Origin of the sequence: Pseudomonas putida (assembly GCF_028682635.1) — a bacterium.
In the GTDB taxonomy this organism is placed as follows: Bacteria; Pseudomonadota; Gammaproteobacteria; order Pseudomonadales; family Pseudomonadaceae; genus Aquipseudomonas; species Aquipseudomonas putida_AE.
Genome location: NZ_JANHLK010000014.1, coordinates 1 through 57,671, shown reverse-complemented (window position 1 = coordinate 57,671; position 57,671 = coordinate 1). Strand labels below are relative to the sequence as shown.

Below are 57,671 nucleotides of genomic sequence, written 5' to 3'. Positions count from 1 at the left end.
TTGCGACACTTCGGCACGGGGCGTTTCACTGTCCATCGAACGCAGGCTGCGCGGGAAATACATCTGCACCCGGGTGCCCTGCCCCTCGACGCTGGACATCTCGATGTGCCCGCCACTCTGCTTGACGAAACCGAACACCATGCTCAACCCAAGCCCCGTGCCCTGGCCGTCGGGCTTGGTGGTAAAAAACGGTTCGAACGCCTGGGCCAGCACCTGCGGCGGCATACCCGCACCGCTGTCAGCCACGGACACCCGCACATAGTCGCCGGCGGCAATGCCCTTGCCGGCGCAAAATCCCTGGTCAAGGCCGATGTTGTCGGCGCTGAGGTCGATGGTCCCCTCACCCTTCATGGCGTCACGGGCATTGATCGCCAGGTTGAGGATGGCGTTTTCCAGTTGATTGCGATCGACGAAGACCTGCCAGGAATCCGGTGGCGCGCTCATATGGACGTGGATGGTTTCCCCCAGCGCACGCTGCAACAGTTCGCCAAGTTCGTCGAAGATCGGCTGCGGCGTACAAATGGCCGGGGACAGCGGCTGGCGACGGGCAAACGCGAGCAATTGCGCAGACAATTTTGCCCCACGCTCGACGGCGGCAATCGACGCCGCCACCCGACGCTGGACATTGGCGTTCTGCGGCTCATGCCGGGCCAGCAGGTGAAGGTTGCCGGCGATCACCTGCAACAGGTTATTGAAGTCATGGGCCACACCCCCCGTCAGGCCGCCAATGGCCTCGAGTTTCTGTGACTGGCGCAATTGCTCTTCCGCCGCGAGACGTGCCTCGACTTCGTCGGCGACCCGCTGCTCCAGATTGCGGGTGAACCTGAGCAAGGATTCTTCGGCGCTCTTGCGTTCATGGATGTCGATCAGCACCCCGGGGAAACGAAACGGTTCGCCCTCTGCATTGAACTCGCAGCAGCCACTGGCGAGTACCCAACAGTAGCTGCCATCGGTGCGCAGCACCCGGTATTCGGCATTAAAGGGCTCGCCGGTTTCCACTGATTGCTGGACCTGTTCCTGCATCCAGCTCAGGTCGTCGGGATGAATCCGTGCTTCGGCAATGTCCGATGGCAAGTCGGCCAGGTCTTGCTCGGCCGGGTAGGAAAAAGTCCGGGCGAAACGCTCGTCACCGCTCAGCACATTGGCCTTGACGTCCCAGACGAACGAACCGAGCAAGGCGCCCGCATTCAATGCCAGGCGTACCCGCTCGTTATCGGCGCGATAAGCATCTTCGGCCACCTGCCGAAGGCGTTCGGAAATCACATGCTCCGTGGTCTCGACGACCATCGCCATGACCCCGGCCGGTTTGCCGTCATCGTCAGCCACCGGGCTGTAATAGAGGTCCATCCAGACGTCTTCGGGCACGCCGTCGCGCAGCAGCACCAGCTCTTTGCCACGGTAGGACAAGGTGCCGCCGGCCAGGCAGGTATCGACCACATGCCGATTGAATTCGGCCACTTCCGGCCAGCCCAGTTCCACCGGCGCCCCCAACAGATAGGGATGGCGCCCGCCGGCAAATTTCGAATAGGCGTCGTTGTAGATCATGTAGCCGGGCCGCCCCCACAACATCACCATCGGCAACGGCGAGGCGAGCATCAACTGCACCGAACTGCTCAGGCTTCTCGGCCAGGCATCGAGGCTGCCCAGCTCGGTTCGGCTCCAGTCGAACGCACGAATACGCTCGGCCATTTCGCCGTCCCAGCCGGCACACCCGTGGCTATCTTCTAGAAACTGCATCGACTGGCTCTGCGTCCCGGTTATTGCACCCGTTTGATTCGAGCATCGCGGATGGCAATGGTTTCATAGAGGTATAGCTGATTCGAGAAATTGACGCAGCCCCCCCTGTAGGAGCTGCCGAAGGCTGCGATCTTTTGACTTTGATTTTCTCAAAGCAAGATCAAAAGATCGCAGCCTTCGGCAGCTCCTACAAGGGGTGCGGGGAGCATTAGACCTCGATCAGGTGCTTGAGCGGGTGATAGCCAGTTTTCAAAGTCGCCGCCACATCCAGAATCGCCTTCTCGATCCCGTTCAAATGGATGCAGGTCAGCTCGATCGCCGCGCTCTGGTTGCCCGCCTCGATGTACTCGATCAACCGCAGGTGTTCGTCGTCGCGGCAGGCTTCGTGGCTGTCGTCGTCCAGCGCGGCGGCGTACAGCGAGGCTCGGGAGATCAGCTTCTGGAACCAGTCGAGTAAGACCGGGTTGTTCAGGCTGCGGGCCAGCTTGATGTGGAACTCGCCGAGCAGGTGGATCAAGCGTTCGTGGTCACCGTTGCGATGCGCCTCGTCCTCCAGCAGCAGGTGATCGCGCAGATCCCGGGTCACCGCCGTATCGCGTCGGCGACACAGTTCGCTGACGATGCCGATCTCGACCAGGCGCCGGGTTTCGAACAATGAACGGATCTCTTCGTCGCTCGGCAGCGACACCGACGCACCTTTATTGGGCTCGGTTGTGACCAGTCCATCGGCTTCCAATTGCTTGAGCGCGGCACGCACCGACGTGCGGCTGACATTGAAAAGTTCGGCCAACGAAGCCTCGCCCAGCTTCATGCCAGGCCGCAGCGAGCGTTTGCTGATCGCCTCGTAAACCCCTTGGTAGACGCGGTCGACCGTGGTTTCCAGTTTCTTTTCCGCCATTCGATGACTCCTTGATCGCTACGCAACCCACTCCAGGCGAATCCACAGCCTTGCAAAAGGGGGTTGCACAAGCAGGTTAATCCGGGTATTTCTAAATTGCATCCAGATTTTGCATACAATAATTAGAGGAATGCACCATTATGGGTCATCCAGTTGCAATTGAAGTGCGAAACGTCTCAAAACGCTATTCCGACGATCCCGGACTGGCGCCAGCCCTGGACAATGTGTCTGTCGACATCGCCGACAACGAATTCTTCACCCTGCTAGGCCCCTCCGGCTGCGGCAAGACCACCCTGCTGCGCACCATCGCCGGTTTCGAGCACGTCAGCGAAGGCGAGATTCGCCTGGCCGGGGAACCGGTCAACGATCTGCCGCCGTTCAAGCGTAGGGTCAACACGGTGTTCCAGAGCTACGCGCTGTTTCCGCACATGAGTGTTGCGCAGAATATCGCCTTCGGCCTCGAGATGCAGGGTCTTGATCGCAAGCTGATCCCGCAACGGGTCGATGAGATGCTGGCGCTGGTGCAAATGCAACACCTGGCCCAGCGCAAACCGGCGGAATTATCCGGTGGCCAGCAGCAGCGCGTGGCGCTGGCCCGGGCCCTGGCGCCGAAGCCCAAGGTGCTGTTGCTCGACGAGCCGTTGTCGGCTCTGGACCTCAAGCTGCGCAAGGAAATGCAGGTCGAACTCAAGCGCGTGCAGAAGGAAGCCGGGATCACCTTCATCTTCGTCACCCACGACCAGGAAGAAGCCCTGACCCTGTCCGATCGCATCGCTGTGATGTCCGCCGGCAAGATCCTGCAGATCGGCACACCCAACGACATCTACGAAAACCCCCAGCATCGGTTCGTCGCCCAGTTCATCGGCGACATCAACTTCCTTCCCGGCCATATCAAACGTGGCCAGCAGAACGAAAAGCTCTTCGTGCCCAACGGCATGCCGGTGGAAATCCCCTGCCCGGCCCAGGGCTTCGACGGCTCCAGCGTGCAACTGGCGTTCCGCCCGGAGCGTTCGCAACTGGTCGACCCGACGCAACCACACCACCTGCGCGGGGTGATCGAGGCGGTGTTGTATGTCGGCACCGCGACCCTCTACCAGTGCCGCCTGAACAACGACATCAAGGTCATGCTGCGCGAAAACAACGAAGGCCTGAACCGCAATCGCGGGGTCGGCGACCGTGTCGCGGTCAACCTTCCGCCCCACGCCTGCCTGTTGATGGAGGCCTGAGATGAGCGTCAGCAGCACTTCCCCAGCCCTCAACCGCGCGCTGTTGCTCAGCCCGGTGGTCCTGACCCTGCTGTCTCTGATCGCCATTCCGCTGGGCATCATGGGCTATATCAGCCTGTTGCCGCGCAACGTCTATGGCGGCGTCGACTGGCAGGCCGACTGGCAATTGCAAAGCTACGTGCAGCTGTTTTTCCAGGAAGGTTTCGACGGCGAACTGGAGCTGAACTGGGTCTACGCCCAGGCGCTGATCCGCTCGGTGTTCCAGGCCGGCGGCACCACGGTGCTGTGTTTCCTGTTCGGCTTTCCGGTGGCGCTGTGGATGTCGAGCCTGACTCCGCGGCGGCGCAACCTGATGGTGTTGCTGATCACCATCCCGTTCTGGACCAACCTGCTGATCCGCAACTACGCCTGGCTGATCATCCTGCGCGAACAGGGCTGGGTCGCCCAGAGCCTTAACGCGCTGTTGCCCCAGGCCGGCGGCATCACCCTGCTCTACAACGACTTCGCGGTCAGCGTCGGGCTGGTCTACAGCTTCCTGCCGTTCATGATTTTGCCGATCTACTCGACCCTGGAAAAACTCGACTGGCGCCTGGTGGAAGCCGCCTATGACCTGGGTGCCAATCGCTGGCATGCGCTGCGGCGGATCATTTTGCCGCTGTCGATGCCGGGGGTGATTGCCGGCTCATTGCTGGTGTTCGTGCCGAGCCTCGGCGCCTTCATCACCCCGGCGATTCTCGGCGGCGGCAAGACGCTGATGATCGGCAACCTGATCCAGCAACAGTTCGGCACCGCGCGTAACTGGCCACTGGGCAGTTCGCTGTCGTTCCTGCTGCTGGGGATTCTGCTGCTGTCTCTGGTGCTGTACGCCCTCTATAGCCGCAGCGCCGCCAAAACGCTTCGCCGAGGAGCCACCGCATGATCGCCCTGCACTTGAAAAAACTGCCGATGACCCGGGAAGTCAGCCTGCTGATCCTGGCCTACCTGTACCTGCCGATCTTCGTGCTGATCGCCTACAGCTTCAACGCCAACCGCTCGGCGACGGTGTGGACCGAGTTCTCGTTCGCCTGGTACGGGCGGATCCTGGCCAATCCGTCGATCCAGACCGCGGCGCTGAACTCGATCATCGTCGCCAGCATCGCCACGGTATGTGCCACGGCAATTGCGCTGCTTGCGGCACTGGCGACCTACCGGCCGTTCTATGGGCAGAAAATGGTCGAAGGCGGGATTAACCTGCCGCTGATCCTGCCGGAGATCGTCACCGCCGTCGCCACCCTGCTGCTGTTCATGGCGCTGGGAATCAAGCTCGGTTTGCTGACGGTGATCGTCGCGCACGTCGGCTTCTGCATTCCCTTCGCCTACCTGCCGATCCGCGCGCGGCTCAATGACCTGGACAAGAGCCTGCTGGAAGCGGCGAACGACCTGTACGCCAATCCGTGGCAGGTGTTCCGCCGGGTGACGCTGCCGCTGTTGTGGCCGGCGGTGCTGTCCGGGTCGGTGCTGGCGTTCGTGGTCAGCCTCGACGATTTCATCATGACCTTCTTCGTCGCCGGTCCCGGTTCGACCACGTTGCCGGTGTACATCTTCTCCGCGATCAAGGCCGGCGTGACGCCGGAGATCAACGCGATCTCGACCCTGATGCTGGTGATTTCCATCGTGCTGGTGGTGCTGGCCTTCTGGCTGGGACAGCGCGGCAAAAACCAATAATCCTGGAGCGCTTCAACCATGAAAACAAAAAGCATGTGCTTCGCTGTTGCCGGTCTGGCCCTGAGTTGCTTCACCGCGTTGAGTACACAGGCCGCTGAGCCCAAGGAACTGTTCTTCTACAACTGGACCGACTATTACCCGGTCGACCTGCTGGCCAAGTTCGAAAAGGAGACCGGGATCAAGGTCACCATGGACGGCTACGACAGCAACGAAACCCTGCTGGCCAAGTTGCAGGCCGGCGGCGCGGCGTACGACGTGATCGTGCCGTCGCAATCGATCATGCGCACCCTGATCAACCAGGACCTGCTACTGGAAATCGACGCCTCGGCCCTGCCCAACTTCCAGCACGTCAAGCCGGCGTTCCGCGACCCGAGCTTCGACCCCGGCCGCAAGTTCTCGGCGCCGTACCTGTGGGGCACCACAGGGTTCTCCTATGACAGCGCGCGGGTGCCGGGCGGCAAATTGGACGACTCGTGGAAAGAGTTCTTCGAGCCGCGCAAGGAACTGCAAGGCCAACTCGCCGCCCTCGACACCTCCAGCAGCGTGATCAACGCCGCCAGCCACTATCTGAATGTCGACGAATGCAGCGAAAACCCCCAGGACGCCAAGCGCATCCTGGAGCTGCTGCAAAAGCAGAAGCCCTTCCTGAAGATGTACAGCTCGGACAACACCGTCGATCGCATGGCCTCCGGTGAAGTGATCATGATGCAGAACTGGAACGGCTCCACGGCCCGGGCCACCTTGCAGAAGAGCACCATCAAATACGTGTACCCGAAGGAAGGCCTGGCGATGTTCCAGGACAACTTCGCCGTACCGAAAAGCGCGCCGCACCCCGGCAACGCGAAGATTTTCATCGACTGGATGATGAAACCGGAAAACGCCGCGGCCGTGTCCAACGCTATCGCCTACGCCAATGGCATCCAGAGCGACAAGCTGATCGACGCCAAGTGGCGAGTGATGGACGCCATCAACATGCCCGACGAATTCGCCTCGCGCCTGCGCCCGGAAAAGGAATGCAGCAACAAGGCGCGGGAGCTGCAGGACCGCATTTGGGCGAAGCTCAAGGGCTGATCCTGGACCGAGTCGCGGCCTTCGCGAGCAAGCCCGCTCCCACAAGGGATCTCCAGTGTTCACACGGACAATGTGGGAGCGGGCTTGCTCGCGAAGAGGCCCGCCTGAACAACACAGAATTGGAGGTATGAAATGACCCAACCCCGCTGGCTACGCAACGTACGCCCCTACGGCGCCCCCGCCGAAGACCTGCTGATCGAAAACGGCCGCTTCACCCAACGTCGCCCGGCCTCGACCACCGAGCTGCTGGCCACCGACATCGACGGCCAGAACCAGCTGCTGACCCCCGCCCTGGTGGAAAGCCACGTACACCTGGACAAGACCCTCTGGGGCCAACCCTGGCGCCCGAACAGCGCAGGTCCCACCCTCAAGGACTACATCGCCAACGAACGCCGAATCCTGCGGGAAGTCACCGCCCCCATCGCACATCGGGCCGGCGCCCTGCTGGAAAACTGCATTGCCCGCGGCTCGCTGACGATGCGTTGCCACGTCGACATCGACCCCGAATTCGGCCTGCGCCATGTCGAAGCCATGCAGCAACTGCGGGAAAAATACCGAGACCTTATCGACCTGCAACTGGTGGTGTTCCCGCAAACCGGCCTCATCAGCCGCCCCGGCACCGCCGAGCTGATGCGCGAAGCCATGGCCCTGGGCGTGGAGAACGTCGGGGGGCTTGATCCCTGCGGCATCGACAACGACCCCGTGGCGCAGCTCGACTTCGTGTTCAACCTGGCCAGCGAGTTCGAGCGTGGCGTCGACATCCACCTGCACGACAAGGGCGAGCTGGGCCTGTGGCAGATCGCGCTGATCGCCGACTACACCGAGCGCTTCGGGCTGCACGGCCGGGTGATGATCAGCCATGCCTATTGCCTGGGCATGTTGCCCTGGAGCCAGGTCAAGCCTGTGGCCGAACGCCTGGCGGCGCTGGGTATTTCGCTGATGAGTTCGGCGCCGGCCGACTGCGCAGTGCCGCCGTTCCTGGCGTTGCGCGAGGCTGGTGTCAACGTCTGCCTGGGTTCCGACGGGATTCGCGACGCCTGGTCGCCCATGGGCAACGGCGACATGCTGGAGCGGGCGATGCTGCTGGCGTTTCGTTTCGACTTGAACAAGGACGAAGAACTGGCGGCGGCGTTTGCGGCGGCGACGGACAATGGCGCTCGGGCGCTAGGCTGTGAAAACTATGGCCTGGAAATTGGTCGGCCAGCGGATTTCCTGTTGATGCCGGTTCAGACCCTGGGCGAAGCCGTGGTTTCGCGGCCGGTTCGCCAAGTGTATCGCGGTGGTCAACTGATCGCGTCTGGCGGTCGTCTGCTGGAAAGCCGCCGGTGAAACGCATCGGCTTGCGGGCCAGCTGCGTAGTCGGCTTCGACGGCGCGCAACATGTGCTGTGGCGCGACGGCGAAGTGGTGTTCGAAGGCGCGCACATCCTGTTTGTCGGGCGAGATTACGCCGGGCCGGTGGATCAGTGGATCGACCATGGCAACGCGCTGATCGGCCCGGGTTTCATCGATCTGGATGCGCTGGGCGATCTCGATTCCACGGTGCTGACCCTGGACAACGGCGACGAGCGCGCCATGGGCCGGATGTGGTCGGCGCAGTATCTGGCGCGCGGCCCACGGGAAAGCTACAGCGCCGAAGAAGAAGTCTTCAAATACCGCTACGCCTTCACCCAATTGATCCGCAACGGCATCACCACGGCCATGCCGATCACCTCGATGTACTACCGCGAGTGGGCCGAAACCTACGACGAGTTTGCCGCGGTGGCCGGGGTGGCGGCCGAGCTGGGGCTGCGCACTTACCTTGGCCCCTGCTACATGAGCGGCATGAGCTACTGGCAGGCAGACGGCACGCTGGCCCATCACTGGCAGGAAGCCCGGGGCATGGCCGGGCTCGAGGCGGCCGAGCGGTTTTTCCGGAATTTCGATGGCGCTCATGGCGGCCTGATTCGCGGCGCGCTGCTGCCGGATCGCATCCAGACCTGCACGCCGGCGCTGTTGCAACGCACCGCGGCACTGAGCCGCGAACTCAACGCGCCGATGCGTTTGCACTGCTGCCAGGGGCTCGGCGAGGTGGCGATGGTTGAACAACTGCGCGGTTTTTCGCCGCTGGCTTGGCTGGAGGATCTGCACCTGCTGACCCCGCGCAGCCTGTTGCCCCATGGCATCTACACCCGGGGCGACGATGATCTGCAACGGCTGGTGGATAGCGGCGCCAGCCTGGTGCATTGCCCGGTGGTGTTCGCCCGGGATGGCGAGGCGCTGAATTCCTTTGGTCGCTATCGCGCCAAGGGCATCAACTTCGCCCTGGGTACCGACACCTGGCCGGCGGACCTGTTGGACAACATGCGCCAGGGCTTGAACATCGCGCGCTTGATGGAAGGCGGCAATGCACTGACCAGCACCCTGGACCTGTACAACGCCGCCACACTCGGCGGCGCCAAGGCCCTGGGACGCGACGATCTCGGGCGCCTGGCACCGGGGGCCAAGGCCGACATCACCGTGTTCAACCTGCGCGGCCTGCACCTGGGACCGCTGTTCGACCCACTGAAAAACCTGGTTTTGGCCGGGCGCGGTGACGATTGCATCGCCAGCTACATCGACGGTCGCTGCGTGATGCAGGACCGTCAGGTGCAGGGCGTCGACTACCCCGCCCTGCAGCGCCAGGCCCAACGGCAATTCGAAAAACTGATGCGCAGCCACAGCGACCGAGCCTTCGGCCAACCGGACTGGAAAACCCTGTTCCAGCCGGCTATCCCGTTCGCCGACGACTACAGCGCACAGGCGCCGCTCTGCGCCATCGATCCACTCCTTTAGAGAATCCTGCCTATGCAAAGCTTCGATTTCAGCACGCTGAGTGCGCGAGACAAATACAAGATCCTGATCGGCAGCGTGGTGCCACGGCCGATTGCCCTGGTCACCACCGTCGACGCTGAAGGCCGCGTCAATGCTGCGCCGTTCAGCTTCTTCAACGCGCTGTCTGCCGATCCGCCGATCCTGGCGCTGGGCGTGGAAAACTACGGCGACCAGAGCCCCAAGGACACCACGCGCAACATCCAGCTCAACCAGGAGTTCACCGTGAACATCGTCAGCGATGCCCTGGTGGAAGCCATGAACGTCTGCGCCGTGCCCTTCGCTCCGGGTTTCGACGAGCTGACCGCCGCCGGCCTCACCGCCATCCCCGGCACCACGGTCAAATGCCCACGCATCGGCGAAGCGCCGGTGGCCCTGGAATGCCGGCGGATGATGGCGCTGTCCATCGGCCAGTCGCGGGAGATCATCCTTGGTGAAGTGTTGATGGCCCATGTGCGCGATGAGCTGATCGACCCGAAGACCCTGTACATCGATCAACTGGGGCTTGATGCGATCGGGCGGATGGGTGGGCATGGGTATGCGCGCACGCGGGATTACTTTGACCTGCCAACCCGTTCTTTGCAGGCGTGGACGGATGCACCCGGCGGTGGCGAACGCTTCTGGCCCTCCACCAAATAACCAGACACACCCCAAAACCTGTAGGAGCGAGCTTGCTCGCGATGGTCGTCAACGATAACGCTGATAACCTGACAGCCCGCGGCGCTCTCAGGTCCATCGCGAGCAAGCTCGCTCCTACAGGGGGTTGTGTGTGTCAGTGGAAGTCGCGGCTGCGCACGGTGATGCCGTCGAGCAGTGGGCTCAGGTCGCTCAAGCGTCCGGCAATCAAATGCCGCACCTCCCCCTCCTTCTCCCAACGCCCATCGACCTTGAGCAGCTGCGACCCCACCAACACCTGGCGCTGACGCTCGGCCAGGTCGCGCCAGACCACCACGTTGACGTTGCCGAACTCGTCTTCCAGGGTGACGAAGGTCACACCGCTGGCGGTGCTCGGCCGTTGGCGACCGGTCACCAGCCCGGCGACGCTGACCGGTCGCCCGTGCTCAACCTCCAGCAACTCCCTGGAACTGCGGCAGCGACGGGCTTTCAATTCGCCGCGCAACAAGGCCAACGGATGCGGCCCGAGGGTGGTGCCCAGGCTGTTGTAATCGGCCAGCAGGTCCTCACCCACCGTGGGTTTAGGCAACGCCACCGCGTCCTCCTCCTGACGGGGCAGACCGGCAAACAGGCCGAGCTGTTTTTCCACCCCCGCCACTTCCCAGCGCGCCCGATGCCGGTCGCCGGCCAGCCCGCGCAATGCACCGGCATCGGCCAGTTGTTCCTGGGCGCGGGCATCCAGGCGGGCCCGTTCGCCCAGGTCGGCGATGTCGGCAAACGCGCCCTTGGACCGCGCCGCCTCGATGCGCCGGGCATCGTCCTCGCGAAAACCCTTGATCATGCGCAACCCCATGCGAATCGCCGGCTGCGCGCCGGCAATCGGCTCCAGGCTGCAATCCCAGTCGCTGGCCCGCACGTCCACCGGGCGGATCTGCAAATGGTGGCGACGCGCGTCCTGCAGAATCTGGTCCGGGCTGTAGAAGCCCATGGGCCAACTGTTGATCAGGGCACAGGCGAAAGCCGCCGGTTCGTGGCATTTCAACCAGCAACTGGCGTAGGTCAGCAAGGCAAAACTGGCGGCGTGGGATTCGGGAAAACCGTAGCTGCCAAAGCCCTTGATCTGCTCGAAGATCTGCGCTGCGAAGTCGGCGCTGTAGCCTTTTTTCTTCATCCCTGCGGCCAGGCGTTCCTTGTGTGGCTCCAGTCCGCCATGGCGTTTCCAGGCGGCCATGGAGCGGCGCAACTGATCGGCTTCGCCGGGGCTGTAGTCGGCGGCGACGATGGCGATCTGCATCACCTGTTCCTGGAACAGCGGCACGCCCAAGGTGCGTTTCAACACCTCGCGCAATTCTTCGGAGGGATAGCTTTCCAGCTCTTCCTTGTTTCGTCGGCGCAGGTACGGGTGCACCATGCCGCCCTGGATCGGCCCGGGCCGCACGATGGCCACCTCGATCACCAGGTCATAGAACTCGCGCGGCTTGAGCCGGGGCAGCATCGACATCTGCGCCCGGGACTCGATCTGGAACACGCCGATGGTGTCGGCGCGGCCAATCATGTCGTAGGTCAGCGAGTCCTCAGAGGGGATGGTCGCCAGGCTCAAGTCGAGGTTGCGATGACGCCGCAGCAGATCAAGGCAACGGCGAATCGCGCTGAGCATGCCCAGCGCGAGGATATCCACCTTGAGCAGGCCGACCGCGTCCAGATCGTCCTTGTCCCACTGGATGATGGTGCGCTCGGCCATGGCGGCGTTTTCCACCGGCACCAGGTGGTCCAGCGGCTGCTCGGAAATCACGAAGCCGCCAGGGTGCTGGGACAGGTGCCGGGGGAAACCGATCAACTGCTGGGTCAAGCTCAACACCCGGCGCAGCACCGGGCTCTCGGGATCGAAACCGCCTTCACGCAGGCGCTCCACGGGCGGTGTTTCATCACTCCAGTGTCCACAGCAATCGGCCAGGGCATTGATCTGGTCCGGCGGCAGCCCCAAGGCCTTGGCCACATCGCGCACGGCACCGGCCGCGTGGTAAGTGCTGACCACGGCGGTCAAGGCCGCGCGGGTGCGGCCATAGCGCTGGAATACGTACTGCAGGACTTCTTCGCGGCGCTCGTGCTCGAAGTCCACATCGATATCCGGGGGCTCGTCGCGTTCCTTGGAAAGAAAGCGTTCAAACAGCATGTTCATGCGGTCGGGATCGATCTCCGTGATGCCCAAGGCGAAACACACCGCCGAGTTGGCCGCCGAGCCCCGGCCCTGACAGAGGATTTTTTCGCGCCGGGCGAAGGCGACGATGTCCTGGACGGTGAGGAAATAACTCTCGTAACCGAGCTCGGCGATCAGCCCCAGTTCCTTGTCGATCAGCCCGCGCACTTTCTCGCTGGCACCCTGGGGCCAGCGCTCGCGAATGCCGCGCTCGGTCAATTCCCTCAGCCAGGAGGTTGCGCTGTGTCCATCTGGCACCAGCTCCCGCGGATACTGATAACGCAGCTGGCCAAGATCAAAGGTACAGCGCCGGACAATGTTCAGGGTTTCGTCGAGCAAGGCAGGCGGATAGAGCTCGCGCAGCACATCGAGGCCGCGCAGGTGCCGCTCGCCGTTGGGGTGCAGTCGCAGCCCGGCATCGGCCACCGGCAGGTGATGGCGGATCGCGGTCATGGTGTCCTGCAGGGCCCGGCGTCCGCGCGCGTGCATGTGCACATCGCCGCTGGCCACCGCAGGTATCCGCAGTTCCCTGGCCAACGCCAGCAGATCACGCAGGCGCCGGCTATCGTCCTGGCCGCGATGCAGCTGGACCGCCAGCCACAGGCGCTCGGCGAAGACCTGCTGCAACCACTGGCCTTGTTCAACGTCATCGACCGCGTCCGGCACCCACAGCGCCAACAGCCCTGGCAAGGGTTCGTCGAAGTCTTCGCGCAGCACTTGATACTGGCCTTTCTGTGTACGGCGTCGGGCGCGGGTGATCAGTCGGCACAGGGTCTGGTAACCCTCGAGGTTTTCCACCAGCAACACCAGTTTCGGGCCATTTTCGATGCGCACTTCACTGCCGATGATCAGTGGCAACTCCACCGACTTCGCCGCCTGCCAGGCACGGACGATACCGGCCAGGGTACATTCGTCGGTGATCGCCAGGGCCTGGTAGCCCTGTTTTTTTGCCCGCTGGAACAGCTCGAGGGCACTGGAAGCACCGCGCTGGAAACTGAAGTTCGACAGGCAGTGCAGCTCGGCATATCCGGCGTTCATGCGAACCAGCCCTGCAGCCACAACGGGCCACCCTCGCCCACCGCGCGATAAGCCCAACCCTGCTGGCCGGCGCGGGTTTCGATCAGGTAGTAATCGCGGCGCACATCATCGCCGTCCCACCAACCGGACTCGATGCGCTCCGGCCCCATGAGGATGCGCGCCGAGCCTTCGTGCACCGCCAGCGGCTCGGTCAGCAGCCAGCCCGGCCGCTGCACGGTCGGCAAGCCCGTACAGGGCTGGTTGTCTGCACTGGCCTGCCACGCGCACTCGGGGCGGTGATCGGCCTGGAAGCCCAGGCCATGCACGGCATCATCCCCCAGCCGCGCGCGCAGGCGCTCGCGCAGTTGCGCCCAGGGCAAGGTCTGCTGCGGGCGATCGTCGAACAGCTCCTGAAACTGCGGAACGAAGCTCGGCAAGTCTTCGGCGCGCAGGCGAAAACCGCGCACCGGGGCCTCGACCTGGACTTGCTCCAGTCGCCCCCGGGCCAGTTCGAACAGCATGGCCGGATCGCGCTCGGCGCTGAGCAGGCCGACCTTGATCAGCGTGTCGGGCAGCCCGGCGTGTTCCAGGTGCAGGTCGAAACGCTGCACGCCGCTGTCCCGACCGCAGAGGAACGCCGACAGGTCACCGGTCAATCGGCGCAATGGAAACAGCAAGGCCTGATGGGACTGCACATCGAAATTGAGCTCGATGCGCACATCAAAACGGTCCGGCGGCAGGTAGAACGTCAGCGCCAACCGCCGTGTGCCCAGCAAGGCATCCAGGTGCTTGAGCACCTCGGCCTCAAAACGCCGGGCCAGGCTGTGCCGGGGCAACGCCTGCACTTGGCTCAAGGTGCGCAGGCCCATGCGCGACAACGCCGTGGCCACGCTGGCTTGCAACCCGATACGGTCGACGGGCAATTGCCCGAGGTGATGCTGCAAGGCTTGCTCGTCGGGCACCACCAGGCCGTCATGGGCGTTGGCCAGCATCCGCGCCGCCACCGGGTTGGGCGCGGCGACGATGCGGTGACGAAACCCCAGCTCGCCGAGTTCTGCCCGCAAACGCGCCTCGAATGGCGCCCAGCCGCCAAACAAACCCAGGCTGGACTCGATTTCGAACACCAGCGCCCGCGGGTAATGCACGCTGACCTGGGAGCTGAAGCGATAGGCCCAGGCGGCGAGAAATTGCTGCCAGTGTTCGATGGCGGCGACGTCGTACTCGGCGGTGGCAAAACCCTTGCTCAAGGCCTGGGCGGCGCTCATGGACTGGCCGGGACGCAAGCCCAGGGCCCGTGCCGGACCATTGACCGCCTGCAACACCCGACGCTGGGCCGGGCCGGTCAACAGCGCCAGCGGTTCGTCGGGGTCGGCGCGCTGACGCAGTACCGCGTCCAGTGCCAATTGCGGGAACAGAATACACACCCAGCGCATGGCAACCTCAATGCCCCACGGCGAAGGCAATCGGCGCCGAACGGGCCAAGCCGCCCCGGCACTTGAGCACCCGCAACTGTGCCGGCCTGGCATCGATGGCGATGCGCAGGGCCGCTGGCGACGGGTTGATCGCTTCACTGAGCGAGCGATAGGCGAAGGCCAGGGTCGAGCCGGTTTCCGCGGCCACCTGCAAGCGGCGCAAGGCGCGGTCATCGGCCTTGTGCGGCCAGCACAGCACCGCGCCGCAACTGCCCGAACGCAGGCACTGTTCCGCCGCCCACAACGCATCGCGCTCGCTGGTCTGGATGATCGACAATTGGCGCAGATCGACCCCGGCGCTCTGCCAGGCCTGGGGATACGGCACATACGGCGGCGCCACCAGGACGATGCGTTCGCCCGCCGCCGACAGCCGCGCCAGCGCCGGCCACACCAGTTGCAATTCGCCCACACCCTGCCCGGCCAGGAGGATTTCCGTCAGGGCCGCCTCCGGCCAGCCGCCCGTGGGCAACGCCGCATCCAGCGCGGCATGCCCGGTGGGTTGCGGGCTGACGGCCGGCGGCGCAGGCCGGCCTCGCCAGACCTGGCCGCCATTGAACAGCGTATCCAGCGCAACGACGGCACCCATCAGCCTTGCCTCACCAGGCCGCAGAACACCCCTTCGATGGCCAGGTCTCGATCACTTTCGACGATGATCGGCTGATAGGCCGGGTTGCGCGGCAACAGGCGAACCCGGTCGCCGACCCGTTCGAAGCGCTTGATGGTGACTTCGCCGTCGAGGCGCGCCACGACGATCTGGCCGTTCAGCGCCTCGGGGCTGCGGTGCACGCCCACCAGGTCGCCGTCGAGAATGCCATCCTCGATCATCGAGTCGCCGCGCACCCGCAGCAGGTAGTCCGGCACCCGGGAGAACATCGACGGATCGAACAGCAAGCGACTATGGACCTCGGCATCGGCACCGATCGGCGCACCGGCCGCCACCCGGCCGAGTACCGGGATGTCCAGCAGCTCAGGGCGCGGCGGCTGCCCGAGCAGGCGAATGCCCCGGGCCTGATGCGGGTTGACCTCGATAAACCCGGCTTCGGTCAGCGCCAGCACATGCTTGCGCGCCACGCTGCGGGAGGCGAAACCGAACGCCTCGCTGATTTCAGCGAGGCTCGGGGACTGACCGTGCTCGGCGATACGTTCGCGGATGAAGGTCAGGATGGCGGTACGGCGGGGAGTCAGGGTCGTCATGGAGTACATTTGTACTCCTGTGGGAATTATCTGACAAGCACCTGTGTGTAGGAGCTGACGAGTGAAACGAGGCTGCGATCTTTTGATCTTGCTCTCTGAAAACAAAATCAAAAGATCGCAGCCTCGTTTCACGAGACAGCTCCTACAGGGGGAATCACGGGTACGCCCAAACCACGGGATGCCAGGAAACCTGCGATGTAATCGATGAACGCCAGCACCTTGGCCGTGGCCCGTCGATGGCTGGGGTACACCGCCAGGATGTGCGGGCCGAAGCTGTCCGGGTCTATGTCGTAGTCGGCCATCAACCGCACCAGCCGGCCATCGGCGATGTACGGCGCCGCGCTCCACAAGGGCGTATGCAGCAGGCCGCGTCCGGCCAGGGCATTGGCTAGCAGCAGGTCGTAGTTGTCGCTGCGCAGGCGCGGTGCCTGAGGCTGCGGCAGGCTCAGGCGCTGGCCGTCGCGCTCGACCCACCAGAATTCGCGACTGAGCAACGGATGCCAATACAGCAACCAGTCATGCTCGTCGAGGGTTTGCGGGGTGACCGCCTGCCCCTTGCGTTCGAGGTATTGCGGGCTCGCGCACAGCGCCAGGCAATTGCTGCCGACCACGCGCGCGATCAACCCCGGCAAGTCGTCGTGCCCTTCGCGCAAGGCCAGGTCATGGCCGCTCTCCAGCAGATTGACGAAGTCGTCGCACAGGTCCACCTGCAGGTTGATCTGCGGATACTGGTCAAGAAAACCGCCACATACCTGATCGAGAAAGGCCTGCCCATAGGCCAGCGGCGCGGTGATTTTCAGGCTGCCGCGCAAACCATGCTGCAGCTGCTCGATTTCCTCGCCGGCCTCGTCCAGTCGCTGCAACACCTGGCGCGCAGTTTCAAGGTACAGCCGCCCGGATTCCGTGAGCAGGATCCGCCGGGTGCTGCGTTCGAACAAACGCGCGCCGAGTTCCGCCTCCAGGTGGTTGACCGCTTTGGTCAGCGCCGACGGGGTTTTGCCCAATTGCTCGGCGGCGCGGCTGAAGCTGCCCAGTTGCGCCGTGACCACGAACATTTTCAGTGCACCCAGCTTGTCCATACTTTTTCCATTCAGGCAAAAACGTTTTTCGTGAGTGAGGCGTTCTGCCAAGCGCGGCAAGCCACTAATCTGGCCATCAGACGCAATAACAAGGAAACATTCAATGAAAAGATTCATCCCGAATCTGTTGATGGTGGCAGTCAGTTTTGCCTCGTTGGAAGCCATGGCGGCGACCGACCTGGTGCTGTTCAACGGCAAGATCTTCACCGCCGACCGTAACCAGCCCAAGGTCCAGGCGCTGGCGGTACAGGATGGCAAGGTGTTGCAAGTGGGCAGCGATGCCCAGATCAAGGCCCTGATCGAGTCGGGCACCCAAGTCATCGACCTGGGCGGCAAGACCCTGATGCCCGGCCTGATCGACAGCCACTCCCACGCGATTTTCGGGGGCCTGGAAATGGTCTCGGCCAACATGGCAGACGAGGTCGTCGAACTCGACGAACTGGAAAAACGCCTGCGCGCCTGGCGTGACGACGGCAAGGCCAAGCATGGCGATGTCCTGAGCGTGGCCGGCATGAGTTCGGCTTACTGGGCCCAGGCCGAAGCGCTGGGCAAAAAATTCAACAGCGGCGAATGGGCCGACGTCGGCGTGGTATTCACCGGCAGCGACCACCACACGGCCTGGGCCAACAACGTGATGCTCAAGCGCGGCGGCATCGATGCCGCGCTGCTCAAAACCCTGCCAGACGCCGAGAAAGACACCATCGGCAAACTCGCCGACGGCAGCCCCAACGGCTTCCTGGTGGACGCCGGGTGGGACCGGGTGGCCTCGAAAATGCCATCGCCGAGTGCCGCCGACATGTTGAAAGCGGCGCAAACCGCCGTGAGTTACAACAACAGCCTCGGCATCACCGCCTGGATGGACCCCGCCGCCAACGCTGCGCCCGGCGAGCCGGTTTTCGCCCTCAAGCCCACGGAGAAAACCGTCGGCGTGCTGCCGGTGTACAAGGCCCTGTCAGAAAGTGGCGGCATGACCGCCCACGTCGCCGCGCTGCTGGTGGCCAACGGCAAGAGCGTTCCGGCCGATCTCGACACCCTCGACAAGGTCCGTCAGCAATTCCAGGGCATTCCCAACCTTACGCTGCCCGGCATCAAGATCTTCGCCGATGGCGTGATCGAGTACCCGGCACAGAGCGCAGCGATGATCGACCCCTATACCAACTCGCACAAACCGGGCGAACTGCTGATCGATCCGAAGCACTTCGGTGAGCTGGTCAGCGCCATCGATCAGCGCGGCTGGCTGGTGCACATCCACGCCATCGGCGACCGTGCGGTGCGCGAATCGCTGAACGGCATTGCCCAGGCGCGCAAGGACCGGCAGAGCGGCGTGCCCCACTCCATCACGCACTTGCAGATCGTCAACCCGAAAGAGTTCGCCCGCTTCAAACCCCTCGACGTCATCGCCTCGATGCAACTGCTCTGGGCCAGCGCCGACGACTACACCACGGACATGATCAAGCCGTACGTCAGTGCCCAGGCGTTCCGTTACCAGTACCCGGCGCACTCGCTGCTCACACAGGGCGCGACCCTTTCCGGGGCAAGCGACTGGCCGGTGTCCACGCCGAACCCGTTCAACGCCATGGCCCAGGCCATGACCCGGGTCGGTCCATTGGGCGTGCTCAACGCCGAGGAGCGCATCGACCGCGAAACCATGCTCTATGCCTACACCCTCAACGCCGCCCGCACCATTGGCCTGGACAAACAGATCGGCTCGCTGAGCGCCGGCAAACAGGCCGACTTCATCGTGGTCGACCGCGATGTATTCAGCGTCGACGAAAAAGCCCTGCACGACACCCAGGTGCTGCAGACCTGGTTCGCCGGCCGGCAAGTCTACGCGGCAACCCTCTAACAAAAACCGCCCCCCCTGCCCGACCTCGTGTTTTACGACACGAGGCCCGGCGCAGCCTTGCTTGAAATCTGCCCATAACAATCACAATAGCGGGACGTACCCCCCATGAAAGCTTTCACCCTGTTCGCCCTCGGTTCCTTGAGTTTGCTGCCCTTGTGCAGCCAGGCCGTGCCCTTGAACGATGATTTCTCCTTGCTGCTGGACGTGACCCTGGCCAGCGACTACCGCACCCGCGGCATCTCGCAAACCCAGAACGACCCCGCCTTGCAGGCCGGTGCCACCCTGCAACACAGCAGCGGCCTGTACCTGGGCGCATGGACGTCCAACGTCGATTTTGGCTACGGCCTGAAGACCCGGCAGGAAGTCGATTACTACGCCGGTTGGTTCTGGGAGGCCACAGACGCCATCAACCTCGACCTGGGTTATCTCAAGTATTCATATCCGAAAGAGAGCCAGTTCAATCAGAGCGAGGTCTACGGGATTCTCAGCGTCTATGGGGTGAAACTCGGCGCCTATTATTCCGACGATGCACCGGGCATCGACAGCGAGCAGAACTCGCTCTACAGCTATGTCGGCTACGAGACCGAATTGCCCTACGACACCGGCCTGAAACTGCGCTACGGCTTGATGGACTTCAAGGACCCGCACCTGTATTCGAGCTCGGGTGAAGCCGAGGATTCCTACCGTGAATGGGAGGTCAAGCTGACCCACGAACTGGCGGGTGTGATGCTGGGCCTGAGCTATATCGACACCGATTTGTCCAAGAGCCAGTGCACCAGCAACTGGGGCTTCGACGACGTGTGCAGCGCGACTGTGGTGGCAAGCATCAGCAAATCCTTCTGAATGCCCTACTCTGTATTTTGCCTTTGAATCTTGTGCTGAATTTGAGATTGCCTTCGCTGGCAAGCCAGCTCCTACAGGGACCCAGGCGACCACATTATTGGTGGCAACACCGATAAATTGTAGGAGCTGGCTTGCCAGCGAAAGCGGCATTCCATTCACCGACCAAGCCCGGCGAGGTAAGCCCATGGGTAGATCCCGCGTTCGTGGCCATCACTGAATACCAACTGCAACCCATACCCCTGGGCATTCACCTCGACCAGCCGAACACGGTCGTCCACCAGCGGCGTCATCCCCCGCAATCGAAACGCCCGGCACTGCGAACACGGGCATTGCCGGCGCAACTCTGCGTGATTGAGCAACTGCTCGCGGCCATCCGGCCAGTTCAAGCGCAGCTGTTGTGTGCTCCGGGAATTGCCCACCGCCACCGGGTTCATTGCAGCTGACTCAGGGCAATGCGTACCGCCTTGCGCACTTCCGGATCGCCATCGTCCTGCGCCGCCTGCAACGGCGCGATGGCGCCTTTATCGTTCAACTCACCAAGGGCCAGGGCGGCTTCCTTGCGCAGGTTGCTGATGCGGTGGCCAAGGGTGTCGATCAGCGCGTCTAAAGCCTGGGCGTAACGCAAACGACCCAGGCTGCGGGTCGCGCGCAGGCGCACTTGCCAGTAATCGTCGCTCAAGGCTTGGACCAATGCCGGGCCGGCGTCAGCGTGCCCAACCTTGCCCAGGGTGGTGGCGGCTTCCTCGCGCACTTGCCAGGCCTGGTCCTGCAAGGCCTGGCGCAGGGCCGGCAGCACCTGCGCGTCGGACGCCAGGCCGAGGGCGCCGGTGGCGGCGCGGCGCACTTCGGTGTCCGGGTCGGCGCTGGCCAGGCGCGCCAGGGCCGGCAAGGCGTCGAGCTGTTTGAGCCAGCCCAGCACACCCACCGCTTCACGGCGGACATTGGCGTCCTGATCGCCCAACGCCAACAGCGCCGCCGAAGCCGCCTGTGGATAGCGCAACTCGCGCAAGGCCCTGAACGCGGCGATGCGCACGCCGATGTCAGCATGCCCGGTCCACGGCAGGATCACCCGGCCCGCCGTTTCGCTCTTGAGCAGGCTGAGGCTTTGCGCGGCAGCAGTTTGCACCGCGGCGGATGAGTCGGTCAGCGCCTGGCACAGCGCCTCGACCACCGGTTCATCTTCCCAGGCCTCCAGCAAGCGTGCGGCTTCGGCACGGACCTCTTCGGCCGGGTCCTCAGCCAGTCGATTGACCAGCCACAGCAGGCCGTCCGGCTCTTCCAGGTCGGCCAGTTCGATCAATGCAATGCGGCGCACGCCGGCATCGTCATCGGTCAGTCGCGGTTGCAGGGCGAGAATGTCGTCGTTGTCGGTTACATCGAATAGTGAGGTCATAGGGCAAATCGCGGCAGTTTGTTTTCAGGGGGCAGTCCGAGAGGGTTCAGGCGCGGTAATTGCCGACCATCTTCGTGACGCAATAATTCGAGGCAGTGTCGCTTCAAGCGGGAAAACTCATGGCTGGTCACCAGTTCGCTCGTGCGTGGCCGGGGGAAATCCAGGCGCAAGTCTTCGATGATCCGCCCGGGACGCGAACTCATGACGAGCAGGCGATCAGCGAGGAACAGCGCTTCGTCGATGTCATGGGTGACAAAGACCACGGTGGTGCGGATGCGCGTCCAGATGTCCAGCAACAGCTCCTGCATGTTCAAACGGGTCAGGGCATCGAGGGCACCAAAGGGCTCGTCCATGAGCAACAGCCGTGGCCGATTGACCAGCACCCGGGCGATTTCCACCCGCTGCTGCATGCCGCCGGAGAGCTGGTCCGGCCAGCGCTCGGCGAAGTCTTGCAGGCCCACCAGGGCGAGGATTTCGTCGGCGGCCTGGTGTCGCTCGACTTTACCGACCCCGCGCATTTTCAGGCCGAAAGCCACGTTGTCGCGCACGGTTCGCCAGGGGAACAGCGTGTGATGCTGGAACACCATGCCGCGTTGCGGCGACGGTCCCGAGACTTTTGCACCGTCGACATTCAGGGTCCCGGTGTACGTTGTCAGATGCCCGGCCAGTGCGCCGAGCAAGGTGGACTTGCCGCAACCGGACGGCCCGAGGATGCACACGAACTGCCCCGGTTCGATCAGGCAGTCCAGGCCCTGCACGGCTTCGAATGCTGCACTGCCCTCGCCCAGGCTGATCGACAAAGCGCGGATATCGATACGCCCTTCAGGCTGTTGAAAAACGCTCATCAGGCTTTTCCTCGTGGTCGGTGCCAGGGCGTGAACACGCCGCCCAGGCGTTTGATCAGCAGGCTGCTGCCCATCCCGAGTACGCCGATCAGCAGCATGCCGACCACGATGTCGGGGTAGTTCTGGATGGTGTAGGACTCCCAGGTGTAATAACCGATGCCGTATTGGCCGGAGATCATCTCGGCCGTCACCAGGCAGAACCACGAGGTGCCCATGCCGATGGCCAGGCCGGTGATGATGCTCGGCGCGGCGCCCGGCAGGATCACTTCCAGCAACATCGCCCGGCGCCCTGCCCCGAGGCTTTTCGCCGAGGCGATCAGCCGTGGGTCGACACCTTCGACGCCGTGCACGGTATTGAGCAGGATCGGGAACAAGGCGCCGGTAAAGGTGATGAAGACCATCGACAGCTCGGACGAGGGAAACATCAGGATCGCCAGGGGAATCCAGGCCACGGCGGGGATTGGGCGCAGTACTTCCAGGGGTGGCAGCAACAAGTCTTCGGCCCACTTTGAGCGGCCGATGGCCAGGCCCAGGGCGACGCCAATGACCAGGGCAGCGAGGTAGCCAGCGAACACGCGGCTGAGGCTGCTGCCCAGGTGCCGGGCGAGCTTGCCGGAGTCGCCGAGGCCCAGCGCCGCTTCAATAACGGCCAAGGGGGTCGGGACGTTGGTGAAGGTCACCAGGCCAAGGTTCCAGTGTTGGCTGGCGGCGACGTGCCAGAACAGCAGGCAGAGCAGCAAGGATGCTGCCCTCGGAATCCAGCGTAAAAATGATCCGTACACAATATTCCCTCTCACCGGGAAACCTGTAGGAGCTGGCTTGCCAGCGATTGCGGTGTGTCAGTCAACATTGATGTTGGCTGGTCGGGCGCCTTCGCTGGCAAGCCAGCTCCTACAGGTTCGAGGTGTTTTGCGGTTAGCGGACCGCCACGGCCTGGGTAGTGGCGTCGGTGAAATCGAACACCTTGCCGCCCTGTGCCGTGGCGAATTGTTGGGCCTGGCCTTTGAGCAGGAATGCACTCAAACGCCCCTTGGCATCACTGGCAAACCACGCCTGGTCCGCCAGCAACTTGATCCCGCTGTCAGCGGCCTGGGCATACACCGCGCGGATGTTCTTGCCTTCCTGCTTCAGCGCGGCCAGCGCGGTGAATGCCGCTTGCGCCGAAGCGTACTGACGGACTTTCGGCTCGCCGCGCACCCAGATCTCGGCCACATGGCTGAAGTCGGTGATGGCTTCGCCGCTGGAGGCATCGACGGCTTTAAGCGGCGTCTGCTGGTAGTTCGAGAGCTGCGCGTTGTAGTCCAGGTTCGAGGCCTTGAACGCGGCGCGGATGTACTGGTCGTCGATGAAGGTATTCAGGTCGAGACCGCGATCGGCTTTCTTCAGCAGCTTGAGGGTGTCGATGGCGGTGCCGACGGCCTGGCGGTATTCAGGTTTCCAGGTGAGGTCGCGAGTCTGTACGCCGAGGGGGCCGTGGAACAGGTAGTTGACCTCGGCGTCGACCCCGGTGACCTTGGCGATCAGTTCGCTGTACTTCTCAGGCTCGGCGGCGAGTAGCTGATTGGCTTCGAGGCTGGCGCGCAGGTAGGCGACGACGACTTCCGGGTATTTCTTCGCATAGGCCTGGTCGACCAGCGCCCCGTGGAAGGTCGGCGCGCCGGCCTGGGAACCGTCGTAGATCTTGCGCGCGAACCCGCGGCTCGGGAACAGTTCGGCGAACGGCACGAAGTCGGCATGGGCGTCGATCTTGCCGGCCTGCAACGCGGAACCGGCGACTTCCGGCGGCTGGGCGATGATGTTCACGTCCTTGAGCGGGTCCCAGCCTTGGGCCGCCACCGCGCGCAGCAACATGCCGTGGGCGGTCGAGGCGAACGGCACGGAGATGGTCTTGCCCTTGAGCTCGGCCAGCGACTGCACACCCGAGGCGCTCGGCACCACGATGCCGTTGCCACTGCCCTGGGTGCTGCCCGACAGCACGCTGATGAACAGGCTGTGCTTGCCGGCGGTTTCAAACGCCACGCCGTTGAATGAACCAGGGAAGTCGGCCATGGCGCCAAAGTCGAGCTTGCCGGCGACCATCTCGTTGGTCAGCGGCGCGCCACTGGTGAAGTTCTTCCACTCGATGTCGTACTGGGCGTTTTTGTACTGGCCGTCGTGGGGCAGGTATTTGTCCAGCAGGCCCAGTTCGCGAATCAACAGGCCGCCGGCGGCGCAGTTGATGGTGGTGTCCTGGGTGCCGATGGCAATGCGGATGGTTTCGGCCTGGGCCGACAAGGTGAATGAAGCCAGTACCAGACCGGCAATCGCTGCACGTAAGAGCATGAGTGTTTCCCCTCGAATCATTTATAGGATGTTCGTCTCCGCCACGATCAGGGCGTGGTGGGAAACGAGGGGTGTCTTGAAGCAAGCGTCCGGGGGTGGCCGGATGGCGTTTTGATTTGTCTGTACGCGATCCCCTGTGGGAGCGGGCTTGCTCGCGAAAGCGTCCTTTCAGTCAATGGAGATGCCAGCCATGCCGGCGTCTTCGCGAGCAAGCCCGCTCCCACATTGATTGTGTTTCAACGCAGCAAATAAGGGATGTCCACTTTCACCGCCCCCGTCGGGCAGTCCTTTTCACAGGGCATGCAGTACCAGCATTCATCAAAGGCCATGTAGGCCTTTTGCGTGGCCGGGTTGATCGCCAGCAGGTCCATAGGGCAGACGTCGACGCACACGGTGCAGCCTTTGTGGGCGATGCACAGGTCCTCATCGACGGTGACCGGTGCATTGGAGCGAAAGAATATTTCCTGGGGTTGGTAGGCCATTTCACGGTCTCTCTCTAGTGTCATGCTCAAGCCGCATCGGCACCGACCCGCAACCGGTCGTAGGCCTGCATTTCATCGGCGTCCAGCGGGATGATGTAAGGCTCGACGGATTTCTTGAAGCTGGTCATCAAGCCGTTTTCACCCTTCTTCAGATGGCAGTGACAGAACCAGTCGCTGTCGTTGCGTTGCGGATGATCGACCCGGTAGTGGTAAAGCCCCCAGCGACTTTCGGCGCGGAACAGCGAAGCGCGGGCGGCCATTTCGGCGCAGTCGCGGATCATGCTGACTTCCATGGCACGCATCAGCTCATGGGCGTTATGGGCCTTGATCTGATCGAGGTCGCGCTGGATGTCGCTGAAGCGTTGCAGGCCGATCTGCATCTTTTTCGTCACTTTCGGCGGCTGCAGGTAGTCGTTGACGAAGCGGCGCAGCTTGTACTCGACCTGGGCCGGTGGCAGGCCGTGTTCGCGATCAAGGGGCGCATAGACCCGCTGTTTCTCGATTTCGATCTGCTCGGCATCCAGCGCTGAAAACTCGCGGCCGGCGACGAAGTCCGCCGCATTGTTGCCGGCAAACCAGCCATAGGTGAACGCACCGAGCATGTAGTTGTGCGGCACCGCGGCCATGTCACCCGCCGAATACAGGCCTTTGACCGACGTCTCGGCCTTCTCGTTGACCCACACCCCCGACGCCGAATGCCCGCTGCAAAAGCCGATCTCGGAGATGTGCATCTCGACCATCTGCGTGCGGTAATCGGTGCCGCGATTGGCGTGGAACTGACCGCGGCTCGGCCGCTCGTTGCTGTGCAGGATCTCTTCGATGTTCTGGATGGTTTCCTCGGCCAGGTGATCGAGCTTGAGGAACACAGGGCCGTTGCCGCTTTCCAGTTCCTGGTGGAACTCCCACATCATCTGCCCGCTCCAGTAGTCGCACTCGATGAAGCGCTCGCCCTTGTTGTTGGCGGTGTAGCCGCCCAGAGGACCCGTAACATAGGCGCAGGCCGGGCCGTTGTAGTCCTTGATCAGCGGGTTGATCTGGTAGCATTCCAGGTTCGCCAGTTCCGCCCCGGCGTGATAGGCCATGGCGTAACCGTCGCCGGCATTGGTCGGGTTTTCGTAGGTGCCCATCAGGTACCCCGAGGCCGGCAGGCCCAGGCGCCCGGCGGCACCGCAGGCGAGGATCACCGCCTTGGCCTTGATCACATGGAAGTCGGCGGTGCGGCAATCGAACCCCATCACGCCGTTGACCGCCCCCTCGCTGTCAGTCAGCAAGCGGGTGCAGACCAGGCGGTTGGTGATGCTCACCCGTGCCCGCTTCAACTGCCGGTAGAGCACTTTCTTGATGTCATGCCCTTCCGGCATCGGCAGCACGTAGGCGCCCATGTGGTGGACCTTCTTCACCGCGTAGTCGCCGGTCTCGTCCTTCTCGAACTTCACGCCCCAGCGGTCCAGTTGCTCGATGGTCTCGAAACTGTGGGTGGCGTAGGCATACACCGCGGCCTGATTGACGATGCCGTCGTTGGCGATGGTGATTTCCTTGGTGTACTGCTCCGGTGTCGAGTGGCCGGGAATGATCGCGTTGTTCAGGCCGTCCATGCCCATGCTGATCGCGCCGCTGCGCTTGACGTTGGCCTTGTCGATCAACAACACCCGCAGATCGCGGTTGCGCTCCTTGGCCTTGATCGCCGCCATGGGCCCCGCGGTGCCGCCGCCGATCACGACGATGTCGTATTCCTGTTCCAGTGTCGTTCGGGTCATGCCTGATCCCCTTTTTGCCGGTCGATCCGCAGGCGGTACTGGAAGGCATCGCCACGGTAGTAAAGGTGTTCGAAGTCCACTGGGCGGCCTTGGGCGTCGTGGGTCAGGCGCTCGATGCGCATGATCGGCGAGCCGGCCTCGACGTTCAGCGCCTGGGTCAGGTCGCTGTCGGCCAGCACCGCGTCGATGGCGAGGTCAGCGTGACCCAGGGCCAGGCCGCAGTCGTTTTCCAGGATCAGGAAGATGTCGCGGGTGACCAGGTCAGCCTTCTCCAGGCGTTCGCCAAGGGCTTTGGGCAGGTAGGTGATTTCCAGCGAAATCGGCTCGCGGTTGATCAGCCGTACCCGCTTGATCTGCGCCACGGTCTCGCCTTCGGCAACCTGCAAGCGTTCGGCGACCAGCTTGTCGGCGGCGATGAATTTGAAGCTGCGCAGGCGGTTGATCACCTCATAACCGCGACCGGTCATGGACTCGGCGAGGCCTTGCAGGGTGCTGACGTTCTGGAAAGTTTTCGGCTTGGCGACGAAGGTGCCCTTGCCGTGGATCTTGAAGATCAGCCCTTCCTTCTGCAGATCGCCGAGGGCCTGGCGCACCGTGATGCGGCTGACCTTGAACAGTGTGCCGAGCTCGCTTTCGGAAGGCATCTGGCTGTCCTGCGGGTATTCACCGTCGAGGATGCGCGCACGGAGGATGTCGCGCAGCTGGGTGTGCAGCGGGACACTGCTGTGTGAAAGAGGGCTGAGGGCTAGAACGTTATCGGTCATGAGGATCACTTGTCATAACGAGTTATGACGTGATCTTATGGTTCTAAGTACGGGGATGAGAAATACCGTTTGAGCATAAGGTTAGATTCACTGTAGGAGCTGGCTTGCCAGCGAAAGCGGTATGCCTGACTCACCGCCTCGCCCTATCCGCCGGCAAGCCGGCTCCTACAGATAATGTCTCAGCCGATGCGCAGCGCACGCAGGTCGAGATGGCCATCCTTCAACGGCGGGCACCAATAATAGCCGCCAGTGATCGGCCGGCTGATGCGATACAAGCCATCGGTAATCCCGTCCTCCAGCCCACTCATACGCCGCAGCTGAACCTCGAAGGCATCAAGGGAAAAACCGAAGGCCAGGAACATCAGCCCGGCGCGGTCGCCTTCGATCCACGGCATCGAGCGGCGAACCACGAACGCTTCAGGGGCAAAACTCTCCTGGGCGGTGCGTTTGACGTGGGCAGAGATCGGTGCGTCGTCGAGTTCTTCGTTATCGCCCAGGCGACGGCCCATGATGTCATCCGTCTCATGGGACGGCATCGCGCGAAAACCCTTGAGGTCATGCTGCCACTGCTGGAGCGCGGCAAAACTGCCGCCCACCGTGCCCTCGACGCCCGCCCCCACCAGCGCGGCGGTCGCGGCGGCTTCGTCACGGGGGTTTTCGGTGCCGTCTTCGTAGCCGGTCAGGTCATGGCCGTCACGGTGGCGGAAACCCTCGGTGACTTGCACCAGGCGCAGGGCCGGCGCCAAGGCCGCCTCGAAGGCGTGGCTGCGGTTGAGCAGTTCGCCACGGTCGGTACCGTGCAACCAGCACCACAGCGCCTGTTGCGTCGACGGGTTATCGACACCGACACCGGCCAGCGCCGGAAACGGCCGCAAGCCTTCGATATGCCCGTCGAGGGCCTTGACCAGGGACTCACCGAAACCGACCACCGCCGATTTGCCGTCCACCAGTTGCATCAGCTTGTCCAGCGCAGCCGGCAGTGCAGCCACCGATTCCAGGGCGAAAAACATATGACGAGCGAGAGGCGGAACAGGGGTGGCGAGGATGCCCGGCTGGTAGTGACTCATGTGAACTCCTTATGAAAGAGCGCGAAGTTTAACCTCGACACCCGCCATTGTGTGCTCCCAGGTCAAAAGATCGCGTTTCACCCAACGCCGTTTGCGGTCTACGCTTGAAGCACAACAACCACAGCTTCACCCCTCTATTCTGCCCATCAGCGCTCGATTGCAGCTAAAAAACCGCATCAACAAGGCGTATAACCCTTGAACCGGATTCTTCAACGGCTAACCATAAGCGCACGGCTGACACTACACACGGGGTAGCGACATGACCACAGCACAGATCCTTGGCAACCTGTTTCCCGATGCCGCCAGCATCCCGGAAAAATACCGTCTCGACGGCCCGACCGAACAACGTGAGTACCTGGTCGACGGCGTCCTCAAGACCTGGCCAGGTCCCCTCGCCCAGGTTCGCAGCCCGGTGTACCTCGCAGGCCCCGGCGGCGATGAACAAGTCATCCTCGGCAGCACGCCGCTGCTGGATGCCGCCACCGCCCTGACCGCCCTCGATGCCGCGGTGCGCGCCTATGATCGCGGCCAGGGTTTGTGGCCGACCATGCGCGTGGCCGAGCGCATCCAGCACGTCGAAACCTTCCTCGGCCACATGCGCGAACAGCGCGACGCGGTGGTCAAGTTGCTGATGTGGGAAATCGGCAAGAACCTCAAGGACTCGGAGAAGGAATTCGACCGCACCTGCGACTACATCGTCGACACCATCAACGCCCTCAAGGAACTCGACCGTCGCTCCAGCCGCTTCGAGCTGGAACAGGACACCCTCGGCCAGATCCGCCGCGTACCGCTGGGCGTGGCGCTGTGCATGGGGCCCTACAACTATCCGCTGAACGAAACCTTCACCACGCTGATCCCGGCGCTGATCATGGGCAACACCGTGGTGTTCAAGCCGGCCAAGCTTGGCGTGCTGTTGATTCGCCCATTGCTCGAGGCCTTCCGCGACAGCTTCCCGGCCGGGGTGATCAACGTGATCTACGGCAGCGGGCGCGAGACGGTCAGTGCGCTGATGGCCAGCGGCAACATCGACATCTTTGCCTTCATCGGCACCAACAAGGCCGCCAGCGACCTGAAGAAACTGCATCCACGGCCCCATCGCCTGCGTGCGGCGCTGGGGCTCGATGCGAAGAACCCCGGTATCGTCCTGCCGGAGGTGGACCTGGACAACGCGGTCAACGAAGCCGTCACCGGCGCCCTGTCCTTCAACGGCCAGCGTTGCACCGCGTTGAAGATTCTGTTTGTCCATGAAGACGTAGTCGATGCCTTCATCGAGAAATTCAACGCCAAACTCGCCACGCTCAAGCCCGGCATGCCCTGGGACAGCGGCGTGGCCCTGACGCCGCTGCCGGAGTCATCCAAGGTCGATTACCTGCACTCATTGGTGGCCGACGCCGAAAGCAAGGGCGCCAAAGTGGTGAACCCCCATGGCGGCGAGACCCGCGCGTCGTTCTTCTACCCTGCCGTGCTGTACCCGGTGACGCCGCAGATGCGGGTCTACCAGGAAGAGCAATTTGGCCCGGTGGTGCCGATCGTGCCCTATCGCCATCTGGACACGGTGATCGATTACGTCCTCGAATCGGACTTCGGCCAGCAACTGAGCATCTTCGGCACCAACCCGGTGGCGGTCGGCCGACTGGTCGATACCTTCGCCAACCAGGTCGGGCGCATCAACCTCAACGCCCAATGTCAGCGCGGCCCGGACACCTACCCGTTCAACGGCCGGAAAAATTCCGCCGAGGGCACCTTGTCGGTCCATGACGCCCTAAGGGTGTTTTCGATCCGCACGCTGGTGGCGACCAAGTTCCAGGAGACCAACAAGGATCTCATCAGCGAGATCATCAGCGGCCGCAGTTCCAGCTTCCTGACCACTGATTACATCTTCTGAGGAGAGCCAACCTGAGCGCATCCACGGCCCTTCGCCTGCCACCGCTGCTCCGTCGGTTACTGCGTCCGTTGCTGGACCCGTACCGGCGCTATCGCCATGCGCGGATGATCCATGCGGTACGGGTGTCGCTCGGGTTACTGGCGTCGATCCTGCTGACCACCGGCATCCACCTGCCCCACGGCGAGTGGGCCTCTGTGACGATGCTGGTGGTGATCGGCGGCTTGCAGCACCATGGCAACATCGGCAAAAAAGCCGCCGAGCGCGCCATCGGCACCCTGGTCGGGGCGGCTGTCGGCCTGGTGCTGGTGGTGCAACAGTCCTGGCTCGGCATGCCGTGGCTGACCTATTTCGCCATGGCGGTGGTGTGCGGATTTTTCTCGTACCACGCCATCGGCAAAGGCGGCTACACCGCGCTGCTGGCCGGCATTACCGTCTTCATCGTCGCCGGCCATGGTGACAATCCAGTCTCCGACGGGCTGTGGCGCGGGGTCGACATCCTGATCGGCATTGCCCTGGCGCTGGCGTTTTCCTTCGCCCTGCCGCTCTATGCGGTCTATTCCTGGCGTTACAACCTGGCTGACGCCTTGCGAGATTGCGCGACACTCTACGGGCGCATCATCAGCGGCCAATCGGTGACGGCCGACGAACACCTCAAGCTGATGGGCCGCCTCAACACCGTGATGGTGCAGCTGCGCTCACTGATGCCATCGGTGTCCAAGGAGGTGAAGATTTCCATGACCGAACTCGATGCCATCCAGCGCCAACTGCGTCTGTGTGTCAGCACCCTGGAGATACTGGGCAACACCCGGCCGGACGCCAGTGACCTGCAAACGGCATTGAAAGCGGAGCATCGGCTGATTCGCGTGCAATTGATCGGCATGGCTCGGGCGCTGAAGTCCGGCGTCACCGAGCGGCTGAACCGCCCCATGGCGTTACCGGTCGTCAGTCTCGAAGCACCGGTGTACAACGCCCTGGACGGTTACCGTTTATTGACTGAGCAACTGGCCGCCAACATCGGCGATATGCGCCAGCGCCTGGCCAGGACCGCGCCGAACTGGAACATCTGACGGCTTCATGGGGTCACTGTGCGCCGGAATTTAAAACTCCAGCCCTGCTGCATGCCGGCAGCGGCCAGCAAAATCGCGGCAACCCCAATCCATTGCAGCGGTTCCAGGCGATGGCCAAAGGCAAACCAGTCGACGAAGATCGCCGCAATCGGGTAGATGAACGACAGCGCGCCGGTCAGCGCCGTCGGCAGTTTCTGGATCGCGCCATACAACAACACATACATCACGCCGGTGTGCACGATGCCCAGCGTCACCAGGCTGCCCCACTCGCCCGGCGCTTGCGGCAGCGCCGAAAAATGCGCGAATGGCGCGAGCAGCAGCACGCCGGTGCTGACCTGGATCAGCGCAATCAGATGCGGTGGCGTCCCGGTCAGGCGCTTGATGATCAACGCCGCGATCGCGTAAAGGAACGCTGCCCCCAGCGCCAGGACAATGCCGATCAGGTACTGGCTGCCGCTTTCGCCCTGACCGCCATGGGCACTGACGATCGCCAGCATCCCGAGAAAGGAAACCGCCAGCCAGGCCAGTTTCTGCAGGGTGATTTTTTCGTTGAGAAACAGCGCCGCCAGCCCCACCAGCATGAACGGCTGGACGTTGTAGACCGCCGTCCCGATGGCTATCGAGGCCCGGGAATAGGAGGCGAACAGCAGCACCCAGTTGCCGACAATCGCCACGCCGCTGAGCACCGCCAGCAGGAAGGTGGTGCGGGTCAGGATGTCTGCCCGCAAAAAATCGAAGGCCGCGCAAATCAACAGCAAGGTGCCGGCGCCGAACAGGCAGCGCCAGAACACCACATCCAGCACCGGTTGCCCGGACACCAGCACGAACCAGCCAATGGTCCCGGAGATCAGCATGGCGGCGGTCATTTCGAACGAGCCGCGACGTATCGAGTTGTCCATCATCAGACTCCTGTGATTGATGGGCAAAGTATGCCAATCGACCGGGGCGCTGCTCCAGTGCAAAAAGCAGGCTAAACTTCGAATCTGCCTTTTATGCGAAGGCGATTTTACAAAACTGCCTAATTGAGGTTTCGCCATGACCGATGACATCGACCAGGTGCTGATCACCGCCTTGATGGAAGACTCGCGACGTTCGCTCAAGGCCCTGGCGCAGATCAGCGGCCTGTCCTCGCCCAGCGTCGCCGAGCGCCTGCGCCGTCTCGAGGAACGTGGGGTGCTCAAGGGCTACACCGTGGAAATCGACCCGAAGTGTTTCGGTTATCAGCTGCAGGCCATCGTGCGCATCCGCCCGCTGCCCGGCCAGTTGCAGGAAGTGGAACGGCAGATCATGGCCATCCCCGAGTTCACCGAGTGCGACAAGGTCACCGGTGACGACTGCTTCATCGCCCGCCTGCATGTGCGCTCGATGGAACAACTGGACACCCTGCTCGACCGCCTCAACACCCACGCCGAAACCAACACCGCCATCGTCAAGAAAACCCCGGTCAAGCGCCGCCTGCCACCCATGGCATAGCCGCCGGTACAGAAGCCGGGCATAAAAAAACCCGCCGAAGCGGGTTTTTTCAATCATGGCTGGCGATCAATCATCGCGGCTCATGATGCCAAACAGCTGCAACAAGCTGATGAACAGGTTGTAGATCGATACATACAGGCTGATGGTAGCCATGATGTAGTTACGCTCGCCGCCGTGGATGATGGCGCTGGTCTGGAACAGGATGCACACCGAGGAGAACAGCACGAAGCCCGCGCTGATCGCCAGTTGCAGGCCGCTGATCTGGAAGAAGAAGCTCGCCAGCGTCGCACCCAGCAGCACAAAGAAGCCCGCCGTGATGAAACCGCCGAGGAAGCTCATGTCCTTGCGGGTGATCAGCACATAGGCCGACAGACCGCCGAACACCAGGGCCGTCATCGCAAACGCCGAACTCACGACCTCAGCGCCGCCCTGCATGCCCAGGTAACGGTTGAGGATCGGGCCGAGCAGGAAGCCCATGAAACCGGTCAGGGCAAAGGCGGACACCAGGCCCCAGGCGGAATCACGAAGCTTGTTGGTGAGGAAGAAAAGGCCGTAGAAACCGATCAGTACCACGAAGATGTTCGGGTAGCCGACACGCATCTGCTGGGCGACAAACGCCATCACGCCGCTGAATGCGAGGGTGAGAGCGAGCAAGCCGTATGTGTTGCGCAGGACGCGGCTAACCTCTAGCTGCTCAGCCTGCACGCTGTTATTAACTGCGTAATCCTGTTCGCGCATGGCGACACTCCTGTTGGTTTGAAACGTTCAGTCGCAAAGATCATAACAGACGCCCTGTAACAAGCTATGCAGAGAGTTTGACAGTGTGTTTCATTCAGGTATTATGGCGCCCGCAACACAAACGGAGGTGTGGCCGAGTGGTTTAAGGCAACGGTCTTGAAAACCGTCGACTGTAACAGGTCCATGAGTTCGAATCCCATCGCCTCCGCCATATCTGATACGACAAAGCCCTGATTATTCAGGGCTTTGTCGTTTCTGAGCTTACGACACAAGAACTGAAGCTCTCATCACCGCCCAAGGTGCGCACTGCCTACGCTGGTACGCTCACCACAGGAATCGGCTTCGCTTTGAGTGTGTTTTGTGCAGTCTGGCGTCGCGCTGCAGAAGTTGAAAAGGTCGTCGATCTCGAGCAGATCCTACTGAACAAACATAAAAAATCCGATGCCAGAGATCCGGTATCGGATTTTCGGGGAAACCTGCTGCGATTCGAACGCATAAGAGCATTACGACACTTTGCTGAGCTGAGCTTTTTCGTCAGTCTCACGATCCGAGTAAGCTGAAGTCTTCTCAGTTTTGTGTGCGTTCTTGATGGCCTCTGCTTTCTCGACAACATCGCGTTGAGAAGCAATGGCCTTGCTGATCACATTTTTGAACACGCCCCGTTTCGTCTCTGGGGACGCATTGCAGAAAAATTCAGCCATAGGACTGGTTTTTCCGGTCTTAGCTGCAGTCATTTCTGTCGACCTCGGTTAGGAGCTTGATGAGCTCAACCTGATCATAGGTTTCAGGAAGCATAGCGTCAATCTGCTCCGCCGAAACGCCTTCCTCGTATGACTCGTCTGAGCCATCAGTATTTTTAATGAGTAGATCAACATAAACATTTACGTCGTAGCAGCGTCTTAGTTCGGCGATGTTCCTACGCACAGCCAAGTATTGGCGAACGAACTCATCCATTGGAATGTTTCGCCCCTCGGTTATCTCCCGAGCTTTTACAAAATCCCAAGCCAACTCCGGCCGCTGATAGACATACATGATTTGTGCAACGCCACCATACCTCAATACCCTATCAATATTTCGTTTTGCCACCTCGATATTCGCCATCGTCCCATCGAGAATGAACGACAAACGCTTTTCAAATGCACGATCCAAAACCTTTTCGAGAATCTTTGTTACTGCCCGCTGGAACAAATATGAGTTACATCCAGTGTACCCAGGAAGCAAGCTTCGAAATTCATCAGGATCGATACGGAGCACACGCTGCCTTGCAAAGCCCAAGTCCCCGCTTTCAAAAGCCTCCACCATAGCTTTGGAGACCTCGGTCTTGCCCGCACCTGGTGACCCGGCCATGAAAACAGTTATCGGCGATTTTTCAGGAATAAAGATGTCGGTGTTGGCAATTTTTCGGGCGATTGAGGCACGCTGAGCCTTCGCGAACGCAATAGCAGCTTCTTCAATTGCAAGTTCTTCTAGAGTCATTTTGCCGCTCTTGCCAATTTTCCTTACGCTAGCACCCTGATTGCTAGCCAAGCCACCTCTCGAGTGTAACTGCACATTCGACCCCTGCTGCCTCTACAGCGCCCCCGTGCTTTACGAAATATCCTTAAAATAAAGGTAATGGCCGTTTAGTGGCCACCCCCGCCGCAACCCCCTAGCCCCTTCTAAGGAAAAAAAGCCGCCATATAGGGCATTGCCCTACAGACAGCAGTTTGCCCACGTGGCTTAAATTCGCTCCCCAGCAAGGACGCATCCCAACCATACACTCGCACCAAAAAGGCAGCCGAGTACGATGCGTTATCTGATCTTCATCCTGATAGCTATGATCGTTGTCACCCTTGTTGCTTCGCTGTATGGGTGGTACTGCCACCTGCGAGATGACGAAGACGACCTGTATTACTGACCTGAAAAATCCCGGCAAGGCTGCGACAGCGCGAAAACGGGACGGATTATTTCCAGAAAAAATAAATCCGGAAAAATACATCTATCCCTTTTCTCTTCTCCATCTCTTGAGGCTCTTTACGGCTTTCTCGAATGTTCGACAAGTCGCTCGACGAAGAACTCCATATGCCCTCCAGGGGAATCCGGTAAAGGCCAAGCGTCAACCTTCAAAGCGATTTCCTGAAATGCCTGGGCGCACTTCGAGTGCGGAAATTGTTCGTAGACCGCTCGCTGCTTGCGCACCGCCCTACGCGCATATTCATCGTACGGCACCATTCCCACATACCGCAGGGAAACGTCGAGGAAGTGATCGGTGACCTTGGCCAGTTTGGCGAACAGGGCGCGACCCTCCTGAGGGCTACGCGCCATATTGACCATCACCCGGAAGCGGACTAAGCCGTAATCACGATTGAGCAGTTTGATCAGTGCGTAGGCATCGGTGATCGAAGCCGGTTCGTCGCAGACCACCAACAGGACTTCGTGGGCCGCCCGGACGAGACTGATCACCGACGCGCCGATGCCTGCGGCTGTGTCAATGACCAGCACATCGAGACTGTCCCCGATTTCACTGAAGGCCTGGATCAGGCCTGCGTGCTGGGCCGCAGACAAATGAGCCATGCTCTGGATGCCTGAAGCCGCGGGGGCGATTCGTACCCCGCCCGGACCCTGCACAAGCACATCGGACAGCTCACAGCGACCCTCGATCAAATCGGCAAGCGTGTACTGACGGGAAAGCCCCAACAGCGTATCGATATTGGCCAAGCCAAGATCGCCATCAAGCAATACCACTCGCCTTCCAAGTTTCGCAAGCGCCAACGAAAGATTCACCGCGACAGTCGTCTTGCCGACGCCGCCCTTTGCGCCGGTCACGGCAATAACCTGCACAGAATGCACACCATCCATGTTTATTGATTCCCTTCCATGTGGAACGCTTGCGAGTAGTCGCTAACTATTCCCTTATACCAATGGTAACTGATTAGTGCAGAGGCATGGCCCCTAGCCATATTACTCAACCTGCAAACCCGCAAAGCAACCATTAAATGGCAGAATCCCCTCTCGCTGACCAATTCGGAGACCACAATGCTTCGCGTGTTTGAACAAAGGCTCGACCCATTTCCCCCCGACGAAGCTCCACCACCGCCTGTCGGCCTGATGCGGTTCCTGTGGGCCTGCATGCGAGGCGCCCGCGGTTATGTCCTTTTGCTTGCGCTGCTCAGTGCCAGTGTGTCGATCTACGAAGCCTGGCTGTTTTCCTTTCTTGGGCAGGTCGTGGACCTGCTCTCGACATGGCAGGCCGGTGGCGATGCGAACGGGCAGGAAAGTCGAGTGCTGTGGGGGATCGCGATTGTATTGCTCACCAGCATCGGGCTGGTGGCCCTTCGCACCATGGTGCAGCACCAGATATTGGCGATCAATCTGCCGCTACGCCTGCGCTGGGACTTCCATCGGCTGATGCTGCGTCAAAGCCTCTCATTCTTTTCCGATGAATTCTCAGGCCGGGTCACGACCAAGGTGATGCAGACGGCATTGGCCGTGCGCGAAGTCCTGTTCACCCTCATCGAAATCGCACCCGGAATCGGCGTTTACTTCATTGCGATCATCGCACTGGCCGGCGGCTTCGCCCTGAAACTCATGCTGCCTTTTATTGCCTGGGTCGCGTTGTTCGGGCTGGCCATGCTGTACTTCGTGCCTCGCCTGGGGCAAGTCGGGCAGGAACAGGCTCATGCGCGATCGTCAATGACGGGGCGTATTTCCGACGCCTACACCAATATCACCACAGTGAAACTGTTCTCCCACTCCAATCGTGAAGCGCATTTTGCGCGCGCGGCGATGGAGGATTTCAAGCAAACCGGCTTTCGCCAGATGCGCCTGGTCAGCCAGTTCGAGATCGTCAACCAGGCGTTGGTGGTGGCGTTGATCATGGCAGCAGGTGGCTATGCCCTGTGGCTATGGCACCAGGGTGAGGTCGGTGCAGGTGCCGTGGCGGCAATCACGGCCATGGCGTTGCGTATCAATGGCATGTCGCATTGGATCATGTGGCAAATGACTTCGCTGTTCGAAAACATCGGCACCGTGCAGGATGGCATGGCCACCCTGACCCGGGGCCCCAAGGTGCAGGACGCGCCGAACGCCAGCGTGCTGGTGCCCTCTGGCGGCGCGGTGACCTTTGACAAGGTGAGCTTCAACTACAACGGTGAACGCCAGGTGCTCGACGGCTTGAGCCTGAACATCCGCCCAGGCGAAAAGATCGGCCTGGTGGGTCGTTCCGGTGCAGGCAAATCGACGCTGATCAACCTGCTGCTGCGTTTCTATGACGTAGACAGCGGCGAGATTCGCATCGACGGGCAAAACATCGCCCAGGTGACCCAGGACAGCCTGCGCAGCGCCATCGGCATGGTCACTCAGGACACATCCCTGTTGCACCGCTCCATTCGCGACAACATCGCCTACGGTCGCCCGGACGCGACCGACGCGCAGATCCGCAGCGCCGCGGCCAATGCCCAGGCCGACGGTTTCATCAGCCAACTGAGCGATCGGCAAGGCCATAGCGGCTATGACACCCTGGTGGGTGAGCGTGGCATCAAGCTCTCGGGCGGCCAGCGCCAACGCATCGCCATCGCCCGGGTGATGCTCAAGAACGCTCCGATCCTGTTACTGGACGAGGCCACCAGTGCCCTGGACTCCGAAGTCGAAGTCGCCATCCAGGAAAGCCTCGATGAAATGATGCAGGGCAAGACCGTCATCGCCATCGCCCATCGACTGTCGACCATTGCGGCCATGGATCGGCTGATTGTCATGGATGAGGGACGCATCATCGAACAAGGTACCCACGCTCAACTGCTGGAAAGAAACGGCACCTACGCGCGGCTCTGGCAGCATCAGAGTGGTGGTTTTCTGGGTGAGGATCAGGGGATGGCCGAGGCGATGGATCAGGCGTGAGCGTGAACGCCTCCTGAGCAATCGCTATCCCAAACGCAGGGGAAATCCCCCCAAACATGGGTTGTGAAACCCGCTTGGTGCCTGGCGTTTTTCCTGGCGAAATGATTGCAAGGCGCACCACCAAGCGCGGCGTTGCACAGGTGTTGGGCATGTCATCCGGACAAATCATTGGCATGGATAGTGCTGCTCCTGCAGGGCTTGGATGAGTGGTTGAAGTTGCTGGAACTTCCACAGCATACCCAGGAGTACGCCCTATGCCGGCAATCGACGTATTGCATAAACGCTTTCACCGTAGAACGGCTGACGCGATTGCACCCACTCGACAATTCAATCTCCTGCGCTGGTTTTCGATCGCCAGTTTCCTGCTCATCAGCGTCATAGCGTTTGGGTTGGGTTCTTTTTCGACAAACTTCCTGGTCGCGGAAAGTCTTGAACGCGATGCCCTGATGTCGGCGCAGTTCATCCAGACCATTGCAAAAGGCGAGATACGTCATCGCGGGCTGGCGGCCATGCAGATCGAGGAAGGCCGGCCATTCGTTCAACATGAGAGGACGTCAGAAGAAACCAGGCAGAGCAGGCAGGCTGTCAGCTCCGAGCTCGTGGATTATCTATCGCGTCTGCCAAACTCGCTCCTGATCTCCATTTACTCTCCCCTTGGAACAGTCATCTGGTCCACCAACCCGAAGTTGGTTGGGCAAGTATTTTTGAATGACGAGCTGGAAGAGGCATTCAACTCCAAAGAACGTATATCCACTCGATACAGTAAGGTTGATGCAGGCCGCAGCGAGCAGAAATTCCTGCACCCGCCGAAAAAGTTCTTCATCGAGAGTTACATCCCTCTCGCCGATGGCCAGGGCAACATTCTGGCGGTGGTTGAAATTTACCGGGAGCCCTTCGACCTGATTGAACGCCTCAATCGCGGGCACTGGATAATCTGGCTGACCACGATGGGCGGCCTGCTGCTTTATTTCGCGATTTACCGGATTGCTCGACGAACCTCGGTTCAATTGGCCTCGCAAGAGGAGCAAGTCGTTGCCAACAAGACCTACGTTGGCTTGGGTGAAATGTCCACCGCCGTCGCCCACAGCCTTCGCAATCCACTGGCCTGCATCCGTTCCAGCGCAGAGTTGGCGAAAGACATGGAAGGCCAGCCTGCAAAGAAGCAGATCGAAGACATTGTCGGCCAGGTGGATCGGATGTCGCGCTGGGTGCAGGAATTACTGCTGTGCCTGGGCCCGATCCGCGGCGAGGCAGAACGGGTGGATCCGATGCCGATGCTACAGGCCACACTCGACAGTTTCAGCGCGCAACTGCGTCATGCAAAAATCCAGGTCGAGTTCAAGAATGAGCCCTCGCCCTGGATAATCAGTCATCCGCTTTTGCTTTCGCAGATTTTCAATAGCGTCATTGCCAATGCCATAGAAGCGATGCCGACAGCAGGAAAACTGACTATCCAGACGAGCGTGGATGAAGCCCGACAGTGGCTGAACCTCACCATTGGCGACACCGGGGGTGGCTCTGCACGACAACAGCAAATGATGGCCTACAAGTCTTTCTACACCACCCGACACGGCAGGCTCGGTATAGGGTTCATCATGGTCAAGCAGATCATGGAAAGCTTCGGCGGCGAAGCGAGTCTGACCATCCAGGAAAAACAGGGCACATCCGTGCACTTGAGGTTCAGGGTTCTGGACAGGAGAACGCTCTGCTGAAGCGTTGCCCCAAGCCCGTCAACGCTTGCAATGCTCGGGGACCATGACGTCTTGAGCCGCGCGCGTGGTCATCGAGGACAACTCGTTGACGTTATTGGCCGTGAAAACCTTGCCGCCAGTCAGCTGCGCCAGGCAGTTACCCGCGCCGGTGCCGAGAATGTCGATCACATTGATCTTCAAGTGGGGTTTGCTGCGGGCCAGGGCGCGTGCCACGGTACAAGGGTCGCGGCCGCAGCTTTCGACGCCATCGGAGACGACCAGCATCACCGACTCACGATTGACGCCATCGAGCATCTGCCCGGCCTTGGCGATGCCATCCGCCAGAGGCGTGCTCTTGACGGGTTGAATGGCCGCAATGCGCGACAGCAGATTGCCGCGCTGCCCCGGGGAGAAGTAACCCACGCTCGTGGCCTGTGGGCAGTCCTCGACCAGCACCAGGCCGACATTGATGTCACTGGACAGTTGCCGCACGACGGCGCTGGTGGCCTGCTTGGCTGCCGTGATGCGCTTGGGCTCACGCACCACATATTCCCGGGCCCTGGTGTCTGACGTCCCGGTCATCATCCGGGCGAACCTGTCCATCTTCTCCTCCATACCGGCTCTTTCGAGATCTTCATCGGTGGCCAGCAGGCTGATGTCCATCGACCCGGATGCATCGAAGACAATCAACAATTCCGGGGCCAGTTCCTTGGGGCGTTGATCCGGACAGAGATTCTTCGCATTGGTGATCATCTGTTCTTTGCAGTGACGCTGGAGCTGCTCGGTAACCCGGGTCTTCAGGGCCGGGTTGCTCTTGAGCAGCGGCTCCTGGGTCAACATGCCCTGCAAGGTGGCGCAGTTGCTGCCGGCCGCATCAACACGCTTGGCCAGTGCCTCGACTGGATCAGGTTTAGGCGGTGGTACTGGCTTGGGTGGCGGTGGCGGCGGTGCTGCCGGCGGCGCAGGCTTGGGCTCCGGTTGAGGCTCAGGCACCGGTTGAGGCGCAGGCTCAGGTTCAGGTTTAGCCACAGGTTCCGGTTCTGGTTCAGGCGCCGGTGGCACTTGCCTGGGCTCCTCGACTTGAGGAGGCACCACGGGCGGCGGCACCTCCACCGGCTTCTCGCGGCAGAACAGCCACCACCAGAGCGCTGCCAGGAGCGCGAGCAAAAGCAGCAGCAATAATGCCCAGAGCCACCAACGACGGGGCGGCCGCCCCTCAACCGCGGCGTTCGCCTGTGCGCCCGCACCCTCTACAGCCGCGACGGACCGCCCTGGGATGATCGCTGGCGGGGGCTGTCCACCGCCCCAGAAGGTCAGCACCGGTTGCCCGTTCAGGCTGAAGAGGTTGCTGTCGGCCGGGTAGCGAGCGGCCTGGCGCAACAGGCTTGCCTGCCGCTGGCCATCTGCGCCCTGCCCTTGGAGCTGCGTTGCCAAACGCTCCACCGCTGCAAGACGTTCACCGAGCAGGTGGCGAACCTCGGCCGCCTCCCTGGCCGGCAACTGGGCGAAAGGCAAAGGCTGCCCACCCAGGTCGCTGTACCACTCGATGACGTCCCCTTCAACCGCTTTGGGTTTGGCAAACAGGGTCGCCGTACTCGGCGGCAAGTGGCGTTTCAGAATGCCGATCAGTTCCTCGTGGCCGGCCAGTACATCGGCGGCACTCTGGTTTTGTGTGGACTGACGAGCGATTCGTTTCATGTTCGAGTGATTCCTGCCTTGGCTTCAGGGTACTCAACGCAATCCCAGGCCGCTTTCCAGATCGGCCACGTTGTCGCGCAAACGCTGCAACTCATACTGCTTCTGCATCACGGCTTTTTCGTCAGAGTCGTTGACCTTGGCCATGTCCTTTTCCAGTTGGCTGATCTGCGCCTGGACGCGCTGGTTGCCCTTGGACTTCTCGTTGAGCCTGGCGAGCAAGGCTTTCAGCGAGCGGTTCAGCTCGTCGTTGGCCCGTTGCTGCTGGCCAAGCTCGCTGCTGACGCTGGCGCGCTCTTTTTCGATGGCCGCGTAAACGTTGCGGAACAACCGATTGGCCTCCTGTTCATCAAGCAGAACCTTCTCTTTCTCGGTGACTCGCTGGGCATAGACGCCTTGCACGTTACAACCGAACTTGGTGTTGAAGCTGGCGTCTGCATTGTTCGGGTCACAATCGGCAGCAGTGACCGCGCACCCGCCCAGGCCGATCAGACCGGAAGCCAGCGTGCAACGAATGAGTGCGTGCATGGCTCGATCCTCAGCCCAATCGAATGGAGGAACGCTGCTGGGACAGCTGGTCGATTTCGTTCTGCAAGGCAGTAATCTGCTGCTGCATGTTGTTGATTTCCGCGTTCAGGGCATCCATTCGTGCACCCGAGCCATGCTGGGAAACCGCCACCTTCTGCCACTCCTGGTGCTTGGCCTGGGCATTGGCCAGTTTGTCCTTGAGGAAGGCGGTGTTGGAATCGATTTCAGCCAGCTGTTGCTGGGCTCTGCTGCGCTGCTGTTGATTGGCTGTGTTGGCCTTTTTTATCTGGGCAATCTTTTGCTTGTCGTCGTTGATCACGCTGCGGGCAGACTGCGTGAGGGCGCGCAACTCCTGGTTGTCCTTGCGTACGTCGGCGGTCATGGCATCCAGACGCTGTTCGTCATTGGCGTATCGGGTGCGAAGGTAATCCAGATAGTAATTGGCGCCCATGCCGACGCCGCACATGACAGCGGCCGAGATCAGCATGCATTGGGTCTGGTTACTCGGGTTGCCCAACATGCAACCGAGGATTCCGACCCCTGCCCCCCCCGCGCAAGCCTGCCACCCCGAGGTGCTGAAAAATTCCGCGGAGCGGCTGTTGGCTATGCGCGGATCCACCGGTGCCTGGCTATCGGAATACATCGACCCCGAGCCCTGGCAGCCCGCCAGGTTCAGGAAGCAAACCAGCAGGAGGCCTGTCAGAACGCGTTGACGAGTGGGTGCCGGGTTCATGTCTTTGCTCCTTCGGTCGGGATGGATTTGCACTTCTCGAGCCAGTGACTGCGGGCGACCTTGCCACTCTGCATGTAGCCTTGCAGGTGGTTCCAGTAGGTGTCGAGGTAAGTGCGCAGGTTGTTCTTGCCGCGCGCGGCCATTTGCTGGGCCACCACACCCACCTGCGGCTCTACCGTCGCCTGACTGTAGTTGAGGGCACCGTTGACGACCGTATCGGCGTAGTAGTTTTGCAGGAAGTCGAGCACTTTACCCTGCTCGTCGAGCCGCTTGCGACGGGCAGGACAGGTCGACTTGTCCAGGGTGCTCTGCGCTGCGCAAGTCATCTTGAAGAGCTTCTCGTTCAAGTCGAGAAGCTCTGCGTCGTCCTTCATCTTGGTGCACAGAAATGTCCCCAGTTGCAGCTCCGAACGGATCGCGTGGTCGCGCTGCTCGTCACGTGCCAGGGTGTTGGCGCGCAGATCACTGCGCAGCTGTTCCAGCTGCAACTTGAGCGCATTGTCTTCGACGCCGGCGGCGATGCTGGTGATCTCCTTGACCGGATCCTTGCTGGCCGACTGCTGCCCCTCGGAACTGGCGGTTTCAGGCCGGACACCCAGGGTTTTCCAATCGCTTTCTATCTGTTTGACCCGTTCGAGTGAAGTCAGCGTGGGGGCCACCAGGGCGAGGCGGAAACCACTGCTCTTGAAGCGACTCTGCTCACTGCCGGTATTGTTGTAATACGGCTGCTCATGGCGCATCGACGTGCGCAGATCCGCCTGGGGCGTCAGGTAGCTGCCGCCGCGCAGGATGAAGCCGCCGGCCTGGCCGTGCTGGCGGTTCAGCTTGTTCAGGTGAAAAGGTTCGAAAGTCATTTCCTCGACGTTGCCGAGCATGTCGTGCAACCCGACGGGGTTGGGCTTGAGCAGGCCACCGAGCTGGAGCTTGCCATTGGCCGATTGTGATCCGGCGAACCAGGCATAAGCGTTCAACCCCTCTGGCGTGGGAAAGCGCATGTCACGGAACTCGGCCGCCGACACGGCAATGCCGCCGCGCGCGGCAAACTCCCATTCGACTTCCGTTGGCAGACGCAGGAAGCCGGCGACGTCATCTTCCTTGGGCAGGGCCTTCGCAGCGTTCTTGCGTAACCACAGCGTGTACTTGTCGGCGAAATGGGTGGCATCGAACCAGCTCACCCCCGTCTGCGGCAGGCGCAACATGAGCGCAGGTACCGGGCAATTATCGGCCATCACGGCCTGGTACTGCAGTTGGCTCAGCTCATACTTGGCCAGCAGGTAATAACGGGTCGACTTCGCGGTATTGTCGGCGAAACTGCCGGCAATCTGGGTGGGTCGGGCCTGCTCCAGGTAGCCCCACTCGTCACTGTCCTGCCCCAGCGTGATGGAGTAGTCGTCCAGCGGCCCTTTTGCCGCCGGCACGTTGATTTTGCGAAAGACCATGGACCCGTTGCACGGCATGGGCAGGATAACGTCCTGTTCCTGCGGCATGGGGTTGAAGTACTCGGCGTCCCAGGCCGCCTGCGCGCCATGGCTGCCCAAGGCCAGCAGGCAACCCAGCGCAGCGAGCCAATAACGCTCAAATGTCGCGCAGACTTTCGGACGGTTGGATCTGTATCGCACGAAGCACTCCTATGCCCGCGACAAGCACCGCGAGCAGCAAGGCACTGACAAAAGCCAGCAGCACATGAATATTTTCCAATCGGCAGGCGAACTCATCCTTTGCCATATCGACTCCCAGCGCGTGGTTGAATACCGCGCTTCCCGCCAGGTAGGCGCCATAGCCCAGAATGAAGGCCAGGCATGTCAGCAGCGCAGCCTGGATCATCACAAAAGCGCCCACCCCTGCCCGGCGAAAGCCCAGCAGTCGCAACAACGCCAGGCCCTTGCGCTTGCGGTCGATGTTGGCCAGGAAGGCGCCGGCCAGCGACGCCGTGCACCCCATGACCGCTGTCCATGCGATGACGGAGAAGATCAGGCCCAGCACCCGGGTAATGGCCTTGACCGATTCGATTTCATGAACGCTGTTTTTGCTCTCGATATTGCGCTGCTGCAACCATTGGGCGATACCGGCGACCTCGTCCAGCCCCTTGGCATAGATCCGTGCACTGGAGTAGAACTCACGGGGCAGCGCCGGCCCGTTGCCCGTCTCCAGGCCAAACAACGGCGACAGGTCGCCATCACGAAGGCTCTCGATAGCTTCGAGCAGTTCCAGGGTGACCAGTACCCCAGGCCGCGGGAAAGCCCCTTCGGCGAGGATGCCGCTGACGTTCACTTCCAGTTGCCCGGTTTCCTCTTGGTCATGGAGCTTTCGCTGCACGAGCAGGTGAATGCGCTCGCCGGTGCCGACCCCGAGTTTGCGCGCCGCGCTGGCACTCAGCACGACCTGGTCGAAGGCCTGGGGCGCTGCCAGTTCGCCCAACAGGGGATCGCCGTTGGCGCTGGGAATCACCTCGGCGCCCGAAACGAAATGCACAGGGTCAAGGAAGAGGTCGGCCACGGTATTCAGCGAGCGGGTCAGCGGCAGGTTGAAGCCGACCCCCGGTAGCCCATTCAGTTGTTGGAACCACTGCCGATCGAGCTTGTAGTTGCCGAGCACTTGAACTTGCAGGTTGCTCGGGTCGCGGAGCAACTTGTCACGCAGTTGCGTCACTACCCCGTATTTGAGCCCGAACAGCAGCAGCAACGGCGCGATCACGGCCACGAGGGAGGCGACGATGCACAGGGAAACATTGCGGTCGTGCCACAGGTCACGCGCCGCCAGCTCCAGCAGCAGCCGCCGTCGGCCGCGTGTTTCAGGCGCTCTCATGGAACACCGTGCCAGCACAGTCGGCGTCGTTAGTCGGACGGCCGACGATGTTTCGTACGCCACAGTCGCGCACCAGGTCCCAATCGTGGGTCACCAATAACGCGGCTATCTGGAAGCGCTGGACAAGCTCGAGAATCAACTCGAACAGTTTGCGCGCCTGGATCGGGTCGAGTGCTGCCGTGGGCTCATCGGCCAGCAGCAACGCCGGTTGGTGGGCGATGGCGCGCACGAACGACACGCGCTGCCGCTCGCCTATGGACAGCTGGGCCGGCCACTTGCGCAACAAATGGCTCAATCCAAGGCGTTCAATGGCGGTCTCGACCAATTCGCTTTCGCGCGGCAGCCCAAGCATGCGCCGCGGCAGGTCGATGTTCTGCCGCACACGCAGAAACGGTAACAGCCCTCCGGTCTGGAGCACAAAGCCCAGGCGTTGGGCGCGAATGTCGGCCAGGAGACCATGGCGATCCTCGCGCAACAACCGGGCGATATCCAGCGGCTGTTCGGTGGCCAGACGATAGGTGCCGAGCCGCTCAGGGCGCAGGACCAGGCCAATCATCTCCAGCAAAGTGCTCTTGCCACTGCCGCTGGCACCCGTGATCGCTGCGATCTCGCCCCTGTGCAAGGCCAGCCGCGGCAAGCTGATCATCAGGCTGTCGGCGCCCACGCCACGCTTGATACCCAGGTCCTCGATCAGCAGCATGGTCTCGCTCCATTCAGGGCAGCGCGTCCAGCGGCACCGGGTAGACGTGCTCGCTGGGGTCGCTGCCTTCTGCCAGTGACACCCAGCGATCAACATCCGCGTTATAGCGCTGGTAGAGTTTGAGTTTGGTGTTCAGGCGCCGGATGAGTTCCTGTTGCTGCGTACCGGTCATGCGCTTCCACTCATCTTCATCCAGGCTCAGCACCTCGCTCGGATAGGGCACCCCGTCCAGGTATTCCCCCATCAGGCCCAGCTGGCCGAGCGTTGGCGAATCGCCCTTGGCCAATTGGTTGGGGTCACGCCCCATGGTCGCGGCCACTGAACGCAAGCGGTCGAACATATCGGCCGGCGAGATCAGCCCCTCGTTGGCCGCATCGGCAATACGGCGGACCACGTCACTCAAATCGCTGAGCTGGGCCTTGGTCAGCAGGACGCGAACCTCCGTGGTCGGCACCTGCTGCTCAAGGAGATCGCGATCACTGATCCAGGCCTGGAATACCGGAGGCACGCTTGCCCCCGTTTTCTCGCCCAGGTAGGCCAGGCGCATGGCATGTCCCAGCAATGCGGCGTCGGCCAGCATGCTGTCATCGGCTGGCTGGCCCGCGACCGCCTTGGTGGGCGCCGGCGTTGCCTTGCCGTAATCGGCATCCGCGCCCAGGGCACTGCCGGCGGCCATGTCGCCACGGTAGGCGGCCTTGACCTGATCGGTGATAGCACTCGCCAGGTCGTCGATCCTGGCACCGAAATGGCTGACATCGCCGGCGTCGACGGGGTAGTAGAGGGGTTTATTGAGGTAGGGGTTGAGTGCCAGATCAGTGTATTGGGCCTGGGCGGAGTCGTGATTCTTGACCCCACTCGGGGTTTTCAGGTGCAGCGTGTAAATGGCCACCCCTCTATGTTTGGCTTCCAGGCGCACCTGGTCGGCGTCGAGCCCGGTGCCCGATAACTCGTCGCCCCCGGAAAGCGCCCCCGCGTCGCTGATAAGGACGATATAGCGGGCGCCGAACTCGTTCCAGGCGACCTGGTCCAGGGCCTGCATCACACCTGCATAGGCATCTTCGTCGAACCGGCTGCTGGAAACCCTGGCCGGTTTCAACGCCGCGACCCTGCCGAGAAAATCGCTGCCGCCCTTCACGGTTGAAGGGTCGACATACATTTTGCTGACATACTCAAGGCCCGGCACCGCCTTGATACTGGAGCGGTAGGCAACCAGGCCGAACTTGACTCGATCGAGCAGTTGCTCCTGTTCAACGCGTTGGTAGATCTTCGTCACCGCTTCCCGGGTGCGATCGATGTAAGGGCCCATCGATTTGGTCGAGTCGATGACAAAGACCACTGCGGCAGAAAAGCCTTTGAGCATATTGGCTTCGTTCTTCGCGTCGGGCTTCTCGGCATCTTGTGCTTTTGCCGGAGCACTGACCGAGGCGATGTTCAGCACCCGTAGCCTGTAGCCCTTCTTCGTCATGACTTCCTGCGCCTCGATCACCGGCAACAGATAGAAGTTTTTCGCCGGATCGACGTAGTAGTCAGGCTCGCGGGCGATCACCTTGGGATCGCGTCCCGAGCTTTTCATGTTGGCGCGAATGGGCTTGAGCAATGCGCTCGCGTCCGCCGCGGTAACCATCTGATCGAGGGTTTTGCGCTCGCGAAAAAACAGCAGGGGTTCTCGATCGGCCGGGTTGGTCAGGACCAGGGTCATCTGCATCTTCCATTCGACCGAACAGGCCTTGTCGATCCAGCCGATACTCTTGCCGAGGCTGTCGGGGCCGACCCGCAGCCATTGCTTGTCACGCTGATAAACGTAGAACCGGGTAAAGGTGGGGACAGCCTTCCCCGTGCTCGCGCCGGTGCTCTCGCGCAGCTGGCAACCGGGCGTGGTCAGCACGCGCTGGTAGAGCGTTTTCTTGCCTTCCTGCAGAAGGGGTTTTTCCTCGGCGGCCAACGGGGTGGCGAAAGCGCCCATCAGCAGCAACCCAAGCCAGGCCAACCCATGCAGGCACGTACTCGTTCTGGTGTGTTCCATCATTTTTTTCGCAACTCTTCCAGACGCTGTTTGACTTCGAGGTTCTTACCATCCCTGGACTCCACGATCTCGTACCAGTAGGCCGCGGTTTCCGCGTCGGCTTCCTTGATGCAACCGCCGGGGGTGAATGTTTTCGGATCGAGCTCGCGCGCATAAGCCAACGCGACGTCGGCATCGCCGGCCTGGCCCTGATAGGCATACAACCGCGTGGCCAATTCACAGCGGCCGGCTTCTTTGGCGCGGGCAATGACCTCCAGCACTTGTTCACTGCTCGGTTTGGTTTTCAGGCAGGCCTGGATGAACGCCATGTCATCGCTGCTTTGCTTGAGGACCTCACTACTGCACTGGGCCAGATGTTCTGGAGCCTGCGTCGCAGTGAAAGGCCAATAGAAGTACCCGACCAATACGGCCGCAAACACTCCGCAAGCAGCAAGCACTGCCCATGGCCACCAACGCCTGGGTGGCGTGCGCTCTTCGCGCGGTTCGTCCCGTAGCGCAATAATCTCTTCCGGCTCTTGAACCTCCTCGAGCGGAACCTTCTCGGGCGCGTGAATGACAGGCTTGTCCCGACCCTCCCCACCTTGAGGGTTTCCAGCGGCGAGCGAAGAAAGGATGGTTCCGGAGATACGCAGTACGCCCTTGTCGCTGACGACACCATCACGCAACTGCACCTCGTAGGTCATCCGGTGATCAAGCAACAAGGGATCGACCAGCCAGGGCCCTACTTCACCGGTCAGCGTATCCTTGGCAAACGCCAGCCCCTGGAGGGCATGCCAGACAGGGGTACTGCTCCACGTCCCATCGGAGTCAAGGTAACGACCATCCTGGCTGCGCCGGACAGTGACCTCCAAAGCGGTCTCGCCGCCCTTCCAGCCAGGCACGCTCAACTCGCCCCGGCCGGGTTGTCCGCTGGCTGCGGCCTTGAGCGTGATGATCATGGCTAGACCGCCCGGGCCGCTGCGAAGGTCGCGATGATCCGCCCCAGTGACTCGTTCTGCTGCGGCGTGATCTCCCTCCCTGCGCTATGACCGGCGTTGTCCGTAGCGATGGTGGCCAGTGCCACCAGCCAATCACCCACATAGCCGCGGGTATGCTCCAACGGTTGGGGCAGCAACTTCGGCAACTGGCCCGCAGCGATTCTCTCGGGCGGCTGGAACAGTTTCGCCCCCGGGTTCGCGCGGCTCTGCGGTCGTTGTTCCAGTTCCATATCGATAAAGCCCAGCCAACCGATGAAGTCCGCCAGGATCATTTTTGCCGTCAGCACCTGACGACTGACCAGCTGTTCGCGCTTGCTGCCCACCTGTTCGGTGCGCACGATGGCTTGCAGCAGACGCTGCTGCAGGTTGAGGCGAGTCGCACCCGTAATGATTTCATCCACCAGGGCTTCGATCGCAGGCTTGGCCAATCCCAGGTAGGTCATCAGGCGCACGTCCTCGGGAATGTGGCGCAGATGACCGATCCACTCACGCAAGACCGCCTGGGCGAAACGCGAGTCGCTGCCACTGGAGCGCACAACCGTGTCAGCCGGTGCCGCCGGCACTTGCGGTTCATCGAAGAGGTCGAAGCCATCGTCGCCGCCCAGGTCGGCGCCCAGTTTTACCGCGCTGCCAACACCCTCGGCGGCGGGTACGCCGGGATCCTCCTCACCCGCCCGCAGGTACAGGCCACGCAGTTTGTCATCCGCCAGTTGCATGCGCTGGAGCAGCTCGCCCAGAAGTGCCCGACGCGGCCATATAGCCTCGGAAATCTGTTTGGCGATGCCACGTTTTTTCTCCAGCTCACCCGCGCCTTCAGCCTGGTACCAGCGCCCCAGGCGCGTCTCCAGCTGGTGCAGTACGTCGTCCATTTGCTCGCGGATGCGCACCAGCTTCGTTTCGCGCAACGCTACCAGTCGCAGGTAGGCGCTGATGCGCCCAATGCCTCCATCGTTCAAGGCCAGCATGGCATCCCAGGCGACGCCGGCATCACGCACATGCTGACGCACCGTCTGATCTTCACTGAAGGTTTGCCGCATCAATTTCAAGTGATCATCCAACGCACCGTTGATGCCGACTTCCTGCCCGTCCTTCAGGTCAAGAAAGGCCACTTTCATCCGCGGCTTGCGCACCAGAAAGGTATTGTCGAACGCATTCCCGGCCGCCCACTCCTGAAGCCAGGCGTACTGGCCAAAGCGCTCCAGCATGGTCATTTTCATCATGCCGCCACTGCCCCAGCCAATGCGCAGCAGATCCTCGCCTGTGTCCAGGTCATTGGCGATGCGTATATCAAACATGGTGATGGCCCAGAGCAGACCGTTCTTGCGCCGGGCACGCTCTTGCGGTGTTGCACCCTGGGTCTTGTCGATCCATCTGCTGAGCACCGGACCGACGCTGGTGACATCCGACTGTTTGTTTGAGGGCGTGCATACGACCAGCACGTTCATTTCCTGGCTGTCCGTATAACGCTCGAACAGATAGGCCACCTTGCCACGCAAAATCAATTGGGCTACCGGGCTGGCTTTATCACGGCCCAATGCGCGTCGCACATCGTCGAGGGATTCAATGTTGAGGCGACCGCGATAGCCGGGGAAATCGAGCAGGTCGACCTCCTCGAACAACGGCTCGCTGGTGGGCTCGGCCAGCGGGAAAACCAACTCTGCAGTCAGTGTCGCCAGTTGCGCCAATGACAGTTCGACTTCTGCGTGCAACACGCCATCGCGCCATGGGCGAACTTTGATTCGCAAGTCGGTGGGTGTACCAAGGCGCTCCAGCATGTCCACATTCATGATGCTGTCGGCCTGGGACAACCCGCCTTGCGCTGTAGGGCGCACCAAGGCTTCAGCGGGCGCATAGACCCGATCCGGGTTGCCCAGACTGGCTAACGCCCGGGCGAACTCCAGGTAAGCCGCACTCAACTCGGCCAGCTCACCCCAGAAAATCGCGAACAACCTGACGCGATCCTCGACTCGCAGATAGGGTGCAAGCTCCACCGCCACGGGCCAGTAGTAGCCATTGAGTACGGCGAGGGAGCCAGGAAAACTGCTATGCAGATAGTCCCACAACGAGACGACGTCGTCCTCGCTCATACCAGGCACCACCCGCTCCTGGCGTCGCTTGCCCAACTCCTTGAGCAACTGCAATACGGCCGTTTCGTTGATGCGGTACTGCACCTTTTCCGTGTCGAAATCATTGAAGTAAGCGTTGGCCAGGACCTTGGCCAGCTCGACCTCGGCGAACAGCTTGAGCTCCAGCGGGAAGTCGTCCGGGCCCGGTTTGGCCGTGCGACTGAAGCGGGTCACCAGCCCCGTCGCTTCCTTGCCGGAGCCGGGTGGGTTGACATGGGTGAGGAAGTCCAGCCGTTGGCCGCCCAGGTCGGTCTCCAGCATGCCATTGGTACCCGCAGCCAGGGTCGAGATCAGGTAGGACTTGCCCGCTTGCGACAGGCCAAAAAAACCCACCGTCATGGGGCGCTCAGAGGCCGCGCCCAGGCTCGTTGCGCTGTTGCGTATCCGGCGCAGGCTCAGGATCAGGTCGTCGGCCTCGTTGTCCAGCCTCGGGGCACTACGGCGTACTTCGCTGATCCAGTTGATCGCGTCACCGGCGCCGGCGTGGATTGCAGCCCAATCCCGGGCCAGGTGTTGGGGTGAGATACGAGTGGTCATTTGCGGTACACACTCCCACTGTCGAGCCAATATTGGGATTCGCCCAACCCCGCATCCGACAGGGTATTGAGCTTCAAGCGCAGGTGACTGCGACTGATCGCGCCCTGGGTCGACTCGGCGCCGACGAACTCGAAACTCTCGCTGCCTTCGGCCGGGTTACGTGACCGGGTGATGCCCAGGCGCACTTTGAGCACCAGCCCCTTGGCAGCCACGTCCTCGCGCAAACGTGGGTTATCGATGCTGAGTATGTACAGCGGCGCAGCCGACCAGCGTTCACTGTCGAGCTGGCGAAAGCCCAGGCGCATGGTGCCGCGCATGTCAAAGGCGGTATCGGGGAGACTGTAGTCCGGGTCGTCCAGGTTGATCCCGGACAAATAGATGTTGCTGTCCTTGATGACGTTGTTGTTGTCGATCAACCCCAGGTACTTGAGCGTCGAGTACGGTTTGAAGGCCGCCGCCCGGAAAAAGAAATTAGGCAGCCGCATGCCGCGACTCAACAGGCAGAGCATGGCGCCCACCGCCGCGGTGGTCTTGGGATCGTCGATACAGTCCTGTTTGTTGAACGGATACCAGCCACCGGTTCGGTACTGGTTCAACGGCAGGATGCGGCCCGGCGGCAGCGGCAGCAGCTTGCGAAACAGCGCCTGGATGCCTGGCAATCGCGACGGACGTCCCGTCAGCAGGAGAACATCGCAAGGGTAGCTATAGACGATTTCGCAGAGTGCCTGGATGCTCTTGCCGATGTTCATCCGGTCGCCGATGAAAGCTTCATGAATACGCCTCAAGCTGACATTGAGCGGGATTTGCAGCAGGTCGAAGCCCCCCGCCCCGTTACCCAGCTGCCGGCGCACCGCCGCACTGAAATAATCCAGCACATCCGCGGTGGGCTGCTCGTTGCCAAGCAGCTCGCCGAACGTAGCGCTGACCAGACTGCTCGGCTCCAGCGGGTCGTACGTTTCATAGGCCTTGAGCAGACAAAGGCCGATGGGGCTGAACACTTGCAGGGTCAACTGCTGGCGCAAGACGGCTTCCTGTACGGTCAGCGGTTCACTGCCGATCAGCTTGGAAAGGAGCGGTTCGGGCTTCTCGACCCCGGCCTTGAGCAAGGCGTCGTTCACCGCAGGCAGCACGAACAGGCGGATCACATCCAGCAGGATGTCGTCGCCCGCGATCTTGAAGCCATCGCGAAAACACTGTTCGGGCTTGATGTAGACGTTGTCGCCTTTACCGTCGTCGAGGCTGTAGTCGGTGATCACCAGGTCCGTGGTACCGCCGCCAATGTCGATCGAGGCGATGGTCAAACGGCTCTTGTCGGCCTTGTCGGGCCGCGACATCGTGGCGAAGAACTCCTCGGGGCGACCGGCGAAATTGTTTTGCGTCTCATTGAACAGGTAGACCACCTGGCCGCAGGTGGCCTCATCCCACTGGACGTGCACCTCGGGTAGCCAGGGCCATGCCGTTTCACGGCTCTTCGGGTCCTTGATGTTGATCGACTCGTCCTCGGGATGCCAGCCGAGGCTTTTCCAGACCAGGCCGATGGCCTGCTCCATGCATTTCGAGAATATCTCCCGCTCGGGCTTGGGCATCGACGGCGGGATGGTGAGGATGATCGAGCGCAGGTGACGCGGCACCCTGGAGTGGCTCATGCGCGAACGCTGCGAAGGGCTGTTGATCTGCATCAGCGCCTGCCCCAGCACCTCCGACAGCATGAAGGTCATCAACGAGCTGCGTGAATAGTGTGGATGGAAGACCGGCATGCGATCTTCGACGGGCAGGTTATAGAGCGCCTGGCCGATCTCGTTGATGAGCCCGGCCACGGGCGCGGCAGTCGCATGGGGCTCGGTCTCGGTCTTGACGAAGGCGCAGTTGAAGCGCCAGCCCGGCTCGTAGAGGTCTTGATCCCACAGGTAACGCTTGGGACTGGACAAGCCTGTCGAACCCTCGGTGCCCCGTCGGCGGCTGGCCAAGCGACCCGCCTCGCGGCCGACACGCACAATGGAGGGCCAGCGAAAGGCTTCGCTGCGACCGCTCTGGACCGAGAAATGATCCTTGCCGAAAACCGCTTGAGAGAATTCTACGCGACTCTCGAACGGCTCTGGATAGACCTGTTCCGGCTGGGTCAGGTCGCGCAATTCAAGCTCGTAGCGTTTGCTCAGGCCGTCGCTCTCCTGGGGGTGATCCTCGATCAGGATGCCGCATGTCCGTGAATTGCCCACGTCCAGCACCATGTCCACGGGAATGGCCTTTTGCATGTCGCTGTCACGGTTGGACACCACCTTGATCTCGGGTACTCGCAGCAGGGTCCCCAGCAGATGCAGGAGGTTGAGGTAGTGCGCCTGGTGGTAGAACTCGCGGCACTGCTCTTCGATGTCATCCATTTGCATGCGAATCGGCGGGTTCTGCGCCTGTTCGGTAAATACCTCGCGCAACCAGCCGTCGACCCAGCGAAGGTCGAGGAACCATCCCATCTCGTCAGCCCGATGGGCCAAGGCGAACGTGGCCCCCACCTTGACGTCACTCTGAGTCGGCGCCAGGTAGGTGGTATCGCTGCGACTGACCAGGACGCTGGTATCGAAAGCAAAGCAGATACGGTGGGTGTTGCCGTCCTGATCAGGGTCCTTGAGTTCGACGATACGCACCCGTGCCCAGTTCGAAGGGCCGTCGTCAAACCGGCGCGGTGGACTGAAGCGCAAGAACGGCAGCGGCAGCCAGTTGCCCTTGAGCAATCGCAACGATTGATCGATGGCGACACTGTAATCAGGACTGACCGCGCGCCCGGGAAGCGCCGGGTGAAAGTAGCTGTCGCTGCGCTCGTCCAGCAGCAGGCGAGCCATCGGGCCATTCTCGCTCTGACGGGCGAACTCGCCAGGCATTTCATGACGCAGGTCGAGCTTGAGCGCGAAATCCAGGAACTGGATGCCGCTTCCCATGATCAGGGTGATTCTTTCTTCATAATCGGTCGTGTCTGGAAACATAGTGCTGTTCTTCCGCGCTATTGGCTGCCCTGTTTCATCGACATCGGGAACTGCTGGCTCCCGTAGTTACCTGTGCATTGCGCCACCGTTTTCGCCCCCGGCGCACACTTGACGTCGGGCATCGTGTAACTGCTGCCATCCTTGCAAGTGGCCACGCCCTGGTTATTGATCGCCAGGTTGCCACCCTTCATCGAGGCCTGGGCCTTGCCAACGCATTCGACGCCATTACTGGTGCGCACCCGTACTTCGCCGGCGCCATTCTTGAAGTCGTACTCCAACTGTAGCGGGCGCCCGGTACTGGCATCCTGGATACCGGCACCGGCCTTCCAGGTGCCATTGAGAAAATCGGTCGAACCGTTGGCTTGTGCCCCGGCTGGGATGGCCAAGGGTGCGGCATCGGCCCCGTTCTTCTGGCCCGCCTGCTGCGGTGCCGACGGTACGGATTCTGGCTGGGCCGGAGTTGGGGTTTGCTCGGGTGGCGAGGCAGTCGAATCGGCAGGGAGTACCGGTGAGCCGGGAACCTGCGGCGCCAACGGATCACTCGCCGGTAACCCGGCATCGGCAGGAAGCGTTTTGTCGACGTCGGCGGCGGTGTTTTCCGCCGCTCTCCCCGCTCCTCCTTGCACGCCATTGACGCCGACGGTACCCACAGTCCCGGTCGCCGCGCCCTGCACGACATGAGTTTCAATCGGCAGGGGTTGAACCTGTGGCGGCGGCAATCCAGGCAAGTCGACTTGAGAAAGGTTCAAGGGCAACTGTACTGACGGAAAACAGGAGCGCATCAGGAACAGCAGTGCCAACAGCAGAAGCACAGGCAGCAACAGCCAGAGCCAGCGCCACCAAGGTTTTGTTACACCCTTGCTGTCGATCGGCACTTCATGCTTGGGCGTTTCCATACCAGGATCGCGAACCAAGGTCGGAGCGGGCCGCAAGCCGGACAAAGGATCCCGCTCACGGTTGCCCTCTGGATCAGTGAAGCCCCAGAACGTCACCACGGGCCGGCCATCGACCAGATAGACATGATCGTTAGCGGGGAAATGCACGGTTTTTTCCAACAACCGTCCAAAGACCTGATTCTCCCGGCTCTGCGACGCTGCACGCATCAACTCACTGGCTGAACGCAGTTGAGCGTGCAAACGCTCCAAACGGGAATAGGCCGAGTCCCGCTCTTCACTGACCGCAGCAGACCAGGGCACCACATCACCCTCGAAAGGCGCATACCAGTCGATGCGATCGCCGCTTTCATTTTTCTGCGGAATGGCCAGGCAGTCGGCGGCCTCACGCCCGATTTTCAACCGGATGGCTTCACGCAACTGCAAGGCAGCGCTATGCACCGGCTGACCTTCGACCCCCAACACGTTGAATTCTTGCAGACTACCGGAACGAAGCAGTGCGCCGTGCATGTGCGGTATACCTTTTCAAGCGGGCTGTAAAATCGCCGACACTCTCAGGCGTTGTATACGTATACAGGTCTGCGCAAAATCGAGGCTGATCGACGTGCAAAGCCAACATGACAGGACAGAGAATCAATCCAGCCTTGTGTGACTCAACCCCCCAGGAAATCATTTCGCGCTGGTTGATAGCATTCGTCCGCCCCTGAAAAGTAACCCCGTTCTCAGACTGGCGCCGACATCCACGTTCACTATCAGACATGAGCGTAGACCAAAGTGCTCGCCCTTGCGCATGTCCCTGTCAGGACGCCAGGCGGCTGTTTCCGACCACCATCCCCCCTGAAAGCCCCCGTCTCGCGGCGCCTCCCGCCGGTATGCCCCCCCCTGCAGCCATCGTCTACGCTTGCCAGATCATGGGTGTTCAGGAGCGATCATGAGCAACTTCCCTATCGTTGCCACGGTACTCTCGATGATATTGGGGCTGTCCGTGACGCGCCTGCTTCTGGGGGCGTTGACGGTGTTCCGCATCCGTCGTGTGGCCGAGCCTGATTGGGTCGCGTTGGTCTGGGCGGCAATGCTTTTCGCCACACAACTGGATTTCTGGTGGGCCGTCAACGCGCTGCCCGAGATAAAAGGGACATTCTCGTTTCTTGAGTTTCTATTGCTCGTTTTGTTGGCGTTATCGCTTTTTGTATCTGCCGCATTATTGCTGCCAAGCCGAAGCGAGGACGAGCAACAGGGTCTTCGTGTCTACTTTGAACAGGATGGCCGCTACGCCCTCCTGTCACTGTCGACTTATCTTTTCCTCGGGCTCGTCGTGAACGTCGTTTTATTCCGGGCATCGCCGATAGCAATTTGGGGCGCCCTGGATGTCATCATGATCGTGCTTCCTGTCTGCGCGTTTTATGCAAAATCGCGCAAAGCGTATTCGATAATCACCCTGATTTATGTGCCCATTACCGCGGTTGACTTTGCGATATCACTTTCAGCCTGAACTGTGCGAGCCTGCTGACGATGGCGGTGTGTTGGCTGTGCCGGCCTCATCGCTGGCAAGCCAGCTCCTACAGGTTTATT

47 protein-coding genes, 1 tRNA gene and 1 pseudogene (1 of these 49 running past the window's edge) are annotated in these 57,671 nt (G+C 61.6%); 17 read left to right on the top strand and 32 right to left on the bottom strand.

Annotated features, from left to right (window positions below; genetic code table 11):
• Window positions 1–1,737 carry the 5' portion of a hybrid sensor histidine kinase/response regulator gene (locus NPS56_RS18355; protein WP_274075914.1) on the bottom strand. It extends 375 nt beyond the left edge of the window, so only the first 1,737 of its 2,112 coding nucleotides appear in the window; it begins with the start codon at window positions 1,735–1,737; its stop codon lies beyond the left edge, outside the window.
• 208 nt (window positions 1,738–1,945) lie between these two features.
• Window positions 1,946–2,635, bottom strand: coding sequence for a GntR family transcriptional regulator (locus NPS56_RS18350; RefSeq protein WP_046820177.1), 690 nt, complete (start codon window positions 2,633–2,635; stop codon window positions 1,946–1,948).
• Between the two features lie 140 nt (window positions 2,636–2,775).
• Between NPS56_RS18350 and NPS56_RS18345 the strand changes: the two genes are divergently transcribed.
• The 8 genes and pseudogenes from NPS56_RS18345 to NPS56_RS18310 all read left to right on the top strand — a co-directional run.
• Window positions 2,776–3,861 (top strand): ABC transporter ATP-binding protein, encoded by a 1,086-nt coding sequence (locus tag NPS56_RS18345; RefSeq protein WP_274075913.1) that lies wholly within the window; start codon window positions 2,776–2,778, stop codon window positions 3,859–3,861.
• A gap of 1 nt (window position 3,862) precedes the next feature.
• A complete protein-coding gene (locus tag NPS56_RS18340) occupies window positions 3,863–4,780 on the top strand; it encodes an ABC transporter permease (RefSeq protein ID WP_274075912.1) in 918 nt (305 codons plus the stop codon).
• On the top strand, window positions 4,777–5,565 hold the full coding sequence (locus NPS56_RS18335) for an ABC transporter permease (RefSeq protein WP_274075911.1): 789 nt from the start codon (window positions 4,777–4,779) through the stop codon (window positions 5,563–5,565). The genes NPS56_RS18340 and NPS56_RS18335 overlap by 4 nt, the downstream gene beginning before the upstream one ends.
• A gap of 18 nt (window positions 5,566–5,583) precedes the next feature.
• The gene (locus NPS56_RS18330; protein ID WP_274075910.1) at window positions 5,584–6,636 is read left to right on the top strand and encodes an extracellular solute-binding protein; all 1,053 of its coding nucleotides are present in this window, start codon (window positions 5,584–5,586) and stop codon (window positions 6,634–6,636) included.
• A 132-nt stretch (window positions 6,637–6,768) separates the two neighbouring features.
• Window positions 6,769–7,965 (top strand): amidohydrolase family protein, encoded by a 1,197-nt coding sequence (locus NPS56_RS18325; protein WP_274075909.1) that lies wholly within the window; start codon window positions 6,769–6,771, stop codon window positions 7,963–7,965.
• Complete coding sequence (locus NPS56_RS18320) at window positions 7,962–9,449, top strand: amidohydrolase family protein (protein ID WP_274075908.1); 1,488 nt, start codon at window positions 7,962–7,964, stop codon at window positions 9,447–9,449. The genes NPS56_RS18325 and NPS56_RS18320 overlap by 4 nt, the downstream gene beginning before the upstream one ends.
• 12 nt (window positions 9,450–9,461) lie before the next feature.
• On the top strand, window positions 9,462–10,124 hold the full coding sequence (locus NPS56_RS18315; RefSeq protein ID WP_274075907.1) for a flavin reductase family protein: 663 nt from the start codon (window positions 9,462–9,464) through the stop codon (window positions 10,122–10,124).
• Between the two features lie 41 nt (window positions 10,125–10,165).
• Window positions 10,166–10,255: pseudogene (locus NPS56_RS18310) on the top strand (outer membrane lipoprotein carrier protein LolA); the annotation flags it as partial.
• Between the two features lie 2 nt (window positions 10,256–10,257).
• Here NPS56_RS18310 and NPS56_RS18305 read toward each other — a convergent pair.
• The 5 genes from NPS56_RS18305 to NPS56_RS18285 form a co-directional block, all read right to left on the bottom strand.
• The gene (locus NPS56_RS18305; RefSeq protein WP_274075906.1) at window positions 10,258–13,356 is read right to left on the bottom strand and encodes an error-prone DNA polymerase; all 3,099 of its coding nucleotides are present in this window, start codon (window positions 13,354–13,356) and stop codon (window positions 10,258–10,260) included.
• The gene (locus NPS56_RS18300; RefSeq protein ID WP_274075904.1) at window positions 13,332–14,747 is read right to left on the bottom strand and encodes a Y-family DNA polymerase; all 1,416 of its coding nucleotides are present in this window, start codon (window positions 14,745–14,747) and stop codon (window positions 13,332–13,334) included. The genes NPS56_RS18305 and NPS56_RS18300 overlap by 25 nt, the downstream gene beginning before the upstream one ends.
• A gap of 7 nt (window positions 14,748–14,754) precedes the next feature.
• Window positions 14,755–15,372 (bottom strand): translesion DNA synthesis-associated protein ImuA, encoded by a 618-nt coding sequence (gene imuA, locus NPS56_RS18295; protein ID WP_274075903.1) that lies wholly within the window; start codon window positions 15,370–15,372, stop codon window positions 14,755–14,757.
• A complete protein-coding gene (gene lexA, locus NPS56_RS18290) occupies window positions 15,372–15,989 on the bottom strand; it encodes a transcriptional repressor LexA (protein ID WP_274075902.1) in 618 nt (205 codons plus the stop codon). The genes imuA and lexA overlap by 1 nt, the downstream gene beginning before the upstream one ends.
• A 119-nt stretch (window positions 15,990–16,108) precedes the next feature.
• A complete protein-coding gene (locus NPS56_RS18285; protein WP_274075901.1) occupies window positions 16,109–17,059 on the bottom strand; it encodes a LysR family transcriptional regulator in 951 nt (316 codons plus the stop codon).
• Window positions 17,060–17,162: 103 nt separating this feature from the next.
• On the opposite strand from NPS56_RS18285, the gene NPS56_RS18280 reads away from it, so the two are divergent.
• Window positions 17,163–18,905, top strand: a complete 1,743-nt coding sequence (locus NPS56_RS18280) for an amidohydrolase (protein WP_274075900.1) — start codon at window positions 17,163–17,165, stop codon at window positions 18,903–18,905.
• 105 nt (window positions 18,906–19,010) lie between these two features.
• Window positions 19,011–19,748 (top strand): TorF family putative porin, encoded by a 738-nt coding sequence (locus tag NPS56_RS18275; protein WP_274075899.1) that lies wholly within the window; start codon window positions 19,011–19,013, stop codon window positions 19,746–19,748.
• A gap of 155 nt (window positions 19,749–19,903) precedes the next feature.
• Here NPS56_RS18275 and NPS56_RS18270 read toward each other — a convergent pair whose 3' ends face one another.
• From NPS56_RS18270 to NPS56_RS18230, 9 genes are all read right to left on the bottom strand, one after another.
• The gene (locus NPS56_RS18270) at window positions 19,904–20,182 is read right to left on the bottom strand and encodes a DUF971 domain-containing protein (protein WP_274075898.1); all 279 of its coding nucleotides are present in this window, start codon (window positions 20,180–20,182) and stop codon (window positions 19,904–19,906) included.
• Entirely contained in the window at window positions 20,179–21,141 is a 963-nt protein-coding gene (locus NPS56_RS18265) for a HEAT repeat domain-containing protein (RefSeq protein WP_274075897.1), read from the bottom strand. Before NPS56_RS18265 ends, NPS56_RS18270 begins: the two co-directional genes overlap by 4 nt.
• The gene (locus NPS56_RS18260) at window positions 21,138–21,986 is read right to left on the bottom strand and encodes an ABC transporter ATP-binding protein (protein ID WP_274075896.1); all 849 of its coding nucleotides are present in this window, start codon (window positions 21,984–21,986) and stop codon (window positions 21,138–21,140) included. Before NPS56_RS18260 ends, NPS56_RS18265 begins: the two co-directional genes overlap by 4 nt.
• Window positions 21,986–22,768 carry an ABC transporter permease gene (locus NPS56_RS18255; protein ID WP_274075895.1) on the bottom strand — a complete coding sequence of 261 codons (783 nt, stop codon included), beginning with the start codon at window positions 22,766–22,768 and terminating at the stop codon, window positions 21,986–21,988. The genes NPS56_RS18260 and NPS56_RS18255 overlap by 1 nt, the downstream gene beginning before the upstream one ends.
• A 133-nt stretch (window positions 22,769–22,901) precedes the next feature.
• Window positions 22,902–24,308, bottom strand: a complete 1,407-nt coding sequence (locus NPS56_RS18250; RefSeq protein ID WP_274075894.1) for an ABC transporter substrate-binding protein — start codon at window positions 24,306–24,308, stop codon at window positions 22,902–22,904.
• Window positions 24,309–24,544: 236 nt separating this feature from the next.
• Window positions 24,545–24,790: a 4Fe-4S dicluster domain-containing protein gene (locus NPS56_RS18245; protein WP_008060065.1), complete on the bottom strand. Its 246-nt coding sequence runs from the start codon at window positions 24,788–24,790 to the stop codon at window positions 24,545–24,547.
• A gap of 26 nt (window positions 24,791–24,816) precedes the next feature.
• Window positions 24,817–26,547, bottom strand: coding sequence for a fumarate reductase/succinate dehydrogenase flavoprotein subunit (locus NPS56_RS18240; RefSeq protein WP_274075893.1), 1,731 nt, complete (start codon window positions 26,545–26,547; stop codon window positions 24,817–24,819).
• Window positions 26,544–27,311, bottom strand: a complete 768-nt coding sequence (locus tag NPS56_RS18235) for a GntR family transcriptional regulator (RefSeq protein ID WP_274075892.1) — start codon at window positions 27,309–27,311, stop codon at window positions 26,544–26,546. Before NPS56_RS18235 ends, NPS56_RS18240 begins: the two co-directional genes overlap by 4 nt.
• 179 nt (window positions 27,312–27,490) lie before the next feature.
• Window positions 27,491–28,378: a Dyp-type peroxidase gene (locus NPS56_RS18230; protein ID WP_274075891.1), complete on the bottom strand. Its 888-nt coding sequence runs from the start codon at window positions 28,376–28,378 to the stop codon at window positions 27,491–27,493.
• A gap of 259 nt (window positions 28,379–28,637) precedes the next feature.
• Here NPS56_RS18230 and NPS56_RS18225 point away from each other — a divergent pair, with 259 nt between their 5' ends.
• Both NPS56_RS18225 and NPS56_RS18220 read left to right on the top strand, forming a co-directional pair.
• A complete protein-coding gene (locus NPS56_RS18225; protein WP_274075890.1) occupies window positions 28,638–30,263 on the top strand; it encodes an NADP-dependent glyceraldehyde-3-phosphate dehydrogenase in 1,626 nt (541 codons plus the stop codon).
• A gap of 44 nt (window positions 30,264–30,307) precedes the next feature.
• The gene (locus NPS56_RS18220; protein ID WP_274076002.1) at window positions 30,308–31,330 is read left to right on the top strand and encodes an FUSC family protein; all 1,023 of its coding nucleotides are present in this window, start codon (window positions 30,308–30,310) and stop codon (window positions 31,328–31,330) included.
• 5 nt (window positions 31,331–31,335) lie between these two features.
• Here the strand turns inward: NPS56_RS18220 and NPS56_RS18215 are convergent, their stop codons facing one another.
• On the bottom strand, window positions 31,336–32,229 hold the full coding sequence (locus NPS56_RS18215; RefSeq protein WP_274075889.1) for a DMT family transporter: 894 nt from the start codon (window positions 32,227–32,229) through the stop codon (window positions 31,336–31,338).
• Window positions 32,230–32,365: 136 nt separating this feature from the next.
• Here NPS56_RS18215 and NPS56_RS18210 point away from each other — a divergent pair, with 136 nt between their 5' ends.
• On the top strand, window positions 32,366–32,803 hold the full coding sequence (locus NPS56_RS18210; RefSeq protein ID WP_007987480.1) for an Lrp/AsnC family transcriptional regulator: 438 nt from the start codon (window positions 32,366–32,368) through the stop codon (window positions 32,801–32,803).
• A gap of 66 nt (window positions 32,804–32,869) precedes the next feature.
• Here the strand turns inward: NPS56_RS18210 and NPS56_RS18205 are convergent, their stop codons facing one another.
• A complete protein-coding gene (locus NPS56_RS18205) occupies window positions 32,870–33,541 on the bottom strand; it encodes a Bax inhibitor-1/YccA family protein (RefSeq protein ID WP_034147218.1) in 672 nt (223 codons plus the stop codon).
• A gap of 123 nt (window positions 33,542–33,664) precedes the next feature.
• On the opposite strand from NPS56_RS18205, the gene NPS56_RS18200 reads away from it, so the two are divergent.
• Window positions 33,665–33,752: transfer RNA gene (locus NPS56_RS18200), tRNA-Ser, on the top strand.
• 292 nt (window positions 33,753–34,044) lie between these two features.
• Here NPS56_RS18200 and NPS56_RS18195 read toward each other — a convergent pair.
• The 3 genes from NPS56_RS18195 to NPS56_RS18185 all read right to left on the bottom strand — a co-directional run bounded on the left by NPS56_RS18195 (window position 34,045) and on the right by NPS56_RS18185 (window position 36,379).
• Window positions 34,045–34,275, bottom strand: coding sequence for a hypothetical protein (locus NPS56_RS18195; protein WP_274075888.1), 231 nt, complete (start codon window positions 34,273–34,275; stop codon window positions 34,045–34,047).
• Window positions 34,262–35,017, bottom strand: coding sequence for a zeta toxin family protein (locus NPS56_RS18190; RefSeq protein WP_274075887.1), 756 nt, complete (start codon window positions 35,015–35,017; stop codon window positions 34,262–34,264). The genes NPS56_RS18195 and NPS56_RS18190 overlap by 14 nt, the downstream gene beginning before the upstream one ends.
• Before the next feature lie 537 nt (window positions 35,018–35,554).
• Complete coding sequence (locus NPS56_RS18185; protein ID WP_274075886.1) at window positions 35,555–36,379, bottom strand: MinD/ParA family protein; 825 nt, start codon at window positions 36,377–36,379, stop codon at window positions 35,555–35,557.
• 177 nt (window positions 36,380–36,556) lie between these two features.
• Between NPS56_RS18185 and NPS56_RS18180 the strand changes: the two genes are divergently transcribed.
• Together NPS56_RS18180 and NPS56_RS18175 are read left to right on the top strand one after the other, a co-directional pair.
• Window positions 36,557–38,416 (top strand): ABC transporter ATP-binding protein, encoded by a 1,860-nt coding sequence (locus NPS56_RS18180; protein WP_274075885.1) that lies wholly within the window; start codon window positions 36,557–36,559, stop codon window positions 38,414–38,416.
• Window positions 38,417–38,670: 254 nt separating this feature from the next.
• A complete protein-coding gene (locus tag NPS56_RS18175; protein ID WP_274075884.1) occupies window positions 38,671–40,128 on the top strand; it encodes a sensor histidine kinase in 1,458 nt (485 codons plus the stop codon).
• A gap of 18 nt (window positions 40,129–40,146) precedes the next feature.
• On the opposite strand, the gene NPS56_RS18170 is transcribed toward NPS56_RS18175, so the two are convergent.
• From NPS56_RS18170 to NPS56_RS18120, 11 genes are read right to left on the bottom strand one after another with little or no spacing between them, the layout of a single operon-like run.
• Window positions 40,147–41,805: a VWA domain-containing protein gene (locus NPS56_RS18170; protein WP_274075883.1), complete on the bottom strand. Its 1,659-nt coding sequence runs from the start codon at window positions 41,803–41,805 to the stop codon at window positions 40,147–40,149.
• Window positions 41,806–41,838: 33 nt separating this feature from the next.
• The gene (locus NPS56_RS18165; RefSeq protein ID WP_274075882.1) at window positions 41,839–42,330 is read right to left on the bottom strand and encodes a hypothetical protein; all 492 of its coding nucleotides are present in this window, start codon (window positions 42,328–42,330) and stop codon (window positions 41,839–41,841) included.
• A gap of 10 nt (window positions 42,331–42,340) precedes the next feature.
• Window positions 42,341–43,063 (bottom strand): hypothetical protein, encoded by a 723-nt coding sequence (locus NPS56_RS18160; RefSeq protein ID WP_274075881.1) that lies wholly within the window; start codon window positions 43,061–43,063, stop codon window positions 42,341–42,343.
• Window positions 43,060–44,682, bottom strand: coding sequence for a formylglycine-generating enzyme family protein (locus NPS56_RS18155; RefSeq protein ID WP_425313635.1), 1,623 nt, complete (start codon window positions 44,680–44,682; stop codon window positions 43,060–43,062). Before NPS56_RS18155 ends, NPS56_RS18160 begins: the two co-directional genes overlap by 4 nt.
• A complete protein-coding gene (locus tag NPS56_RS18150) occupies window positions 44,639–45,868 on the bottom strand; it encodes an ABC transporter permease (RefSeq protein WP_274075880.1) in 1,230 nt (409 codons plus the stop codon). The genes NPS56_RS18155 and NPS56_RS18150 overlap by 44 nt, the downstream gene beginning before the upstream one ends.
• Window positions 45,855–46,568 carry an ABC transporter ATP-binding protein gene (locus tag NPS56_RS18145; protein WP_274075879.1) on the bottom strand — a complete coding sequence of 238 codons (714 nt, stop codon included), beginning with the start codon at window positions 46,566–46,568 and terminating at the stop codon, window positions 45,855–45,857. The genes NPS56_RS18150 and NPS56_RS18145 overlap by 14 nt, the downstream gene beginning before the upstream one ends.
• Before the next feature lie 13 nt (window positions 46,569–46,581).
• On the bottom strand, window positions 46,582–48,531 hold the full coding sequence (locus tag NPS56_RS18140; protein WP_274076000.1) for a vWA domain-containing protein: 1,950 nt from the start codon (window positions 48,529–48,531) through the stop codon (window positions 46,582–46,584).
• Between the two features lie 59 nt (window positions 48,532–48,590).
• A complete protein-coding gene (locus tag NPS56_RS18135; protein ID WP_274075878.1) occupies window positions 48,591–49,529 on the bottom strand; it encodes a hypothetical protein in 939 nt (312 codons plus the stop codon).
• 2 nt (window positions 49,530–49,531) lie between these two features.
• A complete protein-coding gene (locus tag NPS56_RS18130) occupies window positions 49,532–52,231 on the bottom strand; it encodes a putative virulence factor (RefSeq protein ID WP_274075877.1) in 2,700 nt (899 codons plus the stop codon).
• Window positions 52,228–55,206 carry a virulence factor SrfB gene (locus tag NPS56_RS18125; RefSeq protein WP_274075876.1) on the bottom strand — a complete coding sequence of 993 codons (2,979 nt, stop codon included), beginning with the start codon at window positions 55,204–55,206 and terminating at the stop codon, window positions 52,228–52,230. Before NPS56_RS18125 ends, NPS56_RS18130 begins: the two co-directional genes overlap by 4 nt.
• 17 nt (window positions 55,207–55,223) lie before the next feature.
• The gene (locus tag NPS56_RS18120; RefSeq protein WP_274075875.1) at window positions 55,224–56,609 is read right to left on the bottom strand and encodes an SrfA family protein; all 1,386 of its coding nucleotides are present in this window, start codon (window positions 56,607–56,609) and stop codon (window positions 55,224–55,226) included.
• A 421-nt stretch (window positions 56,610–57,030) separates the two neighbouring features.
• Here NPS56_RS18120 and NPS56_RS18115 point away from each other — a divergent pair, with 421 nt between their 5' ends.
• Entirely contained in the window at window positions 57,031–57,591 is a 561-nt protein-coding gene (locus NPS56_RS18115; protein ID WP_274075874.1) for a hypothetical protein, read from the top strand.
• Window positions 57,592–57,671: the final 80 nt, after the last annotated feature.

What these genes read in the sequence shown, in the direction of transcription:
- NPS56_RS18350 (WP_046820177.1), bottom strand. Translation starts at nt 2,635, where the DNA reads ATGGCGGAAAAGAAACTGGAAACCACGGTCGACCGCGTCTACCAAGGG.
- NPS56_RS18345 (WP_274075913.1), top strand. Translation starts at nt 2,776, where the DNA reads ATGGGTCATCCAGTTGCAATTGAAGTGCGAAACGTCTCAAAACGCTAT.
- NPS56_RS18340 (WP_274075912.1), top strand. Translation starts at nt 3,863, where the DNA reads ATGAGCGTCAGCAGCACTTCCCCAGCCCTCAACCGCGCGCTGTTGCTC.
- NPS56_RS18335 (WP_274075911.1), top strand. Translation starts at nt 4,777, where the DNA reads ATGATCGCCCTGCACTTGAAAAAACTGCCGATGACCCGGGAAGTCAGC.
- NPS56_RS18330 (WP_274075910.1), top strand. Translation starts at nt 5,584, where the DNA reads ATGAAAACAAAAAGCATGTGCTTCGCTGTTGCCGGTCTGGCCCTGAGT.
- NPS56_RS18325 (WP_274075909.1), top strand. Translation starts at nt 6,769, where the DNA reads ATGACCCAACCCCGCTGGCTACGCAACGTACGCCCCTACGGCGCCCCC.
- NPS56_RS18315 (WP_274075907.1), top strand. Translation starts at nt 9,462, where the DNA reads ATGCAAAGCTTCGATTTCAGCACGCTGAGTGCGCGAGACAAATACAAG.
- NPS56_RS18300 (WP_274075904.1), bottom strand. Translation starts at nt 14,747, where the DNA reads ATGCGCTGGGTGTGTATTCTGTTCCCGCAATTGGCACTGGACGCGGTA.
- imuA (WP_274075903.1), bottom strand. Translation starts at nt 15,372, where the DNA reads ATGGGTGCCGTCGTTGCGCTGGATACGCTGTTCAATGGCGGCCAGGTC.
- lexA (WP_274075902.1), bottom strand. Translation starts at nt 15,989, where the DNA reads ATGTACTCCATGACGACCCTGACTCCCCGCCGTACCGCCATCCTGACC.
- NPS56_RS18285 (WP_274075901.1), bottom strand. Translation starts at nt 17,059, where the DNA reads ATGGACAAGCTGGGTGCACTGAAAATGTTCGTGGTCACGGCGCAACTG.
- NPS56_RS18280 (WP_274075900.1), top strand. Translation starts at nt 17,163, where the DNA reads ATGAAAAGATTCATCCCGAATCTGTTGATGGTGGCAGTCAGTTTTGCC.
- NPS56_RS18275 (WP_274075899.1), top strand. Translation starts at nt 19,011, where the DNA reads ATGAAAGCTTTCACCCTGTTCGCCCTCGGTTCCTTGAGTTTGCTGCCC.
- NPS56_RS18270 (WP_274075898.1), bottom strand. Translation starts at nt 20,182, where the DNA reads ATGAACCCGGTGGCGGTGGGCAATTCCCGGAGCACACAACAGCTGCGC.
- NPS56_RS18265 (WP_274075897.1), bottom strand. Translation starts at nt 21,141, where the DNA reads ATGACCTCACTATTCGATGTAACCGACAACGACGACATTCTCGCCCTG.
- NPS56_RS18260 (WP_274075896.1), bottom strand. Translation starts at nt 21,986, where the DNA reads ATGAGCGTTTTTCAACAGCCTGAAGGGCGTATCGATATCCGCGCTTTG.
- NPS56_RS18250 (WP_274075894.1), bottom strand. Translation starts at nt 24,308, where the DNA reads ATGCTCTTACGTGCAGCGATTGCCGGTCTGGTACTGGCTTCATTCACC.
- NPS56_RS18245 (WP_008060065.1), bottom strand. Translation starts at nt 24,790, where the DNA reads ATGGCCTACCAACCCCAGGAAATATTCTTTCGCTCCAATGCACCGGTC.
- NPS56_RS18240 (WP_274075893.1), bottom strand. Translation starts at nt 26,547, where the DNA reads ATGACCCGAACGACACTGGAACAGGAATACGACATCGTCGTGATCGGC.
- NPS56_RS18235 (WP_274075892.1), bottom strand. Translation starts at nt 27,311, where the DNA reads ATGACCGATAACGTTCTAGCCCTCAGCCCTCTTTCACACAGCAGTGTC.
- NPS56_RS18230 (WP_274075891.1), bottom strand. Translation starts at nt 28,378, where the DNA reads ATGAGTCACTACCAGCCGGGCATCCTCGCCACCCCTGTTCCGCCTCTC.
- NPS56_RS18225 (WP_274075890.1), top strand. Translation starts at nt 28,638, where the DNA reads ATGACCACAGCACAGATCCTTGGCAACCTGTTTCCCGATGCCGCCAGC.
- NPS56_RS18215 (WP_274075889.1), bottom strand. Translation starts at nt 32,229, where the DNA reads ATGGACAACTCGATACGTCGCGGCTCGTTCGAAATGACCGCCGCCATG.
- NPS56_RS18210 (WP_007987480.1), top strand. Translation starts at nt 32,366, where the DNA reads ATGACCGATGACATCGACCAGGTGCTGATCACCGCCTTGATGGAAGAC.
- NPS56_RS18205 (WP_034147218.1), bottom strand. Translation starts at nt 33,541, where the DNA reads ATGCGCGAACAGGATTACGCAGTTAATAACAGCGTGCAGGCTGAGCAG.
- NPS56_RS18195 (WP_274075888.1), bottom strand. Translation starts at nt 34,275, where the DNA reads ATGACTGCAGCTAAGACCGGAAAAACCAGTCCTATGGCTGAATTTTTC.
- NPS56_RS18190 (WP_274075887.1), bottom strand. Translation starts at nt 35,017, where the DNA reads ATGACTCTAGAAGAACTTGCAATTGAAGAAGCTGCTATTGCGTTCGCG.
- NPS56_RS18185 (WP_274075886.1), bottom strand. Translation starts at nt 36,379, where the DNA reads ATGGATGGTGTGCATTCTGTGCAGGTTATTGCCGTGACCGGCGCAAAG.
- NPS56_RS18180 (WP_274075885.1), top strand. Translation starts at nt 36,557, where the DNA reads ATGCTTCGCGTGTTTGAACAAAGGCTCGACCCATTTCCCCCCGACGAA.
- NPS56_RS18175 (WP_274075884.1), top strand. Translation starts at nt 38,671, where the DNA reads ATGCCGGCAATCGACGTATTGCATAAACGCTTTCACCGTAGAACGGCT.
- NPS56_RS18170 (WP_274075883.1), bottom strand. Translation starts at nt 41,805, where the DNA reads ATGAAACGAATCGCTCGTCAGTCCACACAAAACCAGAGTGCCGCCGAT.
- NPS56_RS18165 (WP_274075882.1), bottom strand. Translation starts at nt 42,330, where the DNA reads ATGCACGCACTCATTCGTTGCACGCTGGCTTCCGGTCTGATCGGCCTG.
- NPS56_RS18160 (WP_274075881.1), bottom strand. Translation starts at nt 43,063, where the DNA reads ATGAACCCGGCACCCACTCGTCAACGCGTTCTGACAGGCCTCCTGCTG.
- NPS56_RS18150 (WP_274075880.1), bottom strand. Translation starts at nt 45,868, where the DNA reads ATGAGAGCGCCTGAAACACGCGGCCGACGGCGGCTGCTGCTGGAGCTG.
- NPS56_RS18145 (WP_274075879.1), bottom strand. Translation starts at nt 46,568, where the DNA reads ATGCTGCTGATCGAGGACCTGGGTATCAAGCGTGGCGTGGGCGCCGAC.
- NPS56_RS18140 (WP_274076000.1), bottom strand. Translation starts at nt 48,531, where the DNA reads ATGGGCGCTTTCGCCACCCCGTTGGCCGCCGAGGAAAAACCCCTTCTG.
- NPS56_RS18135 (WP_274075878.1), bottom strand. Translation starts at nt 49,529, where the DNA reads ATGATCATCACGCTCAAGGCCGCAGCCAGCGGACAACCCGGCCGGGGC.
- NPS56_RS18130 (WP_274075877.1), bottom strand. Translation starts at nt 52,231, where the DNA reads ATGACCACTCGTATCTCACCCCAACACCTGGCCCGGGATTGGGCTGCA.
- NPS56_RS18125 (WP_274075876.1), bottom strand. Translation starts at nt 55,206, where the DNA reads ATGTTTCCAGACACGACCGATTATGAAGAAAGAATCACCCTGATCATG.
- NPS56_RS18120 (WP_274075875.1), bottom strand. Translation starts at nt 56,609, where the DNA reads ATGCACGGCGCACTGCTTCGTTCCGGTAGTCTGCAAGAATTCAACGTG.
- NPS56_RS18115 (WP_274075874.1), top strand. Translation starts at nt 57,031, where the DNA reads ATGAGCAACTTCCCTATCGTTGCCACGGTACTCTCGATGATATTGGGG.